This is a genomic window from Streptomyces sp. NPDC052701, assembly GCF_040678355.1.
In the GTDB taxonomy this organism is placed as follows: Bacteria; Actinomycetota; Actinomycetes; order Streptomycetales; family Streptomycetaceae; genus Streptomyces.
Genome location: NZ_JBFATO010000006.1, coordinates 131,861 through 186,507, shown reverse-complemented (window position 1 = coordinate 186,507; position 54,647 = coordinate 131,861). Strand labels below are relative to the sequence as shown.

The following is a 54,647-nucleotide window of genomic DNA, read 5'->3' as shown; positions in this document are numbered from 1 at the left end:
ATGCCGAGTGCGGCGGCCAGCACCTGACGGCGGGCCTCCTTCTCGTCGTCGGCGGCGAGCGCGGAGACGCCGATGAGCGCGTACGGCTCGTCCAGCACGGCGGACGGCTTGAACGACTCCCGGTACAGGTCCAGGGCCGGGATGGTGTTCTGCGCCGAGAAGTGGTGGGCGAAGGCGAAGGGCAGGCCGAGCACGCCGGCCAGGCGGGCGCTGAAGCCGGAGGAGCCGAGCAGCCAGATCGGCGGGCGGTGCGGGGACTGGACGCCGCCGGGGCCGGTCGCCTGGACCGGGCCGGGGACGGCGTGGATGCGGCGGTAGGGGTGGCCGTCGGGGAAGTCGTCGTCGAGGAAGCGGGTCAGCTCGGCGAGCTGTTGCGGGAAGTCGTCGGCGCCCTCGTTGAGCCGGTCGGTGCGGCGCAGCGCGGCGGCGGTGGCGCCGTCCGTGCCCGGGGCGCGCCCGAGGCCCAGGTCGATCCGCCCCGGCGCCATGGCCTCCAGCGTCCCGAACTGCTCGGCGATCACCAGCGGGGCGTGGTTGGGCAGCATCACGCCGCCCGAGCCGAGCCGGATGCGGTCGGTGTGGGCGGCGAGGTGGGCCAGGATCACGGCCGGGGACGAGGAGGCCACGCCCGGCATGGAGTGGTGCTCGGCGACCCAGTACCGGTGGAAACCGCGCGCCTGGGCGAGACGGACCAGGTCGACGCTGGCGCGCAGGGCGTCGGAGGCGGTGCGGCCCGCGCCGACGGTGACCAGGTCCAGTACGGAGAGGGGGACGGGGGCGGAGCCGCGTGCTTCGCCCCGGATCTCGTCTGCCGCCACGGTGGGGTGCCTCCTGCTGTGCGCCGTGTGCTGTCGTCCCGGCCTCAACAGGAGAGTGTCTCCGGTTATTCCCCCCGGGGTGGGGCAAGGGGGCCTCCGGGCCCTCGGCGGAGGCGGTGGAGGCCGGCACCCGTGCGGGCCCGCGCCGGCGCACGGGGGCGACGGCCGCGGAGGGCGACCGCGGCGGGTACGCGGGGCGCGAACCGGGCACCGCCCCGGCGGCCCCTGGGCACCGGAACGGGGTGACCGGCCCGTCAGGCCGCCCGCTCCCAGGCATCGCGCGCGTCCGTGCCGGCCTCGCCGTACGGTGGACGCCGGGCCGCCTTCTCACGGGCACGCAGCACGGCCCACGCGAGGAAGCACCCGCCGGCGAGGTACCAGGGCAGCACCCACAAGGGGGACCACCAGGGTGTCCGCGGATCGAGGACGAGGTCGGCGGCGGCAGAGGTCATTCCCGCCGCCAGACTCCAGCACAGGAGACGTTCGAGGAACCGGACGGCGCGGGCGCGGGGCGCGGACGGGGCTCTGCCCGGTTCGGTCATCGAGAGACCGTCCTTCACGGGGTGCAAGCGGTTGCGGACGCGCTCAGTGTGCAACTCGTGAAGGACCGTGCCCAGGAACGCGGTGCGACGGGACGCGGCCCTTGAGACAACCTCCGCAGGCGCATACGCCCGGACAACGCCCCTCGCCCGCCGAACAGGAGAGGTCACAACGGTGCCGCGTTGACGCGAATCCGGCCTGAAGTGATCGCCTCCACCCCGTATCAGGTCTCCTGTTGACACCAGGAATGCGCTTTCGGTCAGGTCAACAGCCGGAAAACGGAGCGGAGTTGATTATTCCTCACCTTCTGCCGCCCCGTTCGCCCGCATTCCACCCGATACGGCCGGACGAAGAGGTCGGGCCGATTCCGGCCCGCATGGATCACGCGATCGAGGGCAGAGCGCGCCGCCTCATGTGCCTCTTGTGACAGATCGCATGACATCAATGACCCTCGGTGACCACCGGTGATCCTTGAAACCACCGGTTCCGACTCCCTGTCCGGCTTCCCGTGGGGAAGCCGAGGCACTCGCGTGCCGTGTGCCCGGTGGACGCGATCGGCGGAAAGCCCGGCGCCGGTGCCGGGCCGCCGGGTGCGCCGAAGACGCTCGATCAGCGCACCGTTCCGCTGCCGCCCCCTGCCCCGCCCTCACACCTGCACGATCGGCTCCCGGGTGAACAGCGCCCCCAGCTCCGGCGCGTTCACCCGCCGGTCCGCCAGACGGAGGGCCTCCCAGACCGTGACCTGGTTGGCGGTGAGGACCGGCTTGCCGAGCTCCTTCTCCAGGGCCGTGACGTGGGCCGCCGTGTGCAGGGCGTTGTCGGGGAGCAGGAGCGCCTGCGCGTCGGGGTGGTCGGCCGCGCGGGCCAGGGCCAGGAGTTCCGGCTCGCCCCACGTGCCGGCCTCGGCCGCCGTGACGACCCCCGAGCTCTTCACCGCGACCACGTCCACGCCCGCCGCCCGCAGGAACCCGGCGAACAGCGACGCCACGTCCTCCGGGTAGGTCGCCCCGACCGCGACCCGGTGCACGCCCAGCTCCCGCACCGCGTGCACGAAGGCGAACGACGTGGACGAGGCCGGCATGCCGGCCGCCTGCGCCAGGGCGCGGACCTGCTCCTGGGCGCCCTCCCAGCCGTGCACGAAGCCGCCGCTGGCGCAGGCCCACACCACGGCCTCCGCGCCGGCGTGCCGCAGCTCCTGGACGCCCTCCGCGAGGCGCTCCGGCGAACCCATCTCGCGCAGGGCGTCCACCCGGCGCGCGTCCTCGCCGACGTCGGTGCGGACCAGGTCGATCCGGATGTCGCTGCCCAGCAGCTGCTCGATGCGCGGGTAGTCCTCCTCGGCGGAGTGGCCCGGGTGGAGGAGTCCGAGTGCGGTCATGTCCTGCCTTCCTGCTGCTCGTCGACCGGCCGACCGGTCCCCGGTACGGCCCTACGGCACGGGTACCCCGTCGGCGCGCCGCCGCCCCCATCGTCACGTGGCCGGCTCCGGCCGCCGGATCCGCCACGCGGGGAGACCGGCCTCCCGCGCCCCGTGCGCGCGGCCGTGTCGACGAGGGTGGGCCCGGTGCAAGCGTGGCCCCTCCGCCCGCGTGGCCGCCCGCCCGGCCACGTCGGCCACCCGGCCGGCCTCGCCCGGAGGAACGGCAGCCATGACCACCCCCACCCTGCTCGTCCTGGACGCCGACCCGCTCCCCGCCCGGGCCGCCTCACCGGCCGCGCGAGGACCGTGCACGCGGACGCGTCCCCCTCGCCGAGCGGCTGCCGCACGCCGACGTGCTGCTCGTGCGGGACTTCACCTCGTACGCGGTGCGCGAGGCCCGGCCGGGGGACGGACCCCGGCCGCGCCGGGTCCACACGGCCGGTGCGGGGGCGGACCCGGCGGCATCGCGAGTCGCAGCGGGTGGCCGGGACGCGTGCGGTGGTGGCCGGCTCCGGGCCGACCGGGCGGGCGGTCGTCCGTCCCCTCAAGGCGCTGGGCGTGACCACCGTGCCGGCCGGGCGCACTCCGCGCACCGGGATCCACGGCCCGGACGGCCTGGACCGGCGATGTCCCGCGCCGACCGGGCGCTGGATCGCGGGTGCGGCGCCCGACAGCCCGCTGCGGGAGGTTTCCGGGCCGGTCGCCTTCCCGCACATGAGCGGCGACACAGTCGGCCGGCACGACGAGCTCGCCGCCCGGTTCGTGCAGCGGTACGGGCGGTGGGAGGCCGGCGGGCCGCTGGTGAACGTGGTCGACAAGCTACGCGGATACGTACCGGGACACTGACGGCCCCGGGGAGGGCGGACGACGCGGTCCGCCGGGCCGCCGGAGCGGATCCTCGGGGAGCCGGAGCGGGACCGCACGCGGGAATTCCGCAACGCGGTCCTGCGGCCACGCTCTGTGAACGGGTGACGTCCCAGGCCGCAGGGCCGGACGATGACATGAGCATATGACAAAAGGCCGACGTCCCAGTTGAGACGCATCGGGGATTCTGTCAACACCCCCTCCTCGCGGCCCGCCGGACGGCTATCGTGGAAAAGGTTCACTGACCGGATAGCGGCCCAAGAGCGAGCGCGGGGGGAACCGTGGCGCTGAAGCACAAGCCGACCGCGCCGTACCACTCGGCCCAGGACGCCCTGCGCGTCCTGGAGACGGTGGCGCGGCACACCACCGGAATCACCGACACCGAGCTCGCCCGGCACACCGGCCTCGGCGCGGAGCGACTGACCACGCTCCTGCGCATGCTGCGCCGCGAGGGCTACGTCGAGCAGATCGCCGACGGCGCGTACGTCACCGGGGACGCGCTCGCCCGGCTCGGCTCGGCCCACCGACGCGAGGAGGCGCTGCGCGAGAAGATCCAACGCACCCTGGACCGGCTGCGCGACTCGGTGGGCGCGGCCGTCTACATCAGCCGGTACGTCGACGGCGAGGTGAAGGTCACGCAGTACGCCGACAGCCCGGCGACCCCCAAGGTCAACGAGTGGGTCGACTTCCGCTGCTCCGCCCACGCCACCGCGGTCGGCAAGAGCCTGCTCACCCAGCTCGACCACAACGGCCGCCGCGACCACCTCGCCCGGCACAAGCCGGCCCGCCTCACCTCGCGCACCATCACCAGCGGCACCCTCCTGCTCTCCCGCCTGGCGGCCCAGCCGCCCACGGTGCCCGTCCTGGACCTCCAGGAGTACGCGGTCGGCACGGTCTGCGCGGCCGTCCCGATCACGGCCGGCTCCACGGTGGGCTGCCTCGCGCTGTCGCTGCCCGTCGAGCACGCCCACCGGCTGCGCCAGGCCGCGGAGGCCCTCAACCGCAACGCGGCGCCGGTGCTGCTGTCCCTGGCGATCTAGGGCCTGTCGTCGAATTCCCGTCGTCCGCCCGGAGGGCGGGCCCCGCGGCGTCGGGTGCGTGCTCTCGGCGTGCCGGGCGCGGACCTTCGTACGGGATGTACTCGGGTCTGCGCCCGGTGCGGCGAGAGTGCGTGCAGGGCGTCGTGGGGCAGGCGGGAGTTCGACGACAGGCCCTGGGGCCCGTTCCCGCGGGCCCTCGGTCCGGGTGGTCGGAAGCACCCCCTGGGACCAGGTAGTATTTCCTCCGTCGTCGGCCGCGAGAACGCGATTCAAGCGGACGGCGGGAGTCATGCGCCGCTAGCTCAGTTGGTTAGAGCAGCTGACTCTTAATCAGCGGGTCCGGGGTTCGAGTCCCTGGCGGCGCACGGATGAGGGGCCTCTCGTGGGAGCGAGGGGCCCCTCGGTCGTGTCCGGACCGCCCGGCGCGGTCGCCCGGCCCGGGCCCCGCGGCCCGCGGGGTCCCGAAGGCACCGGTGTGCGCTCACCCCGAAGCCGGCGCAGGAAGTCCGCTGGACCGCGCGCCCGCGCCCGCCCCCACGGGAGACCCGCGCGCGCCGCGGCCGCGACCGCAGACGGTGCCGGTGATCGCGGCGCGCGCGGGCCCTGCCCGGCGGGGATCAGAAGGTGACGTCCGAGCAGGCGTAGAAGGCGTTGCCCGTGTCGGCGATCGTCCACACCGCGAGGATGACGTGGTGCCCGCTCAGCCCGGTCGGCAGCGTGCCGCTGTGGGAGAGCGTGGACGGCGGGCGCTGGCCGTTGTAGGGCACCGTCAGGAACGGGGTGAGGTTGAGGTCGGACCGGGACAGGTTGTGGTTCTGGTTCCAGCCCGGCTTGGTGATGTAGTACTTGAAGTCCGTCGTGGCGTGCATCGCCGTGAACTGCCAGCGGAACGTGTAGCTCTGACCGCCCGTCACCCTGGTGGTCGGCCAGTCGCCGCCGGAGGGCGTGCGCGGGCTGTCGAGCTGGGCGAACCGCGTGTTGTTCCCGGAACACAGCTGCCCGTCGGCCGGTCCGGAGGCCGGGAAGCCCTTGGGGCCCTCGACGCTCTGCGGCTCCCACTGGATGGAACCGCAGTTGGCGACGGTGCCGTTCTGGCAGAGCTTCTGCCGGCTGATGGGGAGGTCGGTGTAGCCGTGGCCGCTGGCACCGCCGGAGGAGAGGACGAGGGCTCCGGTCGTGGCCAGTCCCACCGCGGCCGCGTACAACTTGGTCCTTGTGCGCATGCTGCCGCTCCTGGTGAACGTGGGGGAGGTGCGTGAAGCTTTGCAGGTAGGTCTAGACCAAGTCTCAGGCTATTGCCGTGCACTGAACATGTCCATACCAATCGCGAACTCAATCGCGGACTCCATCGCGAACCCACTCGCGGACTTGACCGCGAACCCGACCACGGATCCGACCGCAGACCCGATCGCGAACCCGACCGCAGTCCCGACCGCGAACCGGGGCGGGCCCGGTCGCGGCCCGTGTCAGGGCCCCTGTTCGCCGCGCCCCACGCAGAACGCCACCGTCAGGTCCTTCACCAGCGCCTTGCGTTCGCAGTCGTCGAGCTCCACCAGCCCCCGCATGGTCAGCCGGGTCACGGTGTCCTCCACCGAGTCCACGACCGAGCTGAGCGCGCTCGCCCGCTGCTGGGCGTCCAGCGCGGCGATCCGGCGGCGGTACATGGCGGCGGCGAGCTCGGGGGCGTACTCCACCCGGGCCGGCTGCACCCAGAACACCTCCAGGCCGACCGGTGCCGTGTCCGTCGCCACCAGCCGGGTCAGCGCGTCCCCGGCCGCGTCCGCCGAGCCCCTCGCCCCGCCCGGCATCTCCACCGGCACCCGCAGCAGCGCCGCCTCGACGCACTCGCGCAGGTACGTCTCGTGGTCCTCCACGCCGAGCGTGGCCCGCGCGGTGTCCCGCACCCGCCACACCACCAGCACCACCACACGCAGCGCGACCCCGCTCGCGTCGGCCGCGGGCATCGGCTCGCTGCGCCAGTGCCGCAGCCGCACGTCGACCCGGCGGCGCAGCAGCAGCGGGTTGACCCACAGCAGGCCGGTGCGCCGCACGGTCCCCCGGTAGCGGCCGAACAGTCCGAGCACCCAGGCCCGCCCGGTCCGGCCGCGGGCCAGCCCGCCGAGGCCGAACAGCCCGAGGGCACCGGTTCCGGCGTACGCCGCCCACTGCGCGGGGCCGAGCCCGGTGCCCGCGTACGCCGGCAGCCCCAGGGCCTCCAGGGCGAGCGGCGGCAGCACGCCCGCCCACCACGACGTGGCCAGGCACCCGGCCACCCCGCACACCCCGGCCAGCACGCCCAGCGCACCGGGCAGCACCCGGGCGGGCCGCTCCACCAGGTCCGCGTCGACCTGCGGCACGGAACGCGGCCGGACGGGCGCTGGGCGCCTGAGACGGGGGTGCTCCCATCCGGGCGGGTCCGGGAGCGGGGAGGACTGCTCCCCGGTGCCCTGGCGACGGCCCACCACCGCGGGCTTCAGCGGCACCGGCCCCGGGTCCGGGCCGTCGCGGAAGAGCAGGTGGAGGGGGATCTCCGTGATCGCCTCGGTCCGGATGAGCCGGGCCGGCCGGGCCGCGGCGCCCTGGTCCGCGGGCCGCTCGGACTCGGGGGTGGGGGAAGTGGTCGTACTCATGCGTGCTCCAGCCTCCGCGCCAGATGCGTCATGACGGGTGAGCGGGGTTCAGGAGGACAGCCGCCACCGGGGCCGCGGCCCCGGGAAGCCGTCCGCCGCGCCGCCCCGCCGGCCCCGGACGCGCGGAAAGGCCCCGGCCTCGCGCCGGTCCGCCGCGCCCCGGCGCGGCCCCGGCCCGGTGGTGCGGTGGGCGCCGGGCCCCTCCCCCGCCGGCCGCCTCCCCGGCCGGGTGGCGTACCCGGTGTGCGCGCCGGGGCCGGAATACGCCCTTCCCGGGTACGGCGCCGGGGTGGCGGCGGCCGGCGGGGCGGAGGCGGGCGGGGCACCCTTCGCGCTCCCCGCGAGCCCCTTGTACCGGTAGGGGACGTAACGGTCGGACTGGTTCCAGTAGGCGTACGGAGTGGTCTGCCGGCGGGTGTGCGGGCGGGTCTGCTCGTAGGCGAGATAGGAGGTGTGCGTGTGGTCCGTCCAGCCGCCGAAGACGACGACGTGCGAGCCGTTCGCGGGATCGGCCTGATGGTGGAACAGCAGAATGTCGCCGGGCTGGAGTTCTTCTTCGGAAATGCGGTCCGCGTACTGGTGGAGACTGCCCGTCCATTCGTTTCCGGGGAGTTTCCAGGCCATCGACACATAACCCGAACAGTCCTGCCGGTATCCGTCGGACCAGTACGCCTGCGTGCTGTACGGCACCTTGGCGGCGACCCATGTCCCGGCCCGGTCGATGATCTCCGCGCGGGTGATCGCGGGGGTCTCCAGCGGCCCGGCGGGCTTGGCCGGACGCCCGCCGGGACCGTGCAGCGGGGCCGCGCCCCCCTGAGGTGTACCAGGCTCCTCACCTGCGGGAACGCCTGGACTGTGGGGCGCGTGCGAGGTAGCGGCGACGGGCACCGCGTGGCCCGCGCCGAGCGCGGCGGAGGCGGCGGCCACCACGAGGGCGCGGCAGGAGGCCGGGGGGCCGCCGGCACGGCCGGCCGGGAAACGCGGCGGGATCCGCCGCCGATGGGCACAGCCGGGACAGTCGCAGTCGCTCGCGGGCTCGAATTCCTCGAATACCGGAGTCTCCATGCGATTCCCCTCACACTTCCGGTGAAATGGTCCGCGCCTGTGCACGTCGGCAGTTTCTCAACTGTCCTGCGGGCGCGCATGCCGACGGTCCGAACGATGTAAGGGGGCCGGTCCGGGTTCCCCGGCCCCGGGCGGGTGGTCGGGAGCACCCCGCGGCGTCCTGTAGAGTTACTGCGTCGCGCGCGCCGCTAGCTCAGTTGGTTAGAGCAGCTGACTCTTAATCAGCGGGTCCGGGGTTCGAGTCCCTGGCGGCGCACGATGACGACGGCGACGCAGGTCCGCGGATCTGCGTCGCCGTCGTCGTTTCCGCGCGGCCACGTCGACAGGACGGGCTCCCCGTGCGAACGGGGAGCCCGCCGGCTTTTGGCCGGATACCCTCTGGCCATGGCAGCGCGTGACCTCCAGGAGAGGATCAAGAAGCTCATCATCGACCGCCGCCTGCCCTCCGGGGCGCCGCTGCCGACCGAGCCCGAGCTGATGGAGCACCTCGGCGCGAGCCGGAACTCGGTGCGCGAGGCGCTGAAGGCGTTGCAGGCGATGGGCATCGTCGAGATCCGGCACGGCTTCGGCACCTACGTCGGCCCGATGTCCCTGGCCCCGATGATCGAGGGACTGGCCTTCCGCACGGTCGCCGGACACCACCGGGGCGAGGACTCCCTGCTCCAGCTGCTCGAACTGAGGGAGGCCATGGAGACCGGGCTCGTCTCCCGGCTCGCGGGCCGGCTGTCCGAGGCGGACCTCGTTGAACTGGACGCGCTCGTCGGCCGTATGGAACGGGAGGCCGCGCGCGGAGCCGGTCTCGCCGAGACCGACCGGGCCTTTCACGCCACCCTCTACCGAGGGCTGGACAACGTGCTGCTGAGCGAGGTCCTGGAGGCGTTCTGGGACGCCTTCCACCGGGTCCGCACGGATCTCGGGGGCGAGCGGCAGGATCCTCGGATCACCTGCCGGCAGCACCGGGAGATCCTGGACGCGGTGCGGTCCGGCGACGCACTACGGGCGGAGGAGGCCATAAGGGAACACTTCGGTAACATCCGCGCACGTCTGTCCATCGCGGCCGCACAGGCTCCCACAGGTGCCACAATGGGCGCGTATGACCGGTAAACACGTGTTTCTCATCTTGCGATCAAGATGGACACCGTAGAACCCTGGTTCTTCAACTATCCGCATGATTGCGACGGTTGGGGGGCAGGGAGCCGGTTGCCCGTGCCGCGGGGAGAGGGGCCCCGTCCAGGCGGGATGCCGAGGGGGGCATCATGCAACCGGAAGGTTGCGTTCCATGTCTATAAAGTGTGAAGGACATGGTGACAGCGATCCACCACTGATACGCCTGTGAAGGTCGAGGGGGACCCGAGCGGGCGGCAGGAAAGCGACGGAACACGCGGGGGGACCGCGTGTGGGGGGATGACTCATGACGTCTTCGCCGACGGGCGCCCGGCGGGACCAGGACCCGTCACAGACCACCCAGCTCAGGGTGCCGGCTCACCGGATGAGCACCACGGGGACGTTCCGCCGGATCAAGAGAACGCTGCCGAGATACGACTACGAGCACTACAGCCGGCTCGCGGGCCCCCTCACCCAGCCCGACCCGGGCAAGCCGTACCAGGTGCGCTACCGCTCGCTGATATCGCAGGAGCCGCACCGCATCCGGGTCGCCCTGATGCTGGCCGCGGCCCCGGTGCTGTCGCTGGTGCTGCTGTTCTGGCTGCTCCAGCCCGAGCACTGGACCGAGCGGGACTACCCGGCCTTCGAGTGGCTGCCGGCGCTCGACGTCGTGATGCTCGTCTCGATCGGCCTGATCGAGTTCTTCCGCTGCATGAACGTGCTGTCCAACGCGCACGCCACGCTGGTCGCCCGCGACCCGATCCCGGTGGTGCCCGAGACCGGCACGAAAGTGGCGTTCCTCACCTCCTTCGTGCCCGGCAAGGAGCCGCTGGAGATGGTGACGAAGACCCTGGAGGCGGCGGTGAAGATCCGCCACCGGGGCCTGATGCACGTCTGGCTGCTCGACGAGGGCGACGACCCCGAGGTGAAGGCGGTCTGCGAGCGCCTGGGCGTGCGCCACTTCTCCCGCAAGGGCGTCGCGAAGTGGAACCAGCCCACCGGCCCGCACCGCGCCAAGACCAAGCACGGCAACTACAACGCCTGGCTGGAGGCGCACGGCGACGACTACGACTTCTTCGCCTCGGTCGACACCGACCACGTGCCGCTGCCCAACTACCTGGAGCGGATGCTCGGCTTCTTCCGCGACCCGGACGTCGGCTTCGTCATCGGCCCGCAGGTCTACGGCAACTACGACAACTTCGTCACCAAGGCCGCCGAGTCGCAGCAGTTCCTCTTCCACGCGCTGATCCAGCGCGCGGGCAACCGCTACGGCGCGCCGATGTTCGTGGGCACCTCCAACGCCGTGCGCATCAAGGCGCTCAAGCAGATCGGCGGCCTGTACGACTCGATCACCGAGGACATGGCCACCGGCTTCGAGATGCACCGGGCCAAGAACCCGGCCACGGGCCGCAAGTGGAAGTCGGTCTACACCCCGGACGTGCTCGCGGTCGGCGAGGGCCCCAGCGCCTGGACGGACTTCTTCACCCAGCAGATGCGCTGGTCGCGGGGTACGTACGAGACGATCCTCAAGCAGTACTGGAAGGGCTGGTACTCGCTGCCGCCGAGCAAGCTCTTCAACTACACGATGATGATCATCTTCTACCCGATGTCGGCCCTGAACTGGATCCTGGCGGCGCTGAGCTGCGCGCTGTTCCTGGGCCTGGGCGCCTCGGGCGTGAACATCGACCCGGCGGTGTGGCTGATGCTCTACGGCAACGCCTCCGCCCTGCAGATCGGCCTGTACGTCTGGAACCGCCGCCACAACGTCTCGCCGCACGAGCCGGAGGGCTCCGGCGGTGTGGCCGGCATGGTGATGTCCGCGCTGTCGGCGCCGCTGTACGCGAAGGCGCTGGTCGACTCCGTGCTGCGCCGCAAGAGCAAGTTCGTGGTCACCCCCAAGGGCGACTCGGCGAGCCCGGACCGGTGGTTCGGGACCTTCCGGTACCACTGGTACTTCATCGCGATCTTCGGTGCCTCCATCGCGGCCGGCTTCGTCTTCGGGCACTCCCACCCGGCGATGGTCGTCTGGGCCCTGTTCGCCATGCTCATCACCGCGTTCCCGATCTTCGTCTGGCGGCACGAGCTGCGGCAGGCCAGGAAGAAACCCCGCGCCCACGCCGCGGGAGCGCCCGCCGAGGCACGGCCGCAGGACGCCGCGGGAGCGCCCGCCGGGGAGCGGTCGCAGGACGCCACGGGGCCGCACGGGACGCCGCAGCCGCCGCCCATCCCGCAGCAGCCGTCCGCGTCCCACTCCCCGCAGCACAGGCCGCGCTGGGCCGCCGCCGAACACGGCGACGACGGGGGCAACGACCAGACCATGCAGATCGCCCTTGGTGGACTTGGGGGACGTAAGGAATGAACGACCGTGCAGGCCGCCGCCGCGCCCGTCGACTCGCGATAGGCACGGCGGTGGTACTCGCGCTGGCCGGGATGAACGGGCCGTGGCTGTACCGCTTCGGGACCGAGAAATACCACCAGTACAAGATCAACAAGCCGGAGTACAAGGCCGCGAACGGCAAGTGGGAGATCGTCGAGTTCCCCGAGGAGTACCGGCAGAACACCATCCACGCGGCGCTGCTGCGCACCGGCAAGGTGCTGCTCGTCGCGGGGTCGGGCAACAACCAGGACAACTTCGACGCCAAGAAGTACGACACCCGGATCTGGGACCCGGTCAAGGGGACCATCAAGAAGGTCCCGACGCCGGCCGACCTGTTCTGCACCGGCCACACCCAGCTCGCCAACGGCAACCTGCTGATCGCGGGCGGCACCAAGCGGTACGAGAAGCTCAAGGGTGACGTGAAGAAGGCCGGCGGCCTGATGATCGTCCACAACGAGAACCCGGACAAGCCGATCACCCTGCCCGCGGGCACCCGGTTCACCGGCAAGCAGAACGGCAAGACCTTCGTCTCGAAGGACCCGGTGCTGGTGCCGCGTGCCAAGAAGAAGTTCGACCCGGTGACCGGCGCGTTCCTGGGCAACGACCCCGGGCTCGGCCGCATCTACGTCGAGGCGGCCAAGGAGGGCGCCCGGTACGAGACCGGCACCCAGGACAACTACCGCATCGGGGGCCTCAAGGGCGCCGACGCCCGCAACACCTACGGCATCGCGCAGAAGCTCGCCCTGGACAAGAAGGACTTCCAGGGCATCCGCGACGCCTACGAGTTCGACCCGGTCGCCGAGAAGTACATCAAGGTCGACCCGATGAACGAGGCCCGCTGGTACCCGACGCTCACCATGCTGAGCGACGGGAAGATCCTCAGCGTCTCCGGCCTCGACGACATCGGCCAGCTGGTCCCGGGCAAGAACGAGGTCTTCGACCCGAAGACCAGGAAGTGGACGTACACCGGGAAGGTCCGTCAGTTCCCGACGTACCCGGCGCTGTTCCTGATGCAGAACGGCAAGATCTTCTACTCGGGTTCGAACGCGGGCTACGGGCCGGACGACGTGGGCCGCGATCCCGGCGTCTGGGACGTGGAGACCAACCGGTTCACCAAGATCCCCGGGCTGAGCGACCCCAAGCTGATGGAGACCTCGGGCACGGTGCTGCTGCCGCCGGCGCAGGACGAGAAGTACATGGTCATCGGCGGTGGCGGGGTCGGCGAGTCCAAGCTGTCCAGCAGGAGGACCCGCATCGTCGACCTGAAGGCGGACAGCCCGCGCTTCGTGGACGGCCCGCCGCTGGAGAAGGGCACCCGCTACCCGCAGGCCTCGATCCTGCCCGACGACAGCGTGCTGGTCTCCGGCGGCTCGGAGGACTACCGCGGCCGCGGCGACTCCAACATCCTGCAGGCGCGGCTGTACGACACGGAGAAGAACGCGTTCCGGCGGGTCGCCGACCCGCTGGTGGGCCGCAACTACCACTCGGGGTCGGTCCTGCTGCCCGACGGGCGCGTGATGGTCTTCGGCTCGGACTCGCTCTTCGCCGACAAGGCCAACACCAAGCCGGGCAAGTTCGAGCAGCGCATCGAGATCTACACGCCGCCGTACCTGTACCAGGACGGTGCGCGGCCGGAGCTGTCGGGCGGTCCGCGGACGATCGCGCGCGGCGCGTCCGGCACGTTCACCTCGAAGCAGGCGTCGTCGGTCGAGAAGGTCCGGCTGATCCGGCCGAGCGCGTCCACGCACGTCACGGACGTCGACCAGCGGTCGATCGCGCTGGACTTCGAGGCGTCCGGCGACAAGCTGACGGTGACCGTTCCGAAGAACCGGAACCTGGTGCAGCCCGGCTGGTACATGCTGTTCGTGACGGACGGGCAGGGCGTGCCGAGCAAGGCCCGGTGGGTCAAGGTCCCGTAGGCCGCACACGAGTGGGGGCGCCCTCCGCCGCGGGAGGGCGCCCCCGTTCGCGTGCGCGCGCCTACCTGCTGGCCTCGGCGAGCTCGAGCGCGTACCGCTCCCACCACTCGCCGGCCTTGGGGCCGCCCTTGCACTCGCCGTCCGACTCCCCGGGCCGCTTCACCCACAGGTAGGCGTCGACCAGCGGGTCGGCGGTCCTCACCGTCGGCGTCTCGCCCAGGGCGCGCCCCGGCGGGTTGCACCAGCGCTCGTCCGGCTCGCCCTGCGTGTAGGGGCCCCTGCCGTTGCGGCTGGTGTCGATGACGAAGTGCTTGCCGCCGACCTTCCCCGACAGCTGCTTGCCGTAGGCGATGGAGTCCTCGGTGGTGTAGAAGTTCGAGACGTTGACCGAGAAGCCGTCGGCCTGGTCGATGCCCGCCCGCTTCAGCGGCTCGAAGATCTGGTCGGGGTGGCCCCAGCCGGCGTTGCCCGCGTCCAGGTACACCTTGGTGTTCTTCAGCGCCGTGAGCTTGGCGACGGCGCCCTTGAGGAGGTCGTAGCGCTCCTCGTGGAACTGCTCCGGGGTGCAGCCGTCCACCAGGTGCAGCACGGCGTCCGGTTCCAGGACGACGGTCGCGGGACGGTCGCCGATGCCCTTGGCCACGCCGTCGATCCACGCCCGGTAGGCGTTGCCGTCGGCGGCGCCGCCCTGCGAGTACTGGCCGCAGTCGCGGTGCGGGATGTTGTAGAGGACCAGCAGCGCCGTGCGGCCGGCCCGGTCGGCGGCCTCGGTGTAGCCGCGGGCCTCCTGCTCGGGGTTCTCCGGGCCGATCCACTCGCCGGTCGGCTGCTCGGCGATCTTGCGGATCTGGGCGGCCTGGTCCTTCTTGCCGGCCTTCTCCAGGGCCGCCACCTGCCGGGCGGCCGTGCCGTCGGGGTTCACCCAGAACGGGGTGGCTCCCTTGGGCCGCTGGGTGATCCCGGCGCCGGCGCCGCGCTCGCCGCCCGGATCGTCACCGCCGTCGCCCGAGCACCCCGTGACCAGCAGTGCCGCCCCCAGCACCACTGCGGACGCCCGCCTCGCGACGAACGCCCCGACCCCCCTGCTGCCGTACATCCAACTCCCCCTTGGGTGCACCGTTCCAAGCCTCAATCCTGACATACGTACCGCGACCCACACGAGCTCGGCGGGCCCCGCCCGCGGGCCGCCGGGGCCCGCCGGGCGCCCCGCGGTGCCGCCGGCCCGCCCGCGTCACCTGCGCCGATCACGGACGGCGAGCGCGGACGGGGGTGTGGCGGCCCCCTGCCCCGGGCGCGCGGGCCGCCGGGCCGCCCCCGCGGCCCGTGCGCGGCCGGGGGCGGGCCCGGCCGGCGGCTTGCGGGGTGGGCCGGCGGCCGGGGCGGGCCAGGGCCTCTCGTTCGGATCACGCCGGGCTCGCGGGGTCCGGCACCGGACCCCGCCACGTCGTCGCCGGTTGCCGGGGCTCCGCCCCATGGCGCCCTCCTCCGCCTCGCGACGCACGGCACCGGACCCCGCTCCCCGATCCGGACGGAAGACCCTAGGGACCGGTTCCCGTCAGGTACGCCGAGACGATCACGTTCGCCGTGTAGCTGCGGGTCTCCCGGTCGAAGTCGCCGCCGCAGGTGACCAGCCGCAGCTCGGCCCGTCCCGGCCGGCGCGGGCCGTAGGCCCGGTGGGCGTCGAAGCGGTCGCGGGTGAGGACCTGGACGTCGTCGACGGTGAACTCGGCCACCTTGGCGTCGTCGCGCATCACCCGGATCCTCTGGCCGGGCCGCAGGGCGCCGATCCCGTGGAAGACGGCGGGCCGGGTCCTGGTGTCGAGGTGGCCCACCATCAGCGCGGTGCCGGCCGCGCCCGGCTTCGCACCGCCCGCGTACCAGCCGACGACACCGGGCTGGTCCAGGGGCGGCGGATCGGGCGCGCCGCTGGTGTCCAGGCCGCGGGCCACGACCGGCGCCTGGACGCCGAGGCCGGGGATGTCGATGCGCTGCGGCAGCGCGTCCCCCAGCGGGCGGCGGGCGGGGGGCAGCTCGACGTCCGGCGGGCGTCCGGCCGCCGCCATGTCGCCGGTGGTCGGCCCGGACGCCGCGGGCCGCACCTCGGTCGTCTCGCGCCCCCACAGCCACAGCCCGAGCAGCAGCACCGCCCAGGTCACCCCGGTCACCAGGCGCCCGGTGCCGAAGACACGTCCCTGGTCGTCGCTTCGCCGGTCGTCGAACATGGTCAACACGCTCCGCGGCTCCGGCGGGCCCGCACGACGTCCGCCGCGGCGCCCCCCGCGAGGAGCAGCCCGGTCACCGCGTGCACCGCGCCGGGGCCGGTCCCGTGGGTCCCGGCGGTGGCGAGGCGGGCGGTGCCGCCGCCGCCCGCCTTCACGGGGGCGACCGGCGAGGCGGGGGCGGAGGGCCGCCGTCCGGCGCGCGCCACGGTGAGGGTGGCGGTGCGGTCGGCGGCACCGCAGGTGACCTTCACGGCGTACCTCCCCGCGGTGAGCGTGGAGCGCACGCGGCTCTGGCCGACGAGCGTGCCGTCGGCGTCGGTGAGCCGGGCGTCCGCGACGAACGCCGCGGAGACGGCGACGGCCGTCCGCTGGGCGCAGCCCGGCACGCGGAGCGTGACGTCGGTGCCGGGGGAGGGCGCCGCCGGGGTCACCGAGACGCCCCCTCCGTCCGCCGCGTACGCCGCCGGTGCGAGGGCGGCGGCCGCCAGGACGCCCGTCCAGAGAGTGACTCGCAGGGAACCCATCGTGAACCTCCAAGTTCCCCTGGAGCCTCCCCCGCGGACCCCGCACACGCATCCTCGTGCGGGGCCGGATTGCTCCGCGCGGGTGACGACGGGTTTGAAGCGGCCGGGGCCTCAGATCCGGTCGACGAGGTCGGCGATGGAGTCCACGACCTGCGAGGGCCGGTAGGGGAAGTTCTCCACCTGCTCGGGCCGGGTCAGTCCGGTGAGCACCAGGAAGGTCTGCATCCCGGCCTCGATGCCGGCCAGCACGTCGGTGTCCATGCGGTCGCCGATCATCGCGCTGGACTCGGAGTGGGCGCCGATGGCGTTCAGGCCGGTGCGCATCATCAGCGGGTTGGGCTTGCCCGCGAAGTACGGCTGCTTGCCGGTCGCCTTGGTGATCAGCGCGGCCACGGCGCCGGTCGCCGGGAGCGGGCCCTCGGTGGAGGGGCCGGTCTCGTCGGGGTTGGTGCAGATGAAGCGGGCGCCGTCGTTGATGAGCCGGACGGCCTTGGTCATGGACTCGAAGGAGTAGGTCCGCGTCTCGCCGAGGACGACGTAGTCCGGCTCGTGGTCGGTGAGGATGTAGCCGATGTCGTGCAGCGCGGTGGTCAGGCCCGCCTCGCCGATGACGTACGCCGACCCGCCCGGCCGCTGGTCGTCGAGGAACTTGGCGGTGGCCAGGGCGGAGGTCCAGATGTTCTCGATCGGCACCTCCAGGCCCATGCGGCGCAGCCGGGCGTGCAGGTCGCGCGGGGTGTAGATGGAGTTGTTGGTCAGGACCAGGAAGGGCTTCCCGGACTCGCGCAGCTTCTTGAGGAAGGCGTCGGCGCCGGGGATCGGGACGCCCTCGTGGATGAGTACGCCGTCCATGTCGGTGAGCCATGACTCTATGGGCTTGCGGTCTGGCATGTGCTTCGTTCTCCTGGCGTACGAACGGGCATGGGCGGGGGCGCCGGGACCACGGCGTGCCGACGCCCCAAGGGTAGTCAGCACGGCCCGGCCCCCGTCGATCACCCGGTACCCGTGCCCCGTCCGCGCGGGACGGCACCGCCCGCCCCGCCCGCGCGGCCTTCGTCACGGCGGTCCCCTCAGCGGCGCCTGCGCAGCAGCAGGACCCCTCCGGTGACGAGCAGCAGGGCCGCGGCCGCCAGGACCGCGTACACCCGGCCGAGTCCGGTGCTCGCGAGTTCCTCGGCGAACGGGAACGGCGGGACCGTGGAGGGGAAGGAGGCGGTGGCGGAGGGCGGCGCGGCGGGGCCGGCGGTGACGCGGAAGCGGTAGTCGTTGGACTGGCCGACCCAGTCGCCGTCGTCGCGGTGGCGCTGGACGACGGCGGCGTTGGCCGTGACCTCGTTGGGCGCGGTGCCGGGGGCGAACGCCAGCCGCACCCGCACGGTGAGGGTGCGTCCGGGGCCGACGGTGAACCCGGGGAACCCGGGGGAGGCGGAGCGCCCGCCGTCACCGGTGCCCGCGCTCCCGCCCTGGTCGGCGAGAGCGGCGACGAGTTCGTCCCGGTCGGTCCTCTCGAAGCGGACGGCGTGCGGGCGGGTGCCGTCGTGGAACTCCAGCCGGGGCTGGGAGGGCCGCAGGGCGCGTTCCTCGTCGACCAGGACGACGACCGGGTGGATGTGCGTGCAGGTCCGGCCGGTGGTGTTGGTGAGGTCCAGGTACCAGGTGCCGTGGCCGCCGCCGGCCCGGTAGCTGCCCGGGCCGCCGTGCAGGCGGGTGGTGAGGGGGAAGGCGCGGTCGTCGGAGGCGGCGCAGGCGGGTGCGGGGAGCCGGGCGCCCGCGTCCGCGCGCGCGGGGGCCGGCACGGCGAGGAGGGCGGCTGCCGCCGACAGGCAGAGGGACGTGGGCGCATACAGTCGCATGAACACATGACCATGCCGGTGGGATGGGCCCGGCGGGCCGCGCCATGCCGTACGGGCACCTCGAACGGCCGTACAGGTGTCCTCGGCCGGCCCAGCCCTCAGGCGTCGTCCCGTCCGAACAGGGGCGCGAGCAGCAGCTGGGCCGCGCCTTCCGCGACCCGGCGTGCCCCGTCGGGCACCGCGCGCACCGGTACCGCGCCCTCGCGTCCGCCCGCTCGCCGGGCGCGTGCGTCCAGGACGGCGCCGACACCGCGGACGAACACCCGCGGATCGGCGGCGACGGTGCGCCCGCCGAGCAGGACGAGGTCGATGTCGAGCAGGCCGACCAGGTTGGCGGCGCCCGCGCCGAGCACCCTGGCCGCCTCGTCGAGTGCGCCGCGCGCGACGGCGGCCAGGCACAGCGCCTCGATGCAGCCGCGGTCGCCGCAGGTGCAGGGCGGCCCGTCCAGCTGGACGACCTGGTGCCCGAACTCGCCCGCGCCGGTCCGGGCCCCGCGGTGCACGCTCCCGCCGATGACGAGTCCGGCGCCGAGGCCCGTCCCGAGGTGCAGGTAGGCGAAGGAGCCGTCCTCGCCGCCGACCGCGAGCCCGAGCGCGGCGGCGTTGGTGTCCTTGTCGACCACGACCGGCACGCCGAGCCGCCGGGCCAGCGCGTCCCGCAGCGGGAACCCGTCCCACTCGGGGAACCCGGTGACCCGGTGCAGCACACCGCGCGTGTGGTCGAGCGGGCCGGGCAGGGCGACGCCGAGGCCCAGCAGGGAGCCGACGTGCCCGAGCGGCCCGGCGCTGTCCCGCAGCCCTTCGGCCACCACCCCTTCCACGGCCCGCGCCACCGCCGCGACCACGGCCCGGGCGCCCGCCCCCAGGTCCAGCGGGGTCCGCCGCTCCCCCACCACGGTCCCCCTCAGGTCGACCAGCACCGCGCGCAGCTCGTCCCGGTCCAGGTGGACCCCGACCGCGTGCCCCGCCTCCGGCACCAGCCGCAGCACCGTGCGCGGCTTGCCCCCGGTCGAGGCGCGGCGCCCGGCCTCCGTCGCGAGGCCCTCCTCGCGCAGCCGGGCCGTGATCTTGCTGACCGCCTGCGGGGTGAGACCGGTGCGTTCGGCGAGCTCCAGCCGGCTGATGCCGCCGGCTCCCGCCGTCCGGAGCAGGTCGAGCACCAGCGCGGTGTTGTGACTGCGCAGGGCGAGCAGGTTCGCGCCGCCCGCCGCGCCCCGCATGCCGCCGCCACCCACCACGCCCGGTCCGCCGCTCGCCCTGTTCACGCCACCCATTGTCCCCGGCGCTTGCACTTTGGCAACAGCGTTGCGAAAGTAGGGGCCATGACTGGCACACCCCTGCGCGCAGGTCTCGTCGGCTACGGCCTGGCCGGCTCCGTCTTCCACGCCCCGCTGATCGCCGCCACCGAGGGCCTGACCCTCGACACGGTGGTCACCTCGAACCCCGAACGGCAGCGGCAGGCCCGCGCGGAGCACCCGGACGTCCGGGTGGCCGCGACGCCGGACGAGCTGTTCGACCGCGCCGCCGAACTGGACCTGGTCGTCATCGCGTCCCCGAACAGGACGCACGTGCCGCTCGCCGCCACCGCCCTGAAGGCCGGCCTGCCGGTCGTGGTCGACAAGCCGATCGCGGGCACGGCGGCCGAGGCGCGCGAGCTGGCGGCCCTGGCCGACGAGCGCGGCCTGCTCCTGTCCGTCTTCCAGAACCGCCGCTGGGACAACGACTTCCTCACCGTGCGCAAACTGCTGGCCGAGGGCGCGCTGGGCGAGGTGTGGCGCTTCGAGTCGCGCTTCGAGCGCTGGCGGCCGCAGCTCAAGGGCGGCTGGCGGGAGTCGGGCGACCCGGCGGAGATCGGAGGTCTGCTGTACGACCTCGGCAGCCACGTCGTCGACCAGGCGCTGGTCCTCTTCGGCCCGGTGAGCGCGGTGTACGCCGAGTCGGACGTGCGCCGGGCGGGCGCGCGGACGGACGACGACACGTTCATCGCGCTCACGCACGCCAGCGGAGTGCGCTCGCACCTGTACGTCTCCGCCACCACGGCCCAGCTCGGCCCCCGCTTCCGGGTGCTGGGCTCGAAGGCGGGCTACGTGAAGTACGGCCTGGACCCGCAGGAGGCGGCGCTGCGCGAGGGCGGGCGCCCGGGCGCCGGCGCCTGGGGCGTGGAGCCCGAGGAGCTGTGGGGCCGCGTCGGGTCCGGCGAGTCGCCGGTGAGCGGCGGCGGGCGCCCGGAGCCGACCGTGCCGGGCGACTACCCCGCCTACTACGCGGCGGTGGCGAAGGCCCTGCTGGAGGGCGCCCCCAACCCGGTGACCGCGCTGGAGGCGGCCGCCGCCCTGGACGTGCTGGAGGCGGCCCGTCGTTCGGCCCGCGAGAAGGTGACGGTGACGCTGTGACCCGCAACCCGGAGATCACCCCGAAGGTCCGCCCGGAACTCACCCCGAGCCTGGAGGAGCTGGAGGCGCAGGAACGGCGCCTGGTCTTCCGCCGGTTCACCCACGAGGACGCCTGGGCGCTCGGCTCGCTCCTCGTCGAGATGGCCCGCGAGCGGCAGGCCCCGGTCGCCATCGACATCCACCGCGCCGGCCAGCAGCTCTTCCACGCGGCGCTGCCCGGCTCCACGCCCGACAACGACGCCTGGATCGCACGCAAGCGCCGGGTCGTGGAGCGCTACGGCAGCGCCTCCTACCTGGTGGGCGCCCGCTTCCGCGCCAAGGGCACCACGTTCGAGGAGTCCTCGCGGCTGGACCCCGACCGCTACGCGGCGCACGGCGGCTCGTTCCCCGTCCACGTCGAGGGCGTGGGCGTGGTCGGGGCCGTGACCGTGTCGGGCCTGCCGCAGGTGCAGGACCACCGGTTCGTGGTGGAGGCGCTGGAGCGGTTCCTCGGGCTCGACCGGTAGCACCGCCCGGGATTACCCACGGGCTCCCTCCGGTTGGCACCTGTCGTACGCGATCTTGCGCGACACCCCAACGGAGGGAGCGGAACCCGATGACCACCCCGCTGAAGGAGACGATCGGCCGGTACGGCGCCTGGAGCCTCGGCCTGCGCTCGGAGGATCCGGCGCGGCGCGGCGAACTCGCCGAGGCCGCCGCCGAGCTGGAGGAGCTCGGCTACGGCGCCGTGTGGCTGGGCGGCAACAGCGCCGCCCGCAACGCCGTGCCGCTCGTCGAGGCGACCTCGGGGATCGCCGTCGGCACCAGCATCCAGAGCATCTGGGAGCACGAGGCGGACGCCGCCGCGGCGGACTTCACCGAGCTGGAGGCGGCCCGCCCCGGCCGCTTCGTGCTCGGCCTCGGCGTGAGCCACGCCGGGTTCGCGCAGCAGTACCACCGCCCCTATTCGGCCCTGGTCTCCTACCTCGACGGCCTGGACGCCGCCGGGGTGCCCGCGGACCGCCGGGTGCTGGCCGCCCTCGGACCCAGGAGCCTGCGCCTGGCGCGGGAGCGCTCCGCCGGCACGATCCCGTACCTGGTGACCGCCGAGTACACCGCGCACGCCCGCGAGATCCTGGGCGAGGGCCCCCTGCTCGCCCCCGAGCTGGGGGTCGTCCTGGAACGGGACCCCGCCCGCGCCCGCGCGCTCGCCCGCGCGTTCCTCTCCTTCTACCTCACGCTGCCGAACTACACCGGCAACTTCCTGCGGCACGGCTTCACCGAGGACGACCTGGCCGACGGCGGCAGCGACCGCCTGGTCGACGCGCTGTTCGCGTGGGGCGACGAGGACCGGATCCACGAGCGGATCACCGCCTTCCGGCAGGCGGGCGCCGACCACCTCGCCCTGCAGGTGATCGACGACGGGCCGCAGGACGCCCTGCCCCGGGAGGCGTGGCGCCGGCTGGCGGACCTGCTGGCCTGAAAGGCCGGCGGGCCTGCCGGCCTGAAATAAGGACGAGGAGCCGCCGGCCCCAGGGGACCAGGGGACCATGGGGCCGGCTGACCTGAAGGGGCGCGGGGAACCGCGCGACCGGCCACGGACCGCCCGCGGCCGCCGGCGCACCGCGGTTCCCCGCCGCTCAGGCGTCCTCGAACACCTGCCGCTGCCGGCCCAGCCCCTCGATCTCCAGCTCGACCACGTCCCCGGCCCGCAGGAACGGCCTGGGCTCGGGATGCCCGAGGGCGACCCCGGCCGGGGTCCCCGTGTTGACGACGTCGCCGGGGTACAGCGTCATGAACCGGCTGACGTACCGCACGACCTCCCCCACCGGGAAGATCTGCTCGGCCGTCGTGCCGTCCTGCTTCAGCTCCCCGTTGACCCACAGCCGCAGCGCGAGGTCCTGCGGATCGGGCACCTCGTCGGCGGTGACCAGCCACGGCCCGAGCGGGTTGAAGGTCTCGCAGTTCTTGCCCTTGTCCCAGGTGCCGCCCCGCTCGATCTGGAACTCCCGCTCGGAGACGTCGTGCGCGACGGCGTACCCGGCGACGTGCGCGAGCCCTTCGTCCGCCGACTCCAGGCAGCGGGCCGTACGCCCGATGACGACGGCCAGTTCGACCTCCCAGTCGGTCTTCACCGACCCGCGCGGCACGAGGACGGTGTCGTGCGGCCCGACGACGGTGTCGGGGGCCTTCAGGAAGACGACGGGCTCGGCGGGCGGCTCGGCGCCCGTCTCCCGGGCGTGGTCGTGGTAGTTCAGCCCGATGCACACGATCTTGCCGATGCGCCCGACCGGCGGCCCGGTCCGCAGCCCCGTGGCGTCCAGCGCGGGCAGCTCGCCGGCGTCGGCGGCGGACCGGATCCGGCCGAGGGCCTCGTCGTCCGCGAGGAGCGTTCCGTCGATGTCCGTGACCAGGCCCGACAGGTCGCGCAGCGTTCCGCCGGCGTCCAGCAGCGCGGGCCGCTCCGCCCCGGCCGCACCGACTCGCAGCAGCTTCATGAATGCCGTCTCCCTCGCTCGCGGGCGGCCCGCCGACGAGATGCGCACGGATGCGGCGGCGCGGCCGTCAAAGGACCCGGCCGATCCTCCAGGGCCGCGTTCCGGTCCGCAACAGCCCGTTCACGTACTGGACCGTGGCCGGGGCGTCACCGGCCACGGCGTCAGCGGTACAGCACGGCCCGCTCCACGGCGGTCCACGTCGTGCTGGTGACCACGTACAGCGCGGCGGCCAGGGGCACCACGGCCACGGTGACGAGCGTGAGGAACGGCAGGAACGGCACGGCCTTGGTGACCGCGGCCAGCCCCGGCACCGGCTCGCCGCCGCCCGCCCCGCCGGCGGTCACCGGCGGCTGCCCGGCCATCGTCCGCTTCGTGCGCCGGTAGCCGAGGACGGCGACGGCGGTGACGACCGCGAACAGGCCGGCGTAGACGAGTCCCGCATCCCCGAACACCCCTCCGGCGCCGAGCGCGTCGGTCCAGCGGTCGCCGAGCGGGGCGCCGAGGAGGTGGTGGGTGAGCAGTTCGTTGGTCCGGCCGCCGAGCGTGGTGCTGGAGAAGAGGTGGTAGAGGAGGAAGAAGGCCGGCAGCTGGCACAGGCCGGGCAGCGTGCCCGACAGCGGCGACACCTTCTCGCGCGCGTGCAGTTCGAGCACGGCCCGCTGCAGTTTCTCGGGGTTCTTGCCGTGCTTGCGGCGCAGTTCGGCGAGTTGCGGCGCGAGCGCGGCCCGCGCCTTCTGCCCGCGCGCGGCGGCCCGGGACAGGGGCAGGACGAGGAGCCGTACGAGGGCGGTGAACAGGACGATGGCGGCGGCCGCGGCGCCGGCGCCGAACAGCGGCTGGAGCAGGTCGGCGAGGCGCTCGACCAGGCTGGCGAAAACGGACATGGTGGGTGAGCCCTCCGGGGGTCTCGTCGTGCCGGGTGAGGTGATGGCGGCATGACGACCCGCGCGGGCACGGTCCGGTGGGACGGGTGGGACGGATGCCTCACACGTCCGGTGCGACGGGTGCCTTACGCGGTGATCGCCGGGAGGGCGTGTCCCGGTGCCCGGGGCCGGCGGCGGCCGGGGGCGTCGGGGTCGCGTTGGGACAGGAAGGCCGTACGCCGGGCGCGGTCGCGGATGGCCGTACGGACCCGGGTGGGCGGCACGGCCGGGGCGCAGCGCGCGGCGACGAGCGCGCAGACGGCGAGCGCGGCACCGGCCGCGGCGGTCGCGGCGAGCGCGACGGCGGCAAAGAGGCCGCCGGCGTCGAGCACGGCGAACTGGAGGAAGAGCGCCAGCAGCGCGGCGACGGCACGCGGAGGCGCCCAGGTGCGGTTCACCGGCGGTCCCCCTCCTGCGTCGCTCGTCCGTTCCCCTGCCCTGCCGGTTATACAGCATCCGTTCGCGGTCCGTCCTCCGCGGACGGGCCGGTGGTCAACGGCTCCAGCATCCGCTTGGGCCGCAGCAGCGCCCGCTGACCGGATCCGCCGGGTCCGGGTCGAGTCCGGGGCCCGGCAGCATCTCGACGTCCGCGAGGGCCACGGCGGTTCCGCAGGCGGGACATTCGCCGTACGGACCGAGTTCCGTGCCGCGGTCCGCGTGCCGGAAGATCCGCAGCGGGGCGGCGCCGTAGTGCTCGCGGCCCCACAGCCCGAGGGCGCCGGCTGCTGCCCGGCCCGGTGGTGGCGGGCGTCGGCAGCGGCCTGCTCAACGCCGCGCTGCCGCTGCTCGCGGTGGAGCCGGTGCCGGCGGCGCGGGCCGCGATGGGCTCGGGGGCCCAGCAGACGTTCCGGTACGTCGGCTCGTGCGCCGGGGTGGCCATGACGATCGCCGTCACGGCCTCGGCCGGGGGCCTGGCCCGGGGCGCGGACGTGGCGCTGCTGCTGTCGGCGGGGCTGGCCCTGCCGGCGGCGGGGATCGGGGTGGCGCGCGAGCGGAGGGCGGGGTGAGCTCTCGACGGCCGGACGACTCCTCACCTTTGTCACCGCGCGGCAGTACGGTGTCCCCCATGCGCCCCGACACGCCTGCCGAGAACGTCGACCACACCGCCGAGGCGGCACGCCTGGAGCGGACCGCCGGCCTGTATCCCGAGGACGCCGAGGCCCTGCTGCTGCGGGCCGCGGCCCACCTGGAACTGTCCGGCGACCGCCCCGCGGCCACCGCGCTCTACGACCGCCTGCTGGCCTCCGCCGAGGCGCTGGAACGCCCGCACCTGGTACGGGCGCTGAAGGCGTCGAACCTCTGGGAGTACGGCCACGAGGCCGAGGCCCGGGCGATCATCGAGGGGATCCGCACGGCGTCCCCGCGCGACCCCGCCCCCTGGGTGATCGTCGCGGAGGCCCTGGAGTCCCACGACGAGCTGGAGGCGGCGCACGAGACGTTCACCCAGGCCGTGCGACTCCTGCTGACGGACGTCCCGGAGCCGCCGTACGCGACGCACCCCCTGCTCTTCGGCCGCCACCGGGTCCGCCGCATGCTGGGCGTCGCCCACGACGAGTGGGACGCGGTGGCGGACTCCGTCCACACGCTCCCGGTCTCCCTGGACGAACTGCACGACCCCAAGAGGGTCTGGTCCCTCGGCTCGGAGAACCCCGCGGAACTGGAGGCGGAGATCCACCGGCTCCGCGCGGAGCTGGGCGCCCACCGGGCGGCCCTGTCCCGCCCGTTCCCGGTGGCGATCCTGCACTGGCCGGCGGAGGAACTGGCGGAACTGGTGGCGGCGTACCCCTCGCTGGCCTCGGAGTACCCCTCCCACCAGGAGCACCTGGCCGCCATAGAGGCCGCCCTGCGAGAACTGGCGGCGTCCGGGACGCCGAACCTGGGCGTGGTGACGGGCACGGTCCCCTCCTACGAGGCCTTCGCCGCGTCGGAGGGCTCCTCCCCGGGCGACGCGTCACTGCTCCCGCAGTACGCGACGACACTGGCGGCCCGGGGGCGTGCGGCCGCCTGGCCGCCGCAGCGGGGGGCGGCTTGCTGGTGCGGGGCGGGGCGGGGGTATGGGGAGTGTCACGGGGCCAACGCGTGAGGACTCGCCTCCCCGAAGCGGGCGCCCGAAGGACGAGATGGCTCGCGGCGCCCGCCGGGAGGAGGCCCTGCGTCTTCCGGGAGGCTCGGCCTACTTCTCGCTTTGCTTTGCTTTTTTCAGCCACCACTCGCGGTGGTAACGGATGTAGTCCAAGTGGACCTTATGTGCTCTCACCCTCTTGAGTTTCGGCCGAAGAGTCTCACTGAAGGTCCCCGTGCGCACGATGATCGACCAGTCGTCGTCGATGACTACGGCCCCTATGTCGAGTCGCACATGGCAGTTGGGGCAGAGGCAGAGGACGTTCGGCTCCACATCAGGCCCCTTGTGGGGCTTGCCAAGGGGGCGGATGTGGGCGCCCTCGCTGTGGGGCTTCCCGTCCGGGCCCTCCAGGCGCAAACCGCACAGTTGGCACTCTCCGTCGTAGAGCCTCTTCACATTGCGGATCACGCCGTCGTCCCGTACCAGTCGCTGCACCTGCGTAGTACGCGTCTCAGGGAACTTTTCGTCGAGCGGTGACTCCTCCTGCTCGCTCTCTTCAGTTTCATCCTCCACCCCCTCCGATGTTCCAGGCGCAGTTCCTTCCGGCTGCTCCAGCAGGTCGGAGATGTGGCGCTCCACCGAGGTCGGATCTTGCAAGGAGTCGGGGAGGCGGTGCAGGTCGAACTGGCAGATCTCTATAGGCGCGCCATCGACGGTCGACGACTTCGATAGGGCCGTGCGTATATCTGTGATCTCGTACAACCCGTCGTAACGGTAGCAATCGATGGGGGAATACCGCGCATCCCCCTTCCAGCCACGTATGACGCGAATCGGAATGTTGCGCTCATAGCTGCGCTTCAATGCAGCATTGTCCGGATACTCCCAGGATTGGCTTCGCCGGAGCTTCGGTACCCCGTTCTCCTTGTACTTGTCGGCATCAGGCGACGCTCCCGTGTACCGCACCCAATCCCAGTCATCGTGATCATCCTCGTACCCCCCGTGCAGCACGATGGCGTCGGCAACCTCAACTCCATCCTTGTCTTTGAGGGTTGAGATGCCCCGGACAGTGTCCCCGTGCAGATGGTTGCGCTTCACGTGCCGCCGACGATGGAACTCTGCACCCGGCGCGATACCAGCGATGTGACCGATCTTCCGTTCTCTCATGCAGCCATCCTGGATCGAGTCGATCACCTATGTCATTTTCAAATCATGAGATGACCGATTTGCAGCCGGTACCTGATCGTCTGGGTCCTCGCTCGTCTGCGTCCGAGGTGCAGGCACTGGGCCGGCGTGGGGTGCGCTCGACACATCCCCACCATTCGTCAGCGGCTCCTGTTACAACTGGTCGTGCTGCCAAGCGATCAAGGGGGCCGGCGTGACCCAGCCACGGGACCTGTCACAGCCTGTACCGGGCGTGTACGAGGAGCTCGTCACGCGGCGCATGCAGGCGCAGTTGAGGCAGTTGGGCGCCGCCGGTTGGAAGGCCATCGAGGCGGAGGTCAGCGAAGAGTCCACTCCGCATGTACTGGCACGCCACATCGGCGAAGCCATCAGGCGCCACTTGAGTCAGCTGCCGCATGACAAGCAGGTCGCTGCCGCCAACGAAATCATGCGCTCACTGACCGCTATCGCTTCCGCTCCGGCTACGGACGGTGCGGTCAGCGCCATCGCTGACGGTCCGCGGCAGTTGCTGGCGCTTGCCGAGCGGGAAGCGCCCGGCGTGTACGCCATCCGTCCGCTCACACCCCTGTCCGAAACTGCGTTGATCACCAATGCCCCGGATGACCCCAGCCTCGGTGCAGAGCTGAGGGCGGAACTCGCCACTGCGGACCGCATCGACCTGCTGTGCGCATTCGTGAAGTGGTATGGGATACGCGTCCTTGAGGACTCCCTGCGGGCGGCGAAGGAGCGGGGTGTACCGATCCGCGTCATCACGACCACCTACATCGGCGCCACCGACCGGCACGCCTTGGACCGCTTGGTCCGCGAGTTCGGCGCCGAGGTGAAGGTCAATTACGAGATTAGGTCCACGCGCCTGCACGCCAAGGCCTGGCTCTTCAGGCGCAACACCGGCTTCGACACGGCATACGTAGGCAGCTCCAACCTGTCCAAGGCTGCACTGCTCGATGGTCTGGAATGGAACGTCCGACTGTCGTCGGTCGCCACCTCCAGGGTGCTCGACAAGTTCGAGGCCACCTTCGACGCCTACTGGGCCGACGCGGCATTCGAGACATACGACCCCGACCTTGACGGTGAACGGCTCGCCGGTGCGCTGACGCAGGCCGGCGGTACCGGGTCTACCGGCGACCTGAAGATCAGCCTCTCGGGTCTACAAGTGCACCCGCTTCCGCACCAGAAGGACATGCTGGAGCGCCTCCGCGTCGAGCGGGAGATTCGCGGCCACCACCGCAACCTCCTAGTCGCGGCAACGGGCACGGGCAAGACCGTTATGGCCGCCCTCGACTACCGAGACCTGCGGGACACGCGCGATGGTGTGCTGCCCCGGCTGCTCTTCGTCGCCCACCGCAAGGAAATCCTGAGGCAGTCCTTGCGGACCTACCAGGAGGTGCTCGACGACGCCTCCTTCGGCGAACTGCTCCATGCCGGGCAGGAGCCCCGTGCTTGGAGGCATGTGTTCGCCAGCGTTCAGTCCCTCAACCTTCCACGGTTGGAGCAACTCGACCCTGAGCACTTCGACGTCATCGTCATCGACGAGTTCCATCACGCCACAGCGGAGACGTATCGACGGGTCATCGAGCACTTCGAACCGAAGGAGTTGCTCGGCCTCACCGCGACTCCGGAACGTATGGACGGGCGCAATGTGCAGGACGAGTACTTCAACGGTCGCATCGCTGCCGAGTTGCGCCTTTGGGAAGCGCTGGAAAACGATCTCCTGTGCCCCTTCCACTACTTCGGGCTTCCGGACGGCACGGATCTGACCCACGTGGACTGGCGATCAGGCACTTACGATCGAAACGAGCTCGGCAACCTCTACACAGGCGACCACGCACGGGCTCGTATCGTCATCAAGCAGGTCAAGGATAAGATTTCCCACCCTGCCGCGATGCGTGCGCTCGGCTTCTGCGTGACCAAGGCGCACGCGCACTTCATGGCCGAGTGCTTCCGAGAGGCGGGGTTCCGTGCTGCGGCCCTCGACAGCGACTCGCGCCCCGAGGTGCGCGAGCGCACGCTGGGAGATCTCAAGGCCGGACGGATTCAGGTGATCTTCTCCGTCGACCTTTTCAACGAGGGCCTGGACATCCCCGATGTCGACACGCTACTGCTCCTACGACCTACGAACAGCGCGACGGTGTTCCTCCAACAATTGGGGCGCGGACTACGCCGCACCCCGAACAAACCGGTACTGACCGTGCTCGACTTCATCGGCCAGCACCGAGCGGAGTTTCGCTTCGAAGCACAGTTTCGGGCCCTGACCAACCTCTCCCGCGGCCGCCTGGTCGACAGCATCGAACGCGATTTCCCCCAGCTCCCCTCCGGCTGTCAGATCATCCTGGAGGGCAAGTCCAAAGATCTTGTCCTCGACAACATCCGCACGCAGCTCAAGGCCACCATCACGACCCTGGCCAAGGAAGCAAGGGACTACGGCGCCCCCAGGCTGGCTGACTACCTGCGCGAGAGCCGCCGTGAGATTGCGGAGCTCTACAAGAGCGACAACTCCTGGACCAAGGTGCTGCGCAAAGCCGGACTGATCGGCGAACCAGCCCCTCCGGGCGAAGCGGAACTGCTCAAGCGCGCGCACGCCTTTCTCCACGTCGACGACCCGGAGCGAGCCCAGGCGTACCTGCACCTACTCGAAGATGACGCCCCCGACTACGCCTCTCTCTCCCCGGCCGAGCAGGCGTACGCTCGCATGTTCTTCTTCACCCTGTGGGACAACGCAGGCGGCTTCACCAGTTACCAGCAAGGGCTTGAGTCGCTGCGAACCCAACGGGCGTTCCGTGACGAGCTCCGACAGGTCCTGTCGTACGTCCTCGACAAGGCCGGCCACTTCCCCCTCCCCCTGGAAGGTGACCTCAGTCACGTCCCCTTGAAGATCCACAGCTCCTATAACCGCTCCGAGGTCCTTTCGGCTCTTGGAGTGACCCAGTTGGGCGGACAGATGCCCAGGGATTTCGGGCAGGGCGTGCGGTGGGTGGAGGAACTCAAGACTGATGCCTTGCTCATCACCTTGGAGAAGAGCGAGCGCGACTTCTCCCCCAGCATCCGGTACAGGGACTACGCGCTCAGCCCTACAAGCTTTCACTGGGAATCGCAGAGCACCACGCCGGAGAACTCCGCGACAGGCCTGCGCTACCAGCAACACGCACAACAGGGCAGCCATGTCCTGCTCTTCCTACGCCGCTACAAGCGCAACAGCATGGGTAAGCCCGAGCCCTGGATGCTTCTAGGTCCAGCCACTTATCAGGGGCACACCGGGAGCAAGCCAATGGCGATCACTTGGAGACTCCATCATGAGCTTCCTGCCGACGTGTGGGCCTACTCCGCCATTGTCCCTGGGTAACGGCGCAAGCACCGAGGGCTGAACGTGGATGGAGAGGAGTGATCTAGGACTAGCTCAGCGAGGTCCGTGGATTGCGGAGTCCTCGCCCTCCTCCGTCTGCGCCTCGAAGTGAGTCTGAGCCCGGTCCAAGACGTCATCTGTGTCGCACCCGTGCGCACGGAGCCAGTGGAGCACGTCCGTGACGATGTCGATCACAGCCTCTTCGGCCAACCCCTTGCTCAATCTGGTCAGCTGCGGATCACGTGGCAGCCTTGCCGGGATGTAGTGGCCGAGCAGCGCCTCCGCGCGCGTGACACGTGCGTCTTCGACATGTCCGCCAGGGGACCCGAGTCCTGTTGCCAACTCACACCAGGTCACTTTCCGATCGGCATCGAGTCGGACTCCCCACCGGTCAGCTACTGCACCCACCAGGGCCATTCCTCGACCGGACTCGCTTTCGATCCCGGCCTCAATAAGCACCGGCAGAGCACGGGGGTCGGGATCGTGCACCTCGATGCGCAGGTGGGAGTCGCTCATGCAGACCACCAAGGTGGCCGGGGTACCGCGACCGACGTGGGTGATGACGTTGGATACGAGCTCGCTCATGCACAGTTGCGCTGCATCGATGACGTGATGTAGCCCCCACAGGCCGAGATGCAGCCGCAGCACCCGGCGCAGGGCAGCCACCTCCTCAGGTTCGGCACTGAAAGCGACATCCCACGGCCGGCGAGTCATGCACGATTCCTGGATCACGAAGACCCCTTTCGCCTCGGTTGGCGCCTCGTGAGGACGAAGAGTCACGAATGCTCACGATGGGTTGCTGCACCTCCAGAGTGGCCTCTGCGCATCCCTGCGTGCAATGTGCAGGATGGGAATCCCACTTCCGAGTGATTGGCTGGTGCAGCCCTTGGCGCGAGACTGAACTTCCGCTAGACGAAAGAGGGTTGAGATGCCCGGTTCACCGACGGCGCGCCGTCGCCGTCTCTCCATCGAGCTCAAAAAGCTTCGTGAGCAGAGTGGTCTCACCTGTGCCCAGGTCGGCCAGGCCCTGGACTGGAGTGGCTCCAAAGTCAATCGCATGGAGACGGGCAGCGGGCGAGTTCAACCGTCAGACATCGATGGCTTGTGCCGGTTCTACGGCACCAGTGACGAACTGCGCGAGTTCCTGATGTCTCTCGCCCGACAGGCCAAGATGCGCGGCTGGTGGCAGCAACACGGCGCGGGTGTGCCCGAGTGGTTCAACATCTACATCGGACTTGAGCAGGACGCCTCAACCTTGCGGCAGTACCAGTGTGAGCTGGTCCCCGGCCTGATGCAGACGGATGCGTACGCCCGCGAGCTCCACAAGACGGGTGCGCACATGTCTTCCGAAGACATCGACAGGGCGGTCCGCGTCCGCATGGAGCGCCAGGCCATGCTGATGGACGCCGAAGCGCCTGATACCTGGTTCATCGTGAACGAGGGAGCACTCCGCAACGTCATCGGTGACCGGGAACTGATGCGGGATCAACTTGAACGGATTCTGGACTCAGCGGAGTTGCCTTCTGTGACCTTGCAGATCCTGCCGTTCGGCTCAGGCACTTATCCGGCAACGGGCTCGTTCACCATGCTGGGCTTTCCGGCTCCGGAGGACCCGGACCTCGTGTACCGGGACGGCATCACCGATGCTGTGTACCTGGAGGGCGAACACCATGTGCGTGAGTACACGAGGGCGTTCGACGGTCTGCGAGCGGCTGCTCTGAGTCCCCAGCGTTCCAACCAGTTGATCAAGTCCATACTGAAGGAATACGCAAGGTGAGCATCATAGAGGTCCGTAGCCCCGGCGATCCGGTGTGGTTCACGTCGTCCTACAGCAACGGTGCCGGGGGCGAATGCGTCGAGTGCGCCGCGACGGATGACGGCGCACTCGTGCGCGACTCCAAACACGCACGGGGAGCTGTGATCCCGGTCGGTGCCCACGCTTGGCGTTGCTTCGTACGAGCGGTGAGCCACTTCCAGCGCACCGACGCCGTCTGACCCTGCCCGCGGAATCACCTCGGCTTGAGTCGAGCCGGGCCGCGCGAGGGGCGGCGGCTCAGTCGGGCAGGTTGCCGTCGCCGCCCATGTTGGCCACGATCCGGCGCAGGACGTTGATCGTGGTCACGAAGTCGGCCTGGTCGACGCCCTCGTGCACCCGGCGGTGGACCTGGGCGTTGCGGTCCCGGGCGCGCAGGCGGCCGGCCTCGCCCGCCTCGGTCAGGGTCAGGGTGCCCGTCGCCGGGTCCTCCGTCAGCCAGCCGCGGCCGATCAGGTCGTCGTAGACCGCGTCGAAGTCGGTGTCCTGGTCGTCGTAGGGGACCAGGCGTGCCGTCAGGGCCGCACGGGTCCACCTGCCCGGGGCGCCGGCCACGTGGTTGAGGGTCCACCAGTGGGGCTGGGTGAGGTCCTCCACGGCCAGCTGGGCGCGGATCGCCCCGACCACCAGGCGGTAGGCCTGCCCCGTCCACGCGCCGATGGGCTGGGCGGCCAGCTCTTCCTGCGGGTACTCCCTGATGGGCGCGCTCATGGCTCTCCCTCGGTGTTCGGTCAGGACAGGACGCGGTCACCGTAGGACCTCAGGTTTGCTCGAGGTCAAGGGAGCCGGACGCGGCGGCTCACGCGCCGGGGGCGGTGTGCGCGGACGGCCGGCGGAGTCCGCGCAGGATCGCGCCCAGGACGGCCGCGTTCGCGAGCGCACCGGCCGCTGTCGCCAGGTAGCCCGTGAGAGCGCCGCCCGGCAGCGCGACGACCAGCAGGCTCAGCGGAGCGGTCAGGAAGAGCGGGGCGGCGAAGGCCAGGGACGCGTCGGCGTGGTCGACGAAGAGGTGGTCGTAGACGGCGAAGCCCGTCGCAAGGGCGACGGCGCCCAGGTAGCAGCGGGACAGCCAGTTGTCCACGGTGAGGGCGAGCGCGGATCGGATACGGCGAGAGATCGTCATGGTGGTCCCCGTGCGTGGTCGTGTGCGGGTCCCCGCGTCGCGTGCCGGAGCGGGGACCCTCCTCACGATGCCGGGTGCCCACGAGACCTGGCATGAGTAGGACTGCTCAAGGATGACTAAGGATCACTCGGGTGCCGCCGGCGTCCTCGGGTGCCGCCGGCGTCCTTCCGGCGCCGGGCGGCGGTCCTCACCGGCGGATCACGGCATGGGGGCGGGGTTCAGTTCCGCCCGTCCGAACAGCAGCGCGTAGCCCGGGGGAAGCTGGGCCAGGACGCGGGTCACCAGGTCGTCGCCGACCAGGTCCGGCAGGACGCTCAGGACCGAGCTGACGTCCCAGCGGGCCGTGGCGGGGGTGGCGCCCTCGATGCGGACCGCGACCGAGTCGACGAACTCGGCGGCGGTCAGCCGGCGGGTGGCCGGGACCTGGGAGGCGACCACCCTGGCCGCCTCCTCGGGCAGGGCCTGGGCCAGGTCGACCCGTTCGTCGCCGACCACGTGGCCGCCGAGGGCGGAGAGGACGATGCGGGTGACGCGCTCCGCCTCCGCGCGGGTCGGGTACTGGCCCGACTCGCGCACCGCGTCGATCAGCCGGGTCCAGCCGCTGTCGTCGGTGCGGGTGCGCCCCCGGTGGGCCCCCGCCGGGGCGGGGATCACGGTTCTCGGGCTCGGGGACGGCTGCGTCGTCTCGGTCGCCTGCGCCGCGGCCGTCCGCATCTCCACCACGGTCGCCGGCGTCGTCGTCGCGCTGGGCACCGTCGTCGCGCTCATCTACGGGATCCTCCTGGTCCTCCGTTGTGCCGCCGGGCGGGCGGTCCTCCGGGTCCGTCTGCCCCGCCGGACGGATGACTCACCTGCGACCGGGCGCCGTCGCGGCGGGACAGGGGTGACCGCGTCCCGCGGGCGGGTGCCCGCGGGACGCCTCTCGTGCGATGTGGTCAGCTGCCGAGCTGCTTGCGGCTGTCGCCGCCGGTGATCTGGATACGGCGCGGCTTGGCCTGTTCGGCCACCGGGATGCGCAGCGTCAGCACGCCCGCGTCGTACGCGGCCTCGATGCGTTCGGTGTCGAGGGTGTCGCCCAGGAACAGCTGGCGCGTGAAGGTGCCGGTGGGGCGCTCGGCGACCAGCAGTTCCGAGCCCTCGGGGGCGGGGGAGGTGCGTTCGGCGCGCACGTTGAGGACGTTGCGCTCGACGTCCAGCTCGATCGACTCGGGGTCGATGCCGGGCAGGTCGAAATGTACGACGAACTCGTCCCCCGACCGGTAGGCGTCCATGGCCATCGCCGACGGACGGGTGGAGCCGAAGACCTGCTGCGCGAGTCGGTCGAGATCGCGGAACGGGTCCGTGCGCATGAGCATCACAGTTCACTCCTCTCCTCAGGCGTTCTCCATGCGATGCCCTACGTTTCTTCTTCTTATATAACTCCGGGGAGGAAACTTGACAACCCTCGACTCAGGTTCGGGTGGGGCGGGTGGCGGCGCTCCCGCGCCCCGGCGCGTGCGCCGTCCGTCTCGGGCGTTAGCCTCACGGTGAGTCGTCACTTGGAGGCAGGCATGGTGAAGGTTCCCAGCGCGGTGGTCGCCGCGGGCGGGCTGGTCGGCGGGTACGGCGTGGCCCGCTGGAGCAGGCGGCGGCAGCTCGGCGGAGCCGTCCTCGCGCTCGCCGGGGCCGCGGCGGCGCGGCAGTGGCGGGAGCAGGCGGGCGGGAAGGCCGCGGGGGCGCTGACGGCCGCGTACGTCGCCGCCTTCGCCGGGTCCCATCCGCTGGCCAGGAAGGTGGGCGCGTGGCCCGCCGTGTTCGGGGTGGCGGGGGCCGTGGCCCTGGCCTCCTGGGCGGTGGCCGACCGGCGCGGCTGACGCGGGCGCCCGCCGGCCCGGCCCGGGTACGGCGGCACCCTGCCCCGCACACGAAGAACCCCGGCCCTGACGAGCAGGGCCGGGGTTCGTGTCGAGCGCCGGGCAGGCCTTGCACCTGCATCTCCCCGCAGGAAGCGGGGCGTCTTTCCTTGGACCACCAACGCACAACCAGTTACCGGGAGTTCCGGCGACTCGGCGTAGATCCACTATAGCGCGTCCGGGAGCCGTCCGGCACCGGCCTCGGTGACCTCCGCGGGCCCGCGGCGCCAAAACCACCCGGGCCGGGCACGGAGACGGCCCGCCGCACCCCTCGCGGCGGGCCGCCTCCGTCCGCTGCGCGCGCCGTCGCGGGGCCGCGCTACGCCGTCGCCGGGCGCGAGCCGGGCTCGCCCTGCGGCCGGACCCGGTCCGTGGCGGCCGTCGCCGCCGCCGTCAGCGGCTTGGCGATGTCCTCCAGGGAGCGCCGCTCCGCGCGGACCGCGAGGAACGCCGCCACCAGGCCCGCCGCGCACATCAGCCCGGCGCCGATCTGGAAGGCGAGGACCGTGTCGCCGACCTCGCCCGTGCCGGTGAGGTCGGCGAACAGCAGCGGGCCGCTGATGCCGCCGGCGGCGGTGCCGAGGGCGTAGAAGAAGGCGATGGACATCGCGCGCGTCTCCATGGGGAAGATCTCGGAGACGGTCAGGTAGGCGCTGCTGGCACCCGCCGAGGCGAAGAACAGCACCGCGCACCAGCACGCCGTCAGCGTGGTCGCGCTCAGCGAGCCGCGGTCGAACAGCCAGGCCGTGCCGAACAGGAGCAGACCCGACAGCAGGTAGGTGCCCGAGATCATCACCCGGCGGCCGACCGTGTCGAAGAGCTTGCCGAGCAGCAGCGGGCCCAGGAAGTTGCCGACCGCGATGACGGCGAAGTAGTAGCCGGTGCTGCCGGTCGGCACGTCGAAGAACGTGGTCAGGATCGCGCCGAAGCCGAAGGTGATGGCGTTGTAGAGGAACGCCTGGCCGATGAAGAGGGCGAAGCCGAGCGTGGCCCGCTTGCGGTACTTGGCGAAGACCGTGCGGGCGATCTCCGCGAAGGTGACGCTGCCGCGCTGGTGGATGGTCAGTTCGCCCTCGGCGCGGGCCAGCGGCTCGCCCTTCTCCTCCTCCACCTGCCGTTCGATGGCGGACACGATGCGTTCCGCCTCGTCCTCGCGGCCGTGCATCAGCAGCCAGCGCGGGCTCTCCGGGACGTGCCGCCGCACCAGCAGGATCACCAGGGCGAGGACGGCGCCGAGCGCGAACGTCAGGCGCCAGCCGACGTCCTTAGGGAAGATCGCGGTGTCCAGCGCGACGATCGACAGCAGGGAGCCGCCGACCGCGCCCAGCCAGAAGCTGCCGTTGATCATCAGGTCGACGCGCCCGCGGTACTCCGCCGGGATCAGCTCGTCGATCGCGGAGTTGATCGCCGCGTACTCGCCGCCGATGCCGAAGCCGGTGAGGAAGCGGAAGAGGAAGAACCACCAGGTGTCGAAGGAGACCGCGGTCAGGGCCGTGGCCCCCAGGTAGACCGCGAGTGTGATCATGAAGAGTTTCTTGCGCCCCCACTTGTCGGTCAGGCGGCCCCAGAACAGGGCGCCCGCGCAGGCCCCGGCGACGTACAGGGCGGCGGCTAGGCCGGTGACCTGGCCGGAGGTGATGGGCAGGCCGCTGCCGGGTTCCGACAGACGTCCGGCGATGTTGCCGACGACCGTGACTTCCAGGCCGTCGAGGATCCACACGGTGCCGAGACCGATCACGATCGTCCAGTGCCAGCGCGACCACGGGAGGCGGTCGAGGCGGGCGGGGATGTCGGTGGTCACGGTGCGGCCGGTCTCGGCCTGTGGGGTCGTCATGGGCTCCCTCCTCATCGAGCGGCGTCCGACCGGATGCCCCCGGCCGGCCGTTTCACGCCCCGAGGAGAGCGCCCTACGCCCCCAGCGCCCGCGACACCGTGTAGATCAGCAGCCCCGCCAGGGAGCCCACCACCGTGCCGTTGATCCGGATGAACTGCAGGTCGCGGCCGATGTTCGCCTCGATCTTCCTCGTGGTGTGCTCGGCGTCCCAGCTCGCCACCGTGTCCGTGATCAGGGAGGTGATCTCCTTGCGGTAGGTGGTGACGACGTACACCGCGGCGTCCTCCAGCCAGGTGTCGACCTTGCCCTGGACCTTGGGGTCGGCCGCCGTCCGGGCGCCCAGGGACAGCAGCGAGGCCCGTACGCGCAGCCGCAGTTCGCTGCGCTCGTCCTCGGCGGCGGACACCATCATGGAGCGGACGGCGGTCCAGGCGGAGGCGATCAGGTCCTGCACCTCGCCGCGGCCGAGCACCTCGCCCTTGAGCCGTTCGACGCGCGCGCGGGTGTCGGTGTCGGACTGCAGGTCGGAGGCGAAGTCGGTGAGGAAGCGGTCCAGGGCGCCGCGCGCGGGGTGGGCGGGCATGTCGCGCATCTCGCCGGTGAAGCGCAGCAGTTCCTTGTAGACCCGCTCGCCGACCTTCTTGTCGACGAACTTCGGGGTCCAGCCGGGCGCGCCGCCCTGCACGGCGTCCATCACGTCGTCGCCGTGCAGCACCAGCCAGTCGTGCGCGCGGCTCACCACCAGGTCGACGGCCCGTCTGTGGCCGCCGTCGGCGACGACCTTCTCCAGCATCTTGCCGATGCCGGGCGCGATCTCCTGGGCGTTGGCGCGCCGCGTGACGGCCTCGCCGACCACCGCCTGCACGTCGGAGTCGCGCAGCACCTTCAGGGCGCCCCGCAGGGCCGTGGACAGCTCCGCGGTGACCCGGTCGGCGTGTTCGGGCACCGCCAGCCACGCGCCGAGGCGGCCGCCGATGCCGACGGCGCGCAGCCGCTGCCGCACGACGTCCTCGGAGAGGAAGTTCTCGCCGACGAACTCGCCGAGCGAGACGCCGAGCTGGTCCTTCTTGGTGGGGATGATCGCGGTGTGCGGGATGGGGATGCCCAGGGGGTGGCGGAAGAGGGCGGTGACGGCGAACCAGTCGGCGAGCGCGCCGACCATGCCGGCCTCGGCGGCCGCGGCGACGTAGCCCGCCCAGGCGCCGGCTCCCGAGTGGCGGGCCCACTCGGCGAGGACGTACACCACGGCCACGAAGAGCAGGAGCCCGGTGGCGGTGAGCTTCATCCGGCGCACTCCGCGCTGTTTCTCCTCGTCCGCCGGGCTGAAGGTGGTCATCGTGCGGTTCGTGGCGGGGCCGGGGCGGGCATGCTGCCCCCCGGCGCCCGGCTCTTCCGTTTCTCCCGCTTTCGTCCGTTCCATCCGCTCCACCCGTCCGGTGATCCCGCACACATTGTCCCCATCCCGACCGACTCCCGGAACGGAACAGGAGTTCCCGGCGTCTGTCCGGAGGGGGAATCGACGGGGTCCTGTCAGGTCCCCCGGCCCCATGACGCATCATGGGGTCATCAAGATCGGAGCCTCGGGCTCCCATCTCCCGAGGAGAACAACACAGCATGACCCAGGGTCGTGACGGGGTCGTGGGACCCACCGCGGAGCAGCACACGTCCGCGGCTCCCGCCAAACACCGTGCCCTGCCGGCCGCGATCGTCGCAGCGATCGTGGCCCTGTCCGCCGCCCTCTACGCCGGAGTGGCGACCGACGAGGGAACGAGGCCCCGCAGCGCGCCGGCCGACGGTCCCCGCCCCCACAACTCCGCCGCCCCCGCCTCCACCGGAACCTGGGTCGGCGCATGGTCCACCTCCCCGGCCGGAGCCGAGCCCGGCACCGAGACGACGGGTCTGGCCGGCCGCTCGGTGCGCAACGTCGTGCACACCAGCGCCGGCGGTACGAGTGCCCGCATCACGCTGTCCAATCTCTACGGGCAGTCGCCGCTGACCATCACGCACGCCTCGATCGCCCTGGCGGCCGGCCCCGACAGCGCGGCGGCGCTCCCGGACACCATGCGCCGGCTCACCTTCAACGGCAACCCCACGGTCGTCGTCCCGGCCGGCGGGCAGGTGACCAGCGACGCCGTCCGCCTCACCGTCCCGCACGGCGGCGACGTCCTGGTCACCACCTACTCCCCCACCCCCTCCGGCCCGGTCACCTACCACCCGCACGCCCGCGAGACCTCCTACCTCGCCCTGGGCGACCGCGCGGAGGACGTGACCGGGGCGGCGTACACCGAGGAGACCCCGTACTGGCGCTACCTGACGGCGCTGGACGTGCTGAGCAACGAGTCCGACGGCACCGTCGTCGTCCTCGGCGACTCCCTCACCGACGGCATCACCTCCACGGAGGGCGCCAACCGCCGCTGGACCGACGTCCTGGCGGCCCGGCTGCGCGAGGCCGCCGCGGCCGGGCGGGAGGTGCCCCGCTACAGCGTCGTCAACCAGGGCATCAGCGGCAACCGGGTGCTCACCGACGGCCTGGGCCGCCCCGCCGACAACCCCAGCGGCCTGAACCGCTTCGCCCGGGACGTGCTGGGCCGCACCAACGTCAGGGCCGTCGTCATCGACCTCGGCGTCAACGACATCCTGCGCAACCCGAACCGGGCCGACCCGCACGCGATCCTCGACGGCCTGCGCACCCTCGTCGGCCAGGCGCACGCCCGCGGCCTGAAGGTGGTGGGCGCGACGCTGATGCCGTTCGGCGGGCACCGCGGCTACACCGACGCGCGCGAGTCCGTGCGGCAGACCATCAACGCCGAGATCCGCGCCGGGCGCGTCTTCGACGCGGTCGTCGACTTCGACCGGGCGCTGCGGGACCCGTACGACCCGCGCAGGCTCCGTGCCGACTACGACTCGGGCGATCACCTGCACCCGAGCGACAAGGGGTACGCGCGGATGGCGGAGGTCTTCGACCTGCGGCACCTGAAGGGGTCGGTCCCGGCGGAGCTGTGAGGCGGGCGCCGCGCGGGGCGGGTCCCGCGCGGCGCCCGCGCGGCCGGGCGGACGGCGGGGGTCCGGCGACGGGGCTCGGAGTCTTTCGCTCGGATCGGGCCGGATCGGGGAGCGGGGTCCGGTGCCGTGCGCCGCAAGGCGGAGGAGGGCGCCATGGCAAAACCCCGGCAACCGGCGACGACGCGGCCAGGCGCGGTGCCGGGCCCCGCGAGCCCGGCCTGATCCGAGAACGAGGAGCCCTAGTCCGCGTCGCGGTGGCGCTCCCGCCGGTGCGGGCCGTGCAGGCCGCCCAGCGGATCGTGCCGCGAGCCGTCCAGCTCGCGGCGCTCGTCCCCGCCCCGGAGCTTCTCGCGCCGCCGCTCCGCCCGCGGCGCCTTGCGCTCGACGCCGACACCGCCCCAGAAGGCGAAGCCCGTCACGATCACGCGGGGCGCCCCCGGGTCCCCCGGCACGCCCTCCTCGCGCTGGTCGAACCCGCCCATGATCCCCACGCCCCGCACCACGACCTCGACCCCGGGCGGCACGACGATCTCCACCCCGCCCATGATCGCGTAGCAGTCGATCTCGACCTCGCGGTCCGCGAAGTCCGCCTCGCGCAGGTCGATCTCGCCGCCGCCCCAGAACGTGAAGCAGGTGAACTTCCTCGGCACCGTCCAGCGCCCCCTGCGCCGGAACCCCGACATCACGGCGACGGCCCCCGTCGAGGACCCCTCGCCGCCGACGATCCGCCCCGCCCAGCTCCCGCCCGCCCCGGGCTCCTTGCCCAGCGGCACGGGGGGCGTCGCGGCCGCGCCCCCGACCGGCAGGTCACGGGTGATCGGCGCCAGTTCCCCGTACGTCCGCGCCCGGTACGTGGCGTCCAGCCGCTCCTCGAACTCCGCCATGTCGAGCCGCCCCTCCGCCAGGGCGTCCCGCAGGACCTCGGCGACCCGCTCGCGGTCGGCGTCGGAGGCGCGGAGGTCCGGGACTGCGTCGTCGGTCATGGACAGCAGCCTACGAGCTCCCCCCGCCCGGCACTACGCGCTCGTCCTCCCCGCGTACATGTCGGCGATCACCGCCTCGATGTCGGGCTCCCGCACCGACAGGTCCACCAGCGGGTACTCCGCCGCGATCCGCGCCACCAGCGGGGCCGCCGACTGCGACGCCGGGAACGACAGCCACTGGCGGGGCCCCTCCACCCGCACCACCCGCGCGGGCGCGGGCGCCTCGATCGGCGGCAGTTCGCGCTCCAGGTCCACCACCAGGGTCCGTTCGCTCTCCGCCACCTCGTGCAGCCCGGCGAGCGGGCCGTCGTACATCAGCCGCCCGTGGTCGATGACCATCACCCGGGAGCACAGCTGCTCGATGTCCTGCAGGTCGTGCGTGGTCAGCAGCACCGTCGTGCCCCGCTCGGCGTTCACCTCCCGCAGGAAGCGGCGCACCTTCGCCTTGGAGACGACGTCCAGGCCGATGGTGGGCTCGTCGAGGTACAGCACCTCCGGGTCGTGCAGCAGCGCCGCCGCGATGTCGCCGCGCATCCGCTGGCCGAGCGAGAGCTGGCGCACCGGCACGTCCAGCAGGTCCGCCAGGTCCAGGAGTTCGACGAGCCGGTCGAGGTTCTCGCGGTAACGGGCGTCGGGAATGCGGTACATGCGGTGCGCCAGCCGGTAGGAGTCGACCAGCGGCAGGTCCCACCACAGCGTCGTGCGCTGCCCGAACACCACGCCGATCCGGTGCGCCAGGCGGGTCCGCTCCCGGGAGGGGTCGATGCCGGCGACCCGCAGCCGGCCGCCGCTCGGCGTCAGGATCCCGGTCAGCATCTTGATCGTCGTCGACTTGCCCGCCCCGTTGGGCCCGATGTAGCCGACCATCTCACCGCGCGCCACCCGGAAGGAGAGCGCGTCGACGGCCCGCACCCGCCGCCGCTCCCGCTTGAGGAACCCCGTCTTCCTGCGTACGTCGAAGACCTTCTCGACGCGGTCGAGCTCGATGAAACCACCGCCCGGCCCGCCGTCGTCCACTGCGCCGTCGCCCGTCACTACGCCGTCCGTCACGCCGTCGCCCATCACGCCGTCGCCCACTCCGCCTCAACTCCCCGTACTCCGGTAGGAACGCAGTCCCGCCCGCCACGCCGCCCCCGCCAGCGTGCAGCACCCCGCCGCCACCAGCGGCGGCGCGAACGCCACCCACCCGGGCAGGTCCAGCGGGTACGGCCGGTCCAGCACGTAGCTCGCGGGCAGCCAGTTGACGAAGGCCAGCGGCAGCACGAACGTCACCCCGCGCACCAGCTCCTGCGCGAACACCGTCGGCGGGTACTGCAGCAGCGTCGTCCCCCCGTACGTGAACGCGTTCTGCACCTCGGAGGCGTCCTGCGCCACGAACTGGAAGGCGGCGCCCGCCACGAACACCGCGCAGAAGATCGCCGCGCCGCTGACCAGCATCACCGGCATCAGCAGCAGCTTCGGCAAGGTCCAGTCGACGTCCACGGCCGCCAGCGCGTAGCCGAGCACCAGCGCGCCCTGCGTCACCCGGCCCAGGCGGCGCGGCGCGAAACGGTCGGCGGCCATCTGCGCCAGGACCGGCGCGGGGCGCACCAGCAGCGTGTCCAGCGTGCCGTCACGCACCCGCTGCCCCAGCCGCTCCATCGACCCGATCGCCAGGTCGGCGCACCCGAAGGCCACACCGGACAGGCCGTACAGGAAGGCGATCTCGGGCAGCGACCAGCCGCCGAGCGCGTCGACCCGGGAGAACATCAGCAGGATCGCCACGAAGTCCAGCCCGGTCACCGCGAAGCTGCCGAACGTGGTCATGACGAAGGAGGCCCGGTAGGCCATCGTGGAACGGATCCACATGGCGGCGATCAGGCGGTAGGCCCGCAGGCCCTCCCGCACCCGGCCCCCCGGCACCCGGCCCGCCCGCCCGCAGCCCTCCCGCACCCGGCCCCCCGGCACCGCGCCGGCCCCGTCCACCGCCCCGCCCGCCGTCTCACCCACCCTGGACCACCACCCGCCGTGTCGCCGCCGACTGCAGCAGCCGCCCGGCCGCCAGCAGCGCCACCGCCCAGCCGGCCTGGAACGCGTACGTGGACAGCGGATCGGCCTCGCCGAGCAGCACGTCCGCGGGCGCCTGCAGGATCGCCGACCAGGGCAGGACCCGCACGACCTCGCCGAACGCGCCCGGGAAGACGTTCAGCGGCAGCAGCATCCCCGAGCAGAACCACCCGACCAGCCACGCCATCTGTACCATCCCGGTGCCGTCGAGCAGCCAGAACACCGACAGCGCGACCAGGTACCGGACGGCGAAGCCGACCGCCCAGGCCAGCACCACCGCCACCAGGAACGCCGCCCAGCCCGCGGCCTCCCCCGGCAGCGCCAGCTCGAAGACCACCGCCCCGAACGCGAAGGGCACCACCCCCCGCCCGAGCAGCTCGAACAGCGCCCGGCCCCCGTCGGTCGCCATCCACCACAGCTGCGGATCGGCGGGCCGGCACAGATCGGTCGCGATGTCACCCGTGCGGATGCGCTCCATCAGATCCGTCTCGAAGCCGCCCCCGCCGATGCCCAGCGTCTTGAACAGCGCCTGCCCGACCCACACGTAGGTGACGGCCTGCGCCTGGTCGTACCCCCCGAGGTGGGGTCTTTCGTCCCACAGCGCCAGATAGGTGTGGACGAGGATCAGGCCGAACACGGTGTTGGTGAACACCCCGGCGACCGTGGCCGCCCGGTACGTCGCGTACCGTCGGAAGCCCCCCGCCACGACGGCCGCGTACAACCGTCCCGAGCCCACGCCACAGCCCTCCTCGCCCGCCGGCCGTCCCACCGGCACCGAAGCGCAGGAGCCTAGTGGCGCGGGCAGCGGGCCCGCCACGGCTTTTTTGCCGGGTGTGCCGGTGACCGGGAACGGAACGCGCGATGCGAGAGTCTTCATCAGGGGGCGCAGAAGGCGTACGAGGCGTACGGGAACGTACGACGCGAAACAGGAGTCCGTGCACGACATGAGCGACGAGCCGCAGGCACAGCAGCCGACACCGGGCTGGGCACCGAAAGAGCCGCAGGCGGCCGACCACCCGGAAGACGTCACCGGCGCCACGGGCGCCACCGGCGAGAGGACCGGGCGCACCGGCTGGCGCCGGCTCATCCCGACCTGGAAGACGGTGCTGGGCACCTGCGTCGTCGTCGGCGTACTGCTGGCCGGCGCGTTCTTCGTCGGCTACACGCTCGTGAAGATCCCGCCCGCCAACGCGCTCGCCACCCAGCAGGCCAACGTCTACCTGTACGCGGACGGTTCGGTGATCGCCCGGGACGGCGAGGTCAACCGGGAGAACGTCACCCTCGCCCAGATCTCCAAGGACGCCCAGCACGCGATCCTGGCCGCCGAGGACCGCGACTTCTACACCGAGTCCGCCGTCGACCCCAAGGCCATGGTCCGCGCCGCGTGGAACACCGCCACCGGCAAGGGCAAGCAGTCCGGCTCGACGATCACCCAGCAGTACGTGAAGAACTACTACCTGCGCCAGGAGCAGACTGTCACCCGCAAGGTGAAGGAGTTCTTCATCTCGATCAAGCTGGACCGCGAGCAGAGCAAGGACAAGATCCTCGAGGGCTACCTCAACACCAGCTACTTCGGCCGCAACGCCTACGGCATCCAGGCCGCCGCCCAGGCCTACTACGGCATGGACGCCTCCGGCCTCGACCCCGCCCGCGCCGCCTACCTCGCCGCACTGGTCAACGCGCCCAGCCAGTACGACGTCGTCGCCCACCCGGAGAACCGCCGGGCCGCCGAGTCCCGCTGGAACTACGTCCTGGACGGCATGGTCACCAAGGGCTGGCTCGACGAGTCGGAACGGGCCGGCATCAAGTTCCCGATGCCGAAGGAGACCACCGTCTCCACCGGCCTGTCCGGACAGCGCGGCTACATCGTCCGCATCGTCAGGGACCACCTCGTCCAGAACAAGATCGTCGACGAGAACGCCCTGGACGCGGGCGGCTACCGCATCACCACCACCCTGCAGAAGAGCAAGCAGGACGCCTTCGTCGAGGCCGTCGACGACAAGCTGATGTCCAAGCTGGACAAGAAGAACCGCAAGGTCGACACCTACGTCCGCGCCGGCGGCGCCGCCGTCGACCCGAAGACCGGCAAGGTCGTGGCGATGTACAACGGCATCGACTACGTCAAGCAGTACACCCCCAACGCCACCCGCCGGGACTTCCAGGTCGGCTCCACCTTCAAGCCGTTCGTGTTCACCTCGGCCGTCGAGAACGGGTCCACCACCCAGGACGGCCGCCCGATCACCCCCAACACGATCTACGACGGCACCAACAAGCGCCTCGTGCAGGGCTGGGGCGGCGACCCGTACGCCCCCGAGAACGAGGACCAGGTCTCCTACGGCGACATCACGGTCAGCGAGGCCACGGACAAGTCCGTGAACTCGGTGTACGCGCAGATGGCGGCCGACGTCGGCCCCCAGAAGGTCAAGCGGACCGCGATCGACCTCGGCATCCCGGCCACCACCCCCGACCTGGCCGACGGACCCGCCATCGCGCTCGGCACGGCCACCGCCAGCGTGCTGGACATGGCCGAGGCGTACGCGACCCTCGCCAACCACGGCAAGCACGGCACGTACACGATCGTCGACAAGGTCGTGAAGGAGGGCAGGTCCCTCGACCTGCCCGAGCGGCGGACCCGCCAGGCCGTCAGCCGCCAGGCCGCCGACACCACCACCTCGGTCCTGCGCAGCGTGGTCCAGAACGGCACCGCCACCGCCGCCCAGGCCGCCGGCCGCCCGGCGGCCGGCAAGACCGGCACCGCCGAGAACGACAAGGCCGCCTGGTTCGCCGGCTACACGCCCGACCTCGCGACGGTCGTCGCCGTCATGGGCCAGGACCCGGTCACGGCCGAGCAGAAGCCGCTGTACGGCGCCATGGGCCTGCAGCGCATCAACGGCGGCGGCGCCCCCGCCGAGATCTGGGGCCAGTTCACCCGCGACGCCCTCAAGGGCAAGCCGGTCACCGACTTCGACCTCCGGCTCCAGGCGGGCGCCGACCAGCCGCAGGCACCCGCCACCGAGCCCTCGGCCGACCCCACCACCGGCGACGGCACCGAGGACGACACCGACGGCGGACAGGACACGGACCGCGAGACGCCCGGCCAGAGCCCCAGCGCCCCCGAGAGCGGCACACAGGGCCAGACCGACGGCGGCGGGACCGACGGCGGCGGCACCACCGGCGACCCGAGCGGCGGCGCCACCACCGGCGACGGGAGCACCGGCGGCACCGGCACGGACGGCGGCACCACCGGCGACACCACGGGCGGCGGGGACCCCACCGGCGGCGGCACCACCGGAGACACCACGGGCGGCACCACCGGAGGCGTCACGGGCGCACTCCCGCAGACGGCACGCCGGGAGTGACTCAGTGCCCCGAGGTCGCCTTCAGCCCCACCACGGCGACCAGCAGCAGGCACACGAAGAACACCCGGGCGGCGGTCGCCGGCTCCCCCAGCACCACCATGCCGAACACCGCCGCCCCGGCCGCCCCGATCCCGACCCACACGCCATAAGCGGTACCGATGGGCAGGGTCTTCGCGGCCTGGGACAGCAGCAGCATGCTGGCGACGATGCCAGCGCCGGTGAGCAGACTGGGGACGGGCCGGGTGAAGCCCTCGGTGTACTTCATCCCGACCGACCAGCCGACCTCGAGCAGACCGGCGACGACGAGCAGGATCCAGGCCATGGCGGCACCTCCGCGAGGCGAACGGGAACGGGGATGCGTCGTCTTTGCCTTCACCCGGTACGGCGCGTCTCGTCGGGTTCCCCACACCTGCCAAGGACAGGGGAAAGGGGCCGGTGACGGCGGTCACCGGCCCCGGAGCCGTCGGACTACAGATACAGGCCGGTCGAGTCCTCCGACCCCTCGAACCGGTCCGCGGCGACGGCGTGCAGATCACGCTCGCGCATGAGCACGTACGCGATGCCCCGCACCTCGACCTCGGCACGGTCCTCCGGGTCGAACAGAACCCGGTCGCCCGCCTCCACGGTCCGCACGTTCTGTCCCACCGCGACGACCTCGGCCCAGGCCAGCCGACGGCCGACCGCCGCCGTGGCGGGGATCAGGATGCCGCCCCCGGAACGCCGCTCGCCCTCGTTGGTGTCCTGCCGCACGAGCACACGGTCGTGCAGCATCCGGATGGGCAGCTTGTCGGGATGGGTGCTGTCGTTTCTGTTGGCGCTCACGTCTTGAAACCTACCTGCCTTCGCCGCACACGTACGCGAGTGGGTCAGCCCTTGCGCCGCCGGGTGCTCAGGGCGAGCAGCCCGACGACCCCGGCCACCAGGAGCGCGGCGGGCACCACCCGCTCCAGCCGGGGCACGCCCTTCTCGTCGACGAACTGCGCCTTCACATCGCTCACCACGCGGTTGACCTCGACATAGGCCCGCCCGAGAGTGTGATCGACGTGGGAGACGACCCTGGCCTTGGCGTCCCCGGCGATCGTCTTCGGGTGCACCCGCACCCCGATCTCGTCGAGCGTCTCGGCCAGCACCGCACGGCGGCGCCTGATGTCCGCCTCGATCTGCGCCGGGGTCCTGGTGTCCGCCGTGTCCGCCACCGTGTCGCCTCCGAAGTCCGCTTGTGCCTGTTGCCGGACAGTCTGACAGTTCCCCGCCGCGCCGCACGGCCAGGACCCCCGGTTACGCTCGATCCCGGGCATCCGGCCCGCGCAGCGCGCACGTACGAGGAGACCAGACCGATGACCGACCGCCTCCAGCCCGGGGACGTCGCCCCCGCCTTCACCCTGCCCGACGCCGACGGCAACGAGGTGTCCCTGGCCGACCGCAGGGGCCGCAGGGTCATCGTCTACTTCTACCCGGCGGCCCTGACTCCAGGCTGCACGAAGCAGGCCTGCGACTTCACGGACAACCTGGAGGTGCTGGCGGACGCCGGCTACGACGTCATCGGCATCTCCCCCGACAAGCCGGAGAAGCTCGCCAGGTTCCGCGACAAGGAGTCCCTGAAGGTGACCCTCCTCGCCGACCCCGACAAGAAGGTCCTGGAGGCGTACGGCGCCTTCGGCGAGAAGAAGCTCTACGGCAAGACGGTCGTGGGCGTCATCCGCTCCACGGTGATCGTCGACGAGGAGGGCCGGGTCGAGCGGGCCCTGTACAACGTGAAGGCGACGGGACACGTCGCCAAGATCATCAAGGATCTGGGGATCTGAGGACCCGGGGATCTGGGGGTCCGAAAGCCCGGGGATCTGGGGATCTGGGGCCCCGAGGACACCCTTCCGCTTCCGGGCAGGGCCCGTACCGGCGCGATCCGGTACGGGCCGTTCCGTTTATCGTGCGTGACCGTCCGATAACCGGTTCGTTGCTCCGTACGGGCCACGAACCCGTGGCCGAACGGGAGGAGACGGACGGAGGGGCTCGGTGGGGGCCAGTGCGTACACCAGGGAGCGGCTGGAAGAGGCGGCCCGGGGGGCGCGGACGCTGTCGGAGGCGTTGGTGCGGCTGGGGGTGGATCCGGGGAGTCCGACGCGGGACTACCTCAGGGCACGGATGAAGAAGCTGGGAGTGGATACGTCCCACTTCGAGCGGGAGGGGTTCAAGTGGACGAGGGAGATCCTTCAGACGGCGGTCTCGGCCTCGACGAACATGTGCCAGGTACTGCGGCATCTCGGACTCGAGGTGGTCGGCGGGCACCACACGCACATCAGTCGCAAGATCAAGGCGTACGGCATCGACACGTCGCACTTCACGCCGGTGGTCCGAACCGAGCGCATGAGGTACAACCAACGCCGTCGGACCGCCGAGGAGATCCTCGTCGAGGACACGTCAGCCCACGCCAGACGCATCCCGAGCAGTCGGCTCAAGCGAGCGATGCGCGAACTCGGCCTCGACGAGCGGTGCGCCCTCTGCGGGATCGAGCCGGTCTGGCTCGGAGAGCCGCTGCCGCTTGAAGTCGATCACATCGACGGCAACTGGAGGAACAACCGGATCGGGAACCTGCGCCTGCTCTGCCCCAACTGTCATTCCACGACCGATAGTTACCGAGGTCGCGGCGTGGGGCGTACCGGGAAGTCCGCAGCATGAGCGAGGGTGTGCGGTACACCCGCCGACGACTGGCCGAGGCCGCCGAGCAGTGTTCCGGCATCGACGAGGTCATCGCTTTCCTCGATGCGAGGCCGTACGGCGGCCTCCGCCGATACCTTCTCAGGCGATTCGCTCACTTCGGCATCGACATATCCCACTTCCCGCCGGTCGGACGGCCAGGTCGGCCCAAGCCCGACGAGTTGCGGGTGATGGTCGCCGAGTCGGTTTCGATCGCCGACCTGCTGCGCCGCCTGGGCCGCCCGGACAACGGCGCGCAGCGAGCGAATCTGCGCAGGTGGATCGCCGATGACGGCCTCTCGACCGCTCACTTCCTGGGACAGCGGCACCAGCGGGGGAAGCCGGGCACGACGGCGAAGCGGCCGGAGGAAGTCCTGGTGCGACATGAGCGAGGGCATCGGATCACCACCTCGCGCCTACGCAGGGCGCTGCGCGAGGTCGGCGTACCGGAGCGGTGCACCAGGTGCGGGATCGGTCCTGAATGGCTGGGCAGGCCCATGACCTTGGAAGTGGATCACGTCAACGGAGACTGGCGCGACAACCGCCGCGAGAACCTGCGTTTGCTGTGCCCCAACTGCCACGCGGTCACCAGCACATGGTGCAGGGGAGGCAGAAGACGGCGGACGACTCCCGCTACCATGGCAGACGCCAGCGGCGGTGGCGCAACGGCGACGCAGCAGACTTAGGATCTGTGGCCCCTGACAGGGCTTGAGGGTTCGAATCCCTTCCGCCGCACGCCAGAGGGGCCGCCCGGCCGGGCGGCCCCTCTCCCGTTGTTCAGCCCAGCAGTTCCCGCACCACCGGGACCAGCGCCCGGAACGCCTTCCCCCGGTGGCTGATCGCGTTCTTCTCCTCGGGGGCAAGTTCCGCGCAGGTCCGCGTCTCGCCCTCGGGCTGGAGGATCGGGTCGTAGCCGAAGCCGTTGGTGCCGGCGGGCTCGCGGCGCAGGACGCCCCGCAGCCGTCCCTCGACCACCCGTTCCGTGCCGTCGGGCAGGGCGAGGGCCGCCGCGCAGGCGAAGTGGGCGCCGCGGTGTTCGTCGGCGATGTCGGAGAGCTGGGCGAGCAGGAGGTCGAGGTTGGCCTTGTCGTCGCCGTGGCGGCCCGCCCAGCGGGCGGAGAGGATGCCGGGGGCGCCGCCGAGGACGTCGACGCAGAGGCCGGAGTCGTCGGCGACGGCGGGCAGGCCGGTGGCGCGGGCGAGGGCGTGGGCCTTGAGGAGGGCGTTCTCGGCGAAGGTGACGCCCGTCTCCCGGACGTCGGGGACGTCGGGGAAGGCGTCGGCTCCGACGAGGTCGTGGGGCAGGCCGGCTTCGGCGAGGATCGCCCTCAGCTCGGTGATCTTCCCGGCGTTGCGGGTGGCGAGGATCAAGCGGGTCATGGCCCCCAGTATTGCCGGGGGCCGTGGCCGGTGGTCACGGCGTGCAGACCTTGGTCAGTTCGCCGGCCGCGTCGGTGACGGGGCTGATGTCGGGGGTGTTGTCGCCGTTCCTGATCGCCGTGCGGACGTTGCCGACGGCCTGGGTGAGGTCGTCGACGGCCTTGTTGACGTCGGCGTTGTCGGTCTTGTCGTCGATCTTGTCGAGGTTCTTCTCGATGGAGTCGAGGGACTGGTCGACCTGTGCCGGGTCGTTGGCGGCGTTCTCCACGGCCTGCTGGAGGTCGGTGACGCTGTCGGCGATGGCGTCGGCGGTCTGGACGCAGTCCAGCGCCTTGTCCACGGCGTCGCAGCCGGTGGTCAGCCCGGCGGTCAGTGCGACCGCCGCCAGGGTGGCGGCGACGGCTGTGGTGCGGCGTCGGTGGCTCGCGGCCATGGAACGTCCCTCTCCCTCGGTGGGCGCGCAGGCCCTGGTCGCTGGCCGGGCGCACAGGGATGAGCCGTGCGCCCGTATTTCCTCAGACGCGGGGGCACCCGGTGCGGTTGCCCGTGCCGGCCTCGCGCCTTGGGGTGGCCTTTGCTTTCTTTACCTTTCGAGGGCCGTGTCGAGCGCGGCGCGCTGGTGTGCGGCGAGTTCGGTGCAGCCGGTGACGGCCAGGTCGAGCAGGGCGTCGAGTTCCTCGCGGGCGAAGGGTTCGGCTTCGGCGGTGCCCTGGATCTCGACGAAGCGGCCGTCTCCGGTGCAGACGACGTTCATGTCGGTGTCGGCGCGCACGTCCTCCTCGTAGCAGAGGTCGAGCATGGGGACGCCCGCGACGATGCCGACGGAGACGGCGCTGACGGTGCCGGTCAGCGGCTGACGGCTGGCCTTGATCAGTTTTTTGGTGCGGGCCCAGCCGACGGCGTCGGCGAGGGCGACGTAGGCGCCGGTGATGGCGGCGGTGCGGGTGCCGCCGTCGGCCTGGAGGACGTCGCAGTCGAGGACGATGGTGTTCTCGCCGAGCGCCTTGTAGTCGATGACGGCGCGCAGGGAGCGGCCGATGAGGCGGCTGATCTCGTGGGTTCGGCCGCCGATGCGGCCCTTGACGGACTCGCGGTCGCCGCGGGTGTTGGTGGCGCGGGGCAGCATGGCGTATTCCGCGGTGACCCAGCCTTCGCCGCTGCCTTTGCGCCAGCGGGGGACGCCTTCGGTGACGGAGGCGGTGCAGAGGACCTTGGTGTCGCCGAAGGAGACGAGGACGGAGCCTTCGGCGTGCTTGCTCCAGCCGCGTTCGATGCTGATCGGGCGGAGTTGCTGGGGGGTGCGGCCGTCGATTCGAGACATGCCGCTGAGCCTAGCCGTAGCCGCGGGAGGGGCCCCTCCCGCGGTGGGAGGGGCCCCTCGAACGTGGAACGGGGGTCGTTCAGGGCGTGAAGCCCGGAATGATGCCCGCGTTTCACATCATGTCTTCGATCTCCGCAGCGATCGGGTCGGCGTCGGTGCCGATGACGACCTGGATGGCGCTGCCCATCTTGACGACGCCGTGTGCGCCCGCGGCCTTCAGGGCGGCCTCGTCGACCTTGCCGGGGTCCACGACCTCGGTGCGCAGGCGCGTGATGCAGCCTTCGACCTCTTCGATGTTGTCGATGCCGCCGAGCCCGGCAACGATCTTCTCAGCCTTGCTGGCCATGTTCCTTCTCCCTGATGTGAACCGCTTTGTCGCAGTAACCCACAGTTGGCCCATCTTTGCGAGCGGTCATGTCGTACGTACCGGGTGAGGGCGTCACGACAGCGGAACCGTCCGCCGACTGGTCTACACCACCCTGCGGACCGCCGCCAAACCGCCTCCCGGCCGAGGGTCCCGGAAGGACGGCCGTGAGCGCCACCCCCGGTTCCGCCGGCGCGGCCGGCCCGGCGCGCGCCCGCCGGAAGCGGGTGTTCCAGGGGTTGCGGAAGAGGGGGTGCGGCCTCCGGCTCCCTCCCGGTCGCCGCCCTGCCGGCGGCGGGCGTCCTCGACCGGCCGGGCCGCGCTTCGCCGTCGTGCACTACTACGCGGTCCTCCGGTTCCCCTCCCTCCGGTTCCCCTCCCTCCGGTTCCCCTCGCGAGGTTCGCTCCGAGGGCTCCCAGGGCTTCCAGGACTTCCAGGACTTCGAGAGCTTCGAGGACCCCGGGGCGCGAGCCGCGGGAGGAGGCCGAGGGCGTCACCGGGGCCCGGTCCCCTGGGCTCGTCCCGGCCGCCGGAGCCCTCGGGACGCGGCTTCGCGGGACCTCGGAACACGGCCCCGGGGACGGTCCCGGGAAGCCTCGGAACGCGGCTCCGGGGGCCTTGGGAGATGCCCCGGTCCGGCACGGCGCGTAGCGCCGTCGTCGCAGGAATCGCGGGTTCCTTATGCGGCCTTCACATGCTAAAACAGGTCTACACCACTGAGTGGTGTAGACCACCACCCGTTGGAGGACGTATGAGCACCGCCACCGCATCGGCGGCCCCCGCGAAGAAGCGGGGATCCGGCCTGTTCCAGGGCCTGCAGAAGGTCGGCCGCAGTCTGCAGCTTCCGATCGCCGTACTGCCGGCGGCGGGTATCCTACTGCGTCTCGGTCAGCAGGACGTCCAGGACAAGTTGAATCTGCCCGACAAGGTCACGGCGGTGTTCGCCACGGCCGGTGGCGCGATCTTCGACAACCTCCCGATGCTGTTCTGCATCGGTGTCGCGATCGGTTTCGCCAAGAAGGCGGACGGCTCCACCGCCCTGGCCGCCCTGGTCGGCTTCCTGGTCTACAGCAACGTGCTGAAGGCGTTCCCGGTCACCGAGGCGAAGGTCCAGGACGGCGCGGACATAGCCGCCACCTACAACAACCCCGGTGTCCTCGGCGGCATCGTCATGGGTCTGCTGGCGGCCGTGCTGTGGCAGCGCTACCACCGCAAGAAGCTGGTCGACTGGCTGGGCTTCTTCAACGGCCGGCGGCTCGTGCCGATCATCATGGCCTTCGTCGGCACCGCCATGGGCGTCTTCTTCGGCCTGGTGTGGGAGCCGATCGGCGAGGGCATCTCGGACGTCGGCGAGTGGATCACCGGTCTCGGCGCGCTCGGCGCGGGTCTGTTCGGTCTGGTCAACCGTGCGCTGATCCCGGTCGGCATGCACCAGTTCGTGAACACCGTCTCGTGGTTCCAGATCGGCGAGTTCCAGAACGCGGCGGGCGAGGTGGTCCACGGCGACCTGAACCGCTTCTTCGCCGGTGACCCGGACGCCGGTCAGTTCATGTCCGGCTTCTTCCCGATCATGATGTTCGGTCTGCCGGCCGCCGCGATCGCCATCGCGCACGCCGCCCGTCCCGAGCGCCGCAAGGCCGTGATGGGCATGATGATCTCGCTGGCGCTGACGTCGTTCGTGACCGGTGTGACCGAGCCGATCGAGTTCGCGTTCATGTTCATCGCCCCGGTGCTGTACGTCATCCACGCGCTGCTCACCGCCCTGTCCATGGCGATCACCTGGGCCCTGGGCGTCCACGCGGGCTTCACCTTCTCCGCCGGGTTCATCGACTACGCGCTCAACTGGAACCTGGCCACCAAGCCCTGGCTGATCATCCCCATCGGCCTGGTGTTCGCGGCGATCTACTACACGGTCTTCCGTTTCGCCATCGTCAAGTTCGATCTGCCGACCCCGGGCCGCGAGCCCGAGGAGGAGGTCGAGGACGCCACCAAGGCGTGACGTCCCGCGCACGACACGGCAGGAGGCCCGGGGCGGCGGCGGGGCGCGGGGCGGGGCCCGGGGGGGGGGGGGGGGGGGTTAG

The 54,647-nt window shown here is 71.8% G+C and carries 52 protein-coding genes, 3 tRNA genes, 3 pseudogenes and 1 riboswitch (1 of these 59 cut by a window edge); of the genes and pseudogenes, 23 read left to right on the top strand and 35 right to left on the bottom strand.

Translation table 11 applies throughout. From position 1 onward, the window contains the following. From AB0L29_RS10525 to AB0L29_RS10515, 3 genes are all read right to left on the bottom strand, one after another. Window positions 1–818: the 5' portion of an LLM class flavin-dependent oxidoreductase gene (locus tag AB0L29_RS10525; RefSeq protein WP_365825433.1), read on the bottom strand. It extends 274 nt beyond the left edge of the window; only the first 818 of its 1,092 coding nucleotides appear in the window; it begins with the start codon at window positions 816–818; the stop codon falls past the left edge of the window. Between the two features lie 254 nt (window positions 819–1,072). Next, window positions 1,073–1,360, bottom strand: coding sequence for a hypothetical protein (locus AB0L29_RS10520; RefSeq protein WP_365825431.1), 288 nt, complete (start codon window positions 1,358–1,360; stop codon window positions 1,073–1,075). Between the two features lie 644 nt (window positions 1,361–2,004). After that, the gene (locus AB0L29_RS10515; protein WP_365825429.1) at window positions 2,005–2,736 is read right to left on the bottom strand and encodes a decarboxylase; all 732 of its coding nucleotides are present in this window, start codon (window positions 2,734–2,736) and stop codon (window positions 2,005–2,007) included. Window positions 2,737–3,007: 271 nt separating this feature from the next. Between AB0L29_RS10515 and AB0L29_RS10510 the strand changes: the two are divergent. The 3 genes and pseudogenes from AB0L29_RS10510 (at window position 3,008) to AB0L29_RS10500 (ending at window position 5,047) form a co-directional block, all read left to right on the top strand. Beyond that, window positions 3,008–3,624 (top strand): annotated as a pseudogene (locus AB0L29_RS10510) (hypothetical protein). 299 nt (window positions 3,625–3,923) lie between these two features. Continuing rightward, the gene (locus tag AB0L29_RS10505) at window positions 3,924–4,682 is read left to right on the top strand and encodes an IclR family transcriptional regulator C-terminal domain-containing protein (protein WP_365825427.1); all 759 of its coding nucleotides are present in this window, start codon (window positions 3,924–3,926) and stop codon (window positions 4,680–4,682) included. A gap of 291 nt (window positions 4,683–4,973) precedes the next feature. Continuing rightward, window positions 4,974–5,047 (top strand) — tRNA-Lys (locus AB0L29_RS10500). Window positions 5,048–5,299: 252 nt separating this feature from the next. On the opposite strand, the gene AB0L29_RS10495 is transcribed toward AB0L29_RS10500, so the two are convergent. The 3 genes from AB0L29_RS10495 to AB0L29_RS10485 all read right to left on the bottom strand — a co-directional run bounded on the left by AB0L29_RS10495 (window position 5,300) and on the right by AB0L29_RS10485 (window position 8,377). Continuing rightward, complete coding sequence (locus tag AB0L29_RS10495) at window positions 5,300–5,905, bottom strand: lytic polysaccharide monooxygenase (protein WP_365825425.1); 606 nt, start codon at window positions 5,903–5,905, stop codon at window positions 5,300–5,302. Window positions 5,906–6,148: 243 nt separating this feature from the next. Beyond that, the gene (locus AB0L29_RS10490; RefSeq protein WP_365825423.1) at window positions 6,149–7,312 is read right to left on the bottom strand and encodes an SPFH domain-containing protein; all 1,164 of its coding nucleotides are present in this window, start codon (window positions 7,310–7,312) and stop codon (window positions 6,149–6,151) included. Window positions 7,313–7,360: 48 nt separating this feature from the next. Then, entirely contained in the window at window positions 7,361–8,377 is a 1,017-nt protein-coding gene (locus tag AB0L29_RS10485) for an NlpC/P60 family protein (RefSeq protein WP_365825421.1), read from the bottom strand. A 182-nt stretch (window positions 8,378–8,559) separates the two neighbouring features. Here AB0L29_RS10485 and AB0L29_RS10480 point away from each other — a divergent pair. The 4 genes from AB0L29_RS10480 to AB0L29_RS10465 all read left to right on the top strand — a co-directional run bounded on the left by AB0L29_RS10480 (window position 8,560) and on the right by AB0L29_RS10465 (window position 13,777). After that, window positions 8,560–8,633: transfer RNA gene (locus AB0L29_RS10480), tRNA-Lys, on the top strand. Window positions 8,634–8,761: 128 nt separating this feature from the next. Continuing rightward, window positions 8,762–9,481 carry a FadR/GntR family transcriptional regulator gene (locus AB0L29_RS10475; protein WP_365825419.1) on the top strand — a complete coding sequence of 240 codons (720 nt, stop codon included), beginning with the start codon at window positions 8,762–8,764 and terminating at the stop codon, window positions 9,479–9,481. 307 nt (window positions 9,482–9,788) lie between these two features. Then, the gene (locus AB0L29_RS10470) at window positions 9,789–11,840 is read left to right on the top strand and encodes a cellulose synthase catalytic subunit (RefSeq protein WP_365825417.1); all 2,052 of its coding nucleotides are present in this window, start codon (window positions 9,789–9,791) and stop codon (window positions 11,838–11,840) included. After that, entirely contained in the window at window positions 11,837–13,777 is a 1,941-nt protein-coding gene (locus AB0L29_RS10465; RefSeq protein WP_365825415.1) for a kelch motif-containing protein, read from the top strand. Before AB0L29_RS10470 ends, AB0L29_RS10465 begins: the two co-directional genes overlap by 4 nt. 61 nt (window positions 13,778–13,838) lie before the next feature. Here AB0L29_RS10465 and AB0L29_RS10460 read toward each other — a convergent pair whose 3' ends face one another. The 6 genes from AB0L29_RS10460 to AB0L29_RS10435 form a co-directional block, all read right to left on the bottom strand. Then, on the bottom strand, window positions 13,839–14,873 hold the full coding sequence (locus AB0L29_RS10460) for a glycoside hydrolase family 6 protein (RefSeq protein ID WP_365825413.1): 1,035 nt from the start codon (window positions 14,871–14,873) through the stop codon (window positions 13,839–13,841). Window positions 14,874–15,315: 442 nt separating this feature from the next. Beyond that, the gene (locus AB0L29_RS10455) at window positions 15,316–15,999 is read right to left on the bottom strand and encodes a class F sortase (RefSeq protein WP_365825411.1); all 684 of its coding nucleotides are present in this window, start codon (window positions 15,997–15,999) and stop codon (window positions 15,316–15,318) included. A 2-nt stretch (window positions 16,000–16,001) separates the two neighbouring features. Then, window positions 16,002–16,523 carry a hypothetical protein gene (locus tag AB0L29_RS10450; protein ID WP_365825409.1) on the bottom strand — a complete coding sequence of 174 codons (522 nt, stop codon included), beginning with the start codon at window positions 16,521–16,523 and terminating at the stop codon, window positions 16,002–16,004. Between the two features lie 111 nt (window positions 16,524–16,634). Next, the gene (locus AB0L29_RS10445) at window positions 16,635–17,414 is read right to left on the bottom strand and encodes an HAD-IIA family hydrolase (protein ID WP_365825407.1); all 780 of its coding nucleotides are present in this window, start codon (window positions 17,412–17,414) and stop codon (window positions 16,635–16,637) included. A 179-nt stretch (window positions 17,415–17,593) separates the two neighbouring features. Beyond that, window positions 17,594–18,376: a hypothetical protein gene (locus AB0L29_RS10440; protein ID WP_365825405.1), complete on the bottom strand. Its 783-nt coding sequence runs from the start codon at window positions 18,374–18,376 to the stop codon at window positions 17,594–17,596. Between the two features lie 98 nt (window positions 18,377–18,474). Then, entirely contained in the window at window positions 18,475–19,596 is a 1,122-nt protein-coding gene (locus AB0L29_RS10435) for an ROK family transcriptional regulator (RefSeq protein WP_365825606.1), read from the bottom strand. Window positions 19,597–19,698: 102 nt separating this feature from the next. On the opposite strand from AB0L29_RS10435, the gene AB0L29_RS10430 reads away from it, so the two are divergent. The 3 genes from AB0L29_RS10430 (at window position 19,699) to AB0L29_RS10420 (ending at window position 22,231) form a co-directional block, all read left to right on the top strand. Then, the gene (locus AB0L29_RS10430; RefSeq protein WP_365825403.1) at window positions 19,699–20,769 is read left to right on the top strand and encodes a Gfo/Idh/MocA family oxidoreductase; all 1,071 of its coding nucleotides are present in this window, start codon (window positions 19,699–19,701) and stop codon (window positions 20,767–20,769) included. Beyond that, on the top strand, window positions 20,766–21,275 hold the full coding sequence (locus tag AB0L29_RS10425; RefSeq protein WP_365825401.1) for a heme-degrading domain-containing protein: 510 nt from the start codon (window positions 20,766–20,768) through the stop codon (window positions 21,273–21,275). The genes AB0L29_RS10430 and AB0L29_RS10425 overlap by 4 nt, the downstream gene beginning before the upstream one ends. Window positions 21,276–21,364: 89 nt before the next feature. Continuing rightward, window positions 21,365–22,231, top strand: coding sequence for a TIGR03620 family F420-dependent LLM class oxidoreductase (locus AB0L29_RS10420; RefSeq protein WP_365825399.1), 867 nt, complete (start codon window positions 21,365–21,367; stop codon window positions 22,229–22,231). Window positions 22,232–22,388: 157 nt separating this feature from the next. Here AB0L29_RS10420 and AB0L29_RS10415 read toward each other — a convergent pair whose 3' ends face one another. The 4 genes and pseudogenes from AB0L29_RS10415 to AB0L29_RS10400 all read right to left on the bottom strand — a co-directional run. Next, window positions 22,389–23,246 carry a fumarylacetoacetate hydrolase family protein gene (locus tag AB0L29_RS10415; RefSeq protein ID WP_365825397.1) on the bottom strand — a complete coding sequence of 286 codons (858 nt, stop codon included), beginning with the start codon at window positions 23,244–23,246 and terminating at the stop codon, window positions 22,389–22,391. A 161-nt stretch (window positions 23,247–23,407) separates the two neighbouring features. Next, window positions 23,408–24,130 carry a membrane protein insertase YidC gene (yidC, locus tag AB0L29_RS10410; RefSeq protein ID WP_365825395.1) on the bottom strand — a complete coding sequence of 241 codons (723 nt, stop codon included), beginning with the start codon at window positions 24,128–24,130 and terminating at the stop codon, window positions 23,408–23,410. A 125-nt stretch (window positions 24,131–24,255) separates the two neighbouring features. Next, window positions 24,256–24,528 (bottom strand): DUF6412 domain-containing protein, encoded by a 273-nt coding sequence (locus AB0L29_RS10405; protein WP_365825602.1) that lies wholly within the window; start codon window positions 24,526–24,528, stop codon window positions 24,256–24,258. Window positions 24,529–24,614: 86 nt separating this feature from the next. Next, window positions 24,615–24,886: pseudogene (locus AB0L29_RS10400) on the bottom strand (transcriptional regulator); the annotation flags it as partial. Between the two features lie 2 nt (window positions 24,887–24,888). Between AB0L29_RS10400 and AB0L29_RS10395 the strand changes: the two are divergent. Both AB0L29_RS10395 and AB0L29_RS10390 read left to right on the top strand, forming a co-directional pair. Then, window positions 24,889–25,176, top strand: a pseudogene (locus AB0L29_RS10395) (MFS transporter); the annotation flags it as partial. 59 nt (window positions 25,177–25,235) lie between these two features. Beyond that, a complete protein-coding gene (locus tag AB0L29_RS10390; RefSeq protein ID WP_365825393.1) occupies window positions 25,236–26,252 on the top strand; it encodes an SEC-C metal-binding domain-containing protein in 1,017 nt (338 codons plus the stop codon). A 90-nt stretch (window positions 26,253–26,342) separates the two neighbouring features. Here the strand turns inward: AB0L29_RS10390 and AB0L29_RS10385 are convergent, their stop codons facing one another. Next, window positions 26,343–27,422 (bottom strand): YDG/SRA domain-containing protein, encoded by a 1,080-nt coding sequence (locus AB0L29_RS10385; RefSeq protein ID WP_365825391.1) that lies wholly within the window; start codon window positions 27,420–27,422, stop codon window positions 26,343–26,345. Window positions 27,423–27,672: 250 nt separating this feature from the next. Here AB0L29_RS10385 and AB0L29_RS10380 point away from each other — a divergent pair, with 250 nt between their 5' ends. After that, entirely contained in the window at window positions 27,673–30,753 is a 3,081-nt protein-coding gene (locus AB0L29_RS10380; protein ID WP_365825600.1) for a DUF3427 domain-containing protein, read from the top strand. Between the two features lie 54 nt (window positions 30,754–30,807). Here AB0L29_RS10380 and AB0L29_RS10375 read toward each other — a convergent pair whose 3' ends face one another. Beyond that, window positions 30,808–31,485, bottom strand: a complete 678-nt coding sequence (locus AB0L29_RS10375; RefSeq protein ID WP_365825389.1) for an ATP-binding protein — start codon at window positions 31,483–31,485, stop codon at window positions 30,808–30,810. Window positions 31,486–31,681: 196 nt separating this feature from the next. Between AB0L29_RS10375 and AB0L29_RS10370 the strand changes: the two genes are divergently transcribed. After that, window positions 31,682–32,530, top strand: a complete 849-nt coding sequence (locus AB0L29_RS10370) for a helix-turn-helix transcriptional regulator (RefSeq protein WP_365825387.1) — start codon at window positions 31,682–31,684, stop codon at window positions 32,528–32,530. Beyond that, window positions 32,527–32,748 carry a DUF397 domain-containing protein gene (locus AB0L29_RS10365; RefSeq protein ID WP_365825385.1) on the top strand — a complete coding sequence of 74 codons (222 nt, stop codon included), beginning with the start codon at window positions 32,527–32,529 and terminating at the stop codon, window positions 32,746–32,748. Before AB0L29_RS10370 ends, AB0L29_RS10365 begins: the two co-directional genes overlap by 4 nt. Before the next feature lie 58 nt (window positions 32,749–32,806). Here AB0L29_RS10365 and AB0L29_RS10360 read toward each other — a convergent pair whose 3' ends face one another. From AB0L29_RS10360 to AB0L29_RS10345, 4 genes are all read right to left on the bottom strand, one after another. Next, window positions 32,807–33,277: a MarR family transcriptional regulator gene (locus tag AB0L29_RS10360; RefSeq protein ID WP_365825384.1), complete on the bottom strand. Its 471-nt coding sequence runs from the start codon at window positions 33,275–33,277 to the stop codon at window positions 32,807–32,809. Window positions 33,278–33,365: 88 nt separating this feature from the next. Further along, a complete protein-coding gene (locus AB0L29_RS10355; RefSeq protein ID WP_365825382.1) occupies window positions 33,366–33,689 on the bottom strand; it encodes a hypothetical protein in 324 nt (107 codons plus the stop codon). Between the two features lie 198 nt (window positions 33,690–33,887). Then, window positions 33,888–34,403 carry a DUF2267 domain-containing protein gene (locus tag AB0L29_RS10350; protein ID WP_365825598.1) on the bottom strand — a complete coding sequence of 172 codons (516 nt, stop codon included), beginning with the start codon at window positions 34,401–34,403 and terminating at the stop codon, window positions 33,888–33,890. Between the two features lie 221 nt (window positions 34,404–34,624). Then, window positions 34,625–35,044: an Hsp20/alpha crystallin family protein gene (locus tag AB0L29_RS10345; protein ID WP_365825380.1), complete on the bottom strand. Its 420-nt coding sequence runs from the start codon at window positions 35,042–35,044 to the stop codon at window positions 34,625–34,627. Between the two features lie 195 nt (window positions 35,045–35,239). On the opposite strand from AB0L29_RS10345, the gene AB0L29_RS10340 reads away from it, so the two are divergent. Next, window positions 35,240–35,542 carry a hypothetical protein gene (locus tag AB0L29_RS10340; RefSeq protein ID WP_365825378.1) on the top strand — a complete coding sequence of 101 codons (303 nt, stop codon included), beginning with the start codon at window positions 35,240–35,242 and terminating at the stop codon, window positions 35,540–35,542. A 358-nt stretch (window positions 35,543–35,900) separates the two neighbouring features. Here the strand turns inward: AB0L29_RS10340 and AB0L29_RS10335 are convergent, their stop codons facing one another. Continuing rightward, the gene (locus AB0L29_RS10335; RefSeq protein WP_365825376.1) at window positions 35,901–37,415 is read right to left on the bottom strand and encodes an MFS transporter; all 1,515 of its coding nucleotides are present in this window, start codon (window positions 37,413–37,415) and stop codon (window positions 35,901–35,903) included. 73 nt (window positions 37,416–37,488) lie between these two features. After that, window positions 37,489–38,835 carry a DUF445 domain-containing protein gene (locus AB0L29_RS10330; RefSeq protein WP_365825374.1) on the bottom strand — a complete coding sequence of 449 codons (1,347 nt, stop codon included), beginning with the start codon at window positions 38,833–38,835 and terminating at the stop codon, window positions 37,489–37,491. A gap of 194 nt (window positions 38,836–39,029) precedes the next feature. On the opposite strand from AB0L29_RS10330, the gene AB0L29_RS10325 reads away from it, so the two are divergent. After that, entirely contained in the window at window positions 39,030–40,418 is a 1,389-nt protein-coding gene (locus AB0L29_RS10325) for an SGNH/GDSL hydrolase family protein (RefSeq protein ID WP_365825372.1), read from the top strand. Between the two features lie 239 nt (window positions 40,419–40,657). Here AB0L29_RS10325 and AB0L29_RS10320 read toward each other — a convergent pair whose 3' ends face one another. Genes AB0L29_RS10320 through AB0L29_RS10305 form a run of 4 tightly spaced genes read right to left on the bottom strand, consistent with a single transcriptional unit; the run spans window position 40,658 to window position 44,183 of the window. Then, a complete protein-coding gene (locus AB0L29_RS10320) occupies window positions 40,658–41,401 on the bottom strand; it encodes a DUF1707 domain-containing protein (RefSeq protein WP_365825370.1) in 744 nt (247 codons plus the stop codon). 33 nt (window positions 41,402–41,434) lie between these two features. Next, entirely contained in the window at window positions 41,435–42,463 is a 1,029-nt protein-coding gene (locus AB0L29_RS10315; RefSeq protein ID WP_365825596.1) for an ATP-binding cassette domain-containing protein, read from the bottom strand. A 21-nt stretch (window positions 42,464–42,484) separates the two neighbouring features. Next, entirely contained in the window at window positions 42,485–43,348 is an 864-nt protein-coding gene (locus AB0L29_RS10310; RefSeq protein ID WP_365825594.1) for an ABC transporter permease, read from the bottom strand. Between the two features lie 34 nt (window positions 43,349–43,382). Beyond that, the gene (locus AB0L29_RS10305; RefSeq protein ID WP_365825368.1) at window positions 43,383–44,183 is read right to left on the bottom strand and encodes an ABC-2 family transporter protein; all 801 of its coding nucleotides are present in this window, start codon (window positions 44,181–44,183) and stop codon (window positions 43,383–43,385) included. A 208-nt stretch (window positions 44,184–44,391) separates the two neighbouring features. Here AB0L29_RS10305 and AB0L29_RS10300 point away from each other — a divergent pair, with 208 nt between their 5' ends. After that, window positions 44,392–46,806: a transglycosylase domain-containing protein gene (locus AB0L29_RS10300; protein ID WP_365825366.1), complete on the top strand. Its 2,415-nt coding sequence runs from the start codon at window positions 44,392–44,394 to the stop codon at window positions 46,804–46,806. A gap of 1 nt (window position 46,807) precedes the next feature. On the opposite strand, the gene AB0L29_RS10295 is transcribed toward AB0L29_RS10300, so the two are convergent. The 3 genes from AB0L29_RS10295 to AB0L29_RS10285 form a co-directional block, all read right to left on the bottom strand. Then, on the bottom strand, window positions 46,808–47,128 hold the full coding sequence (locus AB0L29_RS10295) for a multidrug efflux SMR transporter (protein WP_365825364.1): 321 nt from the start codon (window positions 47,126–47,128) through the stop codon (window positions 46,808–46,810). A 32-nt stretch (window positions 47,129–47,160) separates the two neighbouring features. After that, window positions 47,161–47,236: riboswitch (guanidine-III (ykkC-III) riboswitch) on the bottom strand. Window positions 47,237–47,274: 38 nt separating this feature from the next. Then, window positions 47,275–47,628 (bottom strand): co-chaperone GroES, encoded by a 354-nt coding sequence (locus AB0L29_RS10290; protein WP_365825362.1) that lies wholly within the window; start codon window positions 47,626–47,628, stop codon window positions 47,275–47,277. 44 nt (window positions 47,629–47,672) lie between these two features. Continuing rightward, window positions 47,673–48,002, bottom strand: coding sequence for a DUF3618 domain-containing protein (locus AB0L29_RS10285; protein ID WP_365825360.1), 330 nt, complete (start codon window positions 48,000–48,002; stop codon window positions 47,673–47,675). Window positions 48,003–48,143: 141 nt separating this feature from the next. On the opposite strand from AB0L29_RS10285, the gene bcp reads away from it, so the two are divergent. The 4 genes from bcp to AB0L29_RS10265 all read left to right on the top strand — a co-directional run bounded on the left by bcp (window position 48,144) and on the right by AB0L29_RS10265 (window position 50,235). Further along, window positions 48,144–48,611, top strand: a complete 468-nt coding sequence (gene bcp, locus AB0L29_RS10280; RefSeq protein WP_365825358.1) for a thioredoxin-dependent thiol peroxidase — start codon at window positions 48,144–48,146, stop codon at window positions 48,609–48,611. A gap of 208 nt (window positions 48,612–48,819) precedes the next feature. Further along, entirely contained in the window at window positions 48,820–49,482 is a 663-nt protein-coding gene (locus AB0L29_RS10275) for an HNH endonuclease signature motif containing protein (protein WP_365825357.1), read from the top strand. Continuing rightward, complete coding sequence (locus tag AB0L29_RS10270) at window positions 49,479–50,186, top strand: HNH endonuclease signature motif containing protein (RefSeq protein WP_365825355.1); 708 nt, start codon at window positions 49,479–49,481, stop codon at window positions 50,184–50,186. Before AB0L29_RS10275 ends, AB0L29_RS10270 begins: the two co-directional genes overlap by 4 nt. Further along, a tRNA-Leu gene (locus AB0L29_RS10265) sits at window positions 50,152–50,235 on the top strand. The genes AB0L29_RS10270 and AB0L29_RS10265 overlap by 35 nt, the downstream gene beginning before the upstream one ends. A 42-nt stretch (window positions 50,236–50,277) precedes the next feature. On the opposite strand, the gene rdgB is transcribed toward AB0L29_RS10265, so the two are convergent. The 4 genes from rdgB to AB0L29_RS10245 form a co-directional block, all read right to left on the bottom strand. Next, complete coding sequence (gene rdgB, locus AB0L29_RS10260) at window positions 50,278–50,880, bottom strand: RdgB/HAM1 family non-canonical purine NTP pyrophosphatase (RefSeq protein WP_365825353.1); 603 nt, start codon at window positions 50,878–50,880, stop codon at window positions 50,278–50,280. A gap of 34 nt (window positions 50,881–50,914) precedes the next feature. Then, entirely contained in the window at window positions 50,915–51,313 is a 399-nt protein-coding gene (locus tag AB0L29_RS10255; RefSeq protein WP_365825351.1) for a hypothetical protein, read from the bottom strand. A gap of 150 nt (window positions 51,314–51,463) precedes the next feature. Continuing rightward, window positions 51,464–52,201, bottom strand: a complete 738-nt coding sequence (gene rph / locus AB0L29_RS10250) for a ribonuclease PH (RefSeq protein ID WP_365825349.1) — start codon at window positions 52,199–52,201, stop codon at window positions 51,464–51,466. A gap of 112 nt (window positions 52,202–52,313) precedes the next feature. Continuing rightward, window positions 52,314–52,547 carry a PTS glucose/sucrose transporter subunit IIB gene (locus AB0L29_RS10245; RefSeq protein ID WP_365825347.1) on the bottom strand — a complete coding sequence of 78 codons (234 nt, stop codon included), beginning with the start codon at window positions 52,545–52,547 and terminating at the stop codon, window positions 52,314–52,316. 770 nt (window positions 52,548–53,317) lie between these two features. Here AB0L29_RS10245 and AB0L29_RS10240 point away from each other — a divergent pair. Then, on the top strand, window positions 53,318–54,565 hold the full coding sequence (locus AB0L29_RS10240; RefSeq protein ID WP_365825345.1) for a PTS transporter subunit EIIC: 1,248 nt from the start codon (window positions 53,318–53,320) through the stop codon (window positions 54,563–54,565). Window positions 54,566–54,647: the final 82 nt, after the last annotated feature.

What these genes read in the sequence shown, in the direction of transcription:
- AB0L29_RS10270 (WP_365825355.1), top strand. Translation starts at nt 49,479, where the DNA reads ATGAGCGAGGGTGTGCGGTACACCCGCCGACGACTGGCCGAGGCCGCC.
- AB0L29_RS10470 (WP_365825417.1), top strand. Translation starts at nt 9,789, where the DNA reads ATGACGTCTTCGCCGACGGGCGCCCGGCGGGACCAGGACCCGTCACAG.
- AB0L29_RS10435 (WP_365825606.1), bottom strand. Translation starts at nt 19,596, where the DNA reads ATGCGGGGCGCGGCGGGCGGCGCGAACCTGCTCGCCCTGCGCAGTCAC.
- AB0L29_RS10455 (WP_365825411.1), bottom strand. Translation starts at nt 15,999, where the DNA reads ATGTTCGACGACCGGCGAAGCGACGACCAGGGACGTGTCTTCGGCACC.
- AB0L29_RS10340 (WP_365825378.1), top strand. Translation starts at nt 35,240, where the DNA reads ATGGTGAAGGTTCCCAGCGCGGTGGTCGCCGCGGGCGGGCTGGTCGGC.
- AB0L29_RS10355 (WP_365825382.1), bottom strand. Translation starts at nt 33,689, where the DNA reads ATGACGATCTCTCGCCGTATCCGATCCGCGCTCGCCCTCACCGTGGAC.
- AB0L29_RS10430 (WP_365825403.1), top strand. Translation starts at nt 19,699, where the DNA reads ATGACTGGCACACCCCTGCGCGCAGGTCTCGTCGGCTACGGCCTGGCC.
- AB0L29_RS10345 (WP_365825380.1), bottom strand. Translation starts at nt 35,044, where the DNA reads ATGCTCATGCGCACGGACCCGTTCCGCGATCTCGACCGACTCGCGCAG.
- AB0L29_RS10490 (WP_365825423.1), bottom strand. Translation starts at nt 7,312, where the DNA reads ATGAGTACGACCACTTCCCCCACCCCCGAGTCCGAGCGGCCCGCGGAC.
- AB0L29_RS10420 (WP_365825399.1), top strand. Translation starts at nt 21,365, where the DNA reads ATGACCACCCCGCTGAAGGAGACGATCGGCCGGTACGGCGCCTGGAGC.
- AB0L29_RS10300 (WP_365825366.1), top strand. Translation starts at nt 44,392, where the DNA reads ATGAGCGACGAGCCGCAGGCACAGCAGCCGACACCGGGCTGGGCACCG.
- AB0L29_RS10245 (WP_365825347.1), bottom strand. Translation starts at nt 52,547, where the DNA reads ATGGCCAGCAAGGCTGAGAAGATCGTTGCCGGGCTCGGCGGCATCGAC.
- AB0L29_RS10515 (WP_365825429.1), bottom strand. Translation starts at nt 2,736, where the DNA reads ATGACCGCACTCGGACTCCTCCACCCGGGCCACTCCGCCGAGGAGGAC.
- AB0L29_RS10350 (WP_365825598.1), bottom strand. Translation starts at nt 34,403, where the DNA reads ATGCGGACGGCCGCGGCGCAGGCGACCGAGACGACGCAGCCGTCCCCG.
- AB0L29_RS10320 (WP_365825370.1), bottom strand. Translation starts at nt 41,401, where the DNA reads ATGACCGACGACGCAGTCCCGGACCTCCGCGCCTCCGACGCCGACCGC.
- AB0L29_RS10445 (WP_365825407.1), bottom strand. Translation starts at nt 17,414, where the DNA reads ATGCCAGACCGCAAGCCCATAGAGTCATGGCTCACCGACATGGACGGC.
- AB0L29_RS10295 (WP_365825364.1), bottom strand. Translation starts at nt 47,128, where the DNA reads ATGGCCTGGATCCTGCTCGTCGTCGCCGGTCTGCTCGAGGTCGGCTGG.
- AB0L29_RS10520 (WP_365825431.1), bottom strand. Translation starts at nt 1,360, where the DNA reads ATGACCGAACCGGGCAGAGCCCCGTCCGCGCCCCGCGCCCGCGCCGTC.
- AB0L29_RS10440 (WP_365825405.1), bottom strand. Translation starts at nt 18,376, where the DNA reads ATGCGACTGTATGCGCCCACGTCCCTCTGCCTGTCGGCGGCAGCCGCC.
- rph (WP_365825349.1), bottom strand. Translation starts at nt 52,201, where the DNA reads ATGTCTCGAATCGACGGCCGCACCCCCCAGCAACTCCGCCCGATCAGC.
- AB0L29_RS10495 (WP_365825425.1), bottom strand. Translation starts at nt 5,905, where the DNA reads ATGCGCACAAGGACCAAGTTGTACGCGGCCGCGGTGGGACTGGCCACG.
- AB0L29_RS10370 (WP_365825387.1), top strand. Translation starts at nt 31,682, where the DNA reads ATGCCCGGTTCACCGACGGCGCGCCGTCGCCGTCTCTCCATCGAGCTC.
- AB0L29_RS10415 (WP_365825397.1), bottom strand. Translation starts at nt 23,246, where the DNA reads ATGAAGCTGCTGCGAGTCGGTGCGGCCGGGGCGGAGCGGCCCGCGCTG.
- AB0L29_RS10330 (WP_365825374.1), bottom strand. Translation starts at nt 38,835, where the DNA reads ATGGAACGGACGAAAGCGGGAGAAACGGAAGAGCCGGGCGCCGGGGGG.
- AB0L29_RS10360 (WP_365825384.1), bottom strand. Translation starts at nt 33,277, where the DNA reads ATGAGCGCGCCCATCAGGGAGTACCCGCAGGAAGAGCTGGCCGCCCAG.
- AB0L29_RS10240 (WP_365825345.1), top strand. Translation starts at nt 53,318, where the DNA reads ATGAGCACCGCCACCGCATCGGCGGCCCCCGCGAAGAAGCGGGGATCC.
- AB0L29_RS10390 (WP_365825393.1), top strand. Translation starts at nt 25,236, where the DNA reads ATGCGCCCCGACACGCCTGCCGAGAACGTCGACCACACCGCCGAGGCG.
- AB0L29_RS10450 (WP_365825409.1), bottom strand. Translation starts at nt 16,523, where the DNA reads ATGGGTTCCCTGCGAGTCACTCTCTGGACGGGCGTCCTGGCGGCCGCC.
- AB0L29_RS10475 (WP_365825419.1), top strand. Translation starts at nt 8,762, where the DNA reads ATGGCAGCGCGTGACCTCCAGGAGAGGATCAAGAAGCTCATCATCGAC.
- AB0L29_RS10255 (WP_365825351.1), bottom strand. Translation starts at nt 51,313, where the DNA reads ATGGCCGCGAGCCACCGACGCCGCACCACAGCCGTCGCCGCCACCCTG.
- AB0L29_RS10465 (WP_365825415.1), top strand. Translation starts at nt 11,837, where the DNA reads ATGAACGACCGTGCAGGCCGCCGCCGCGCCCGTCGACTCGCGATAGGC.
- bcp (WP_365825358.1), top strand. Translation starts at nt 48,144, where the DNA reads ATGACCGACCGCCTCCAGCCCGGGGACGTCGCCCCCGCCTTCACCCTG.
- AB0L29_RS10485 (WP_365825421.1), bottom strand. Translation starts at nt 8,377, where the DNA reads ATGGAGACTCCGGTATTCGAGGAATTCGAGCCCGCGAGCGACTGCGAC.
- AB0L29_RS10335 (WP_365825376.1), bottom strand. Translation starts at nt 37,415, where the DNA reads ATGACGACCCCACAGGCCGAGACCGGCCGCACCGTGACCACCGACATC.
- yidC (WP_365825395.1), bottom strand. Translation starts at nt 24,130, where the DNA reads ATGTCCGTTTTCGCCAGCCTGGTCGAGCGCCTCGCCGACCTGCTCCAG.
- AB0L29_RS10325 (WP_365825372.1), top strand. Translation starts at nt 39,030, where the DNA reads ATGACCCAGGGTCGTGACGGGGTCGTGGGACCCACCGCGGAGCAGCAC.
- AB0L29_RS10380 (WP_365825600.1), top strand. Translation starts at nt 27,673, where the DNA reads ATGCAGGCGCAGTTGAGGCAGTTGGGCGCCGCCGGTTGGAAGGCCATC.
- rdgB (WP_365825353.1), bottom strand. Translation starts at nt 50,880, where the DNA reads ATGACCCGCTTGATCCTCGCCACCCGCAACGCCGGGAAGATCACCGAG.
- AB0L29_RS10315 (WP_365825596.1), bottom strand. Translation starts at nt 42,463, where the DNA reads ATGGGCGACGGCGTGACGGACGGCGTAGTGACGGGCGACGGCGCAGTG.
- AB0L29_RS10460 (WP_365825413.1), bottom strand. Translation starts at nt 14,873, where the DNA reads ATGTACGGCAGCAGGGGGGTCGGGGCGTTCGTCGCGAGGCGGGCGTCC.